Annotated in this window: 51 protein-coding genes and 5 pseudogenes (1 of these 56 cut by a window edge); 29 read left to right on the plus strand and 27 right to left on the minus strand. The window is 67.1% G+C overall.

Features of this window, described 5'->3' with window-relative positions; genetic code table 11:
- Positions 1-32: the beginning of a DUF4328 domain-containing protein gene (locus D3H54_RS28825; protein WP_149383086.1), read on the minus strand. It extends 1,021 nt beyond the left edge of the window; the window shows 32 of its 1,053 coding nt (coding positions 1-32); the start codon lies at positions 30-32; its stop codon lies beyond the left edge, outside the window.
- A 514-nt stretch (positions 33-546) separates the two neighbouring features.
- Between D3H54_RS28825 and D3H54_RS31370 the strand changes: the two genes are divergently transcribed.
- From D3H54_RS31370 to D3H54_RS28840, 4 genes are all read left to right on the plus strand, one after another.
- Positions 547-708, plus strand: coding sequence for a hypothetical protein (locus D3H54_RS31370; protein ID WP_165760953.1), 162 nt, complete (start codon positions 547-549; stop codon positions 706-708).
- Positions 709-872: 164 nt separating this feature from the next.
- Positions 873-1,406 carry a peptidase gene (locus D3H54_RS28830; protein WP_149383087.1) on the plus strand — a complete coding sequence of 178 codons (534 nt, stop codon included), beginning with the start codon at positions 873-875 and terminating at the stop codon, positions 1,404-1,406.
- A 297-nt stretch (positions 1,407-1,703) separates the two neighbouring features.
- Positions 1,704-2,492 (plus strand): TMEM165/GDT1 family protein, encoded by a 789-nt coding sequence (locus tag D3H54_RS28835; RefSeq protein WP_149383813.1) that lies wholly within the window; start codon positions 1,704-1,706, stop codon positions 2,490-2,492.
- Positions 2,493-2,817: 325 nt separating this feature from the next.
- Positions 2,818-3,216, plus strand: a complete 399-nt coding sequence (locus D3H54_RS28840; RefSeq protein ID WP_099245366.1) for a transcriptional regulator — start codon at positions 2,818-2,820, stop codon at positions 3,214-3,216.
- A gap of 44 nt (positions 3,217-3,260) precedes the next feature.
- Here the strand turns inward: D3H54_RS28840 and D3H54_RS28845 are convergent, their stop codons facing one another.
- Genes D3H54_RS28845 through D3H54_RS28855 form a run of 3 tightly spaced genes read right to left on the minus strand, consistent with a single transcriptional unit; the run spans position 3,261 to position 5,941 of the window.
- Positions 3,261-4,406 (minus strand): hypothetical protein, encoded by a 1,146-nt coding sequence (locus D3H54_RS28845; protein WP_149383088.1) that lies wholly within the window; start codon positions 4,404-4,406, stop codon positions 3,261-3,263.
- The gene (locus D3H54_RS28850) at positions 4,403-4,894 is read right to left on the minus strand and encodes an ImmA/IrrE family metallo-endopeptidase (protein ID WP_149383089.1); all 492 of its coding nucleotides are present in this window, start codon (positions 4,892-4,894) and stop codon (positions 4,403-4,405) included. Before D3H54_RS28850 ends, D3H54_RS28845 begins: the two co-directional genes overlap by 4 nt.
- A gap of 42 nt (positions 4,895-4,936) precedes the next feature.
- Positions 4,937-5,941, minus strand: coding sequence for a hypothetical protein (locus D3H54_RS28855; RefSeq protein ID WP_149383090.1), 1,005 nt, complete (start codon positions 5,939-5,941; stop codon positions 4,937-4,939).
- A 170-nt stretch (positions 5,942-6,111) separates the two neighbouring features.
- On the opposite strand from D3H54_RS28855, the gene D3H54_RS28860 reads away from it, so the two are divergent.
- From D3H54_RS28860 to rraA, 5 genes and pseudogenes are all read left to right on the plus strand, one after another.
- Complete coding sequence (locus D3H54_RS28860; protein ID WP_115317776.1) at positions 6,112-6,768, plus strand: DUF6474 family protein; 657 nt, start codon at positions 6,112-6,114, stop codon at positions 6,766-6,768.
- Positions 6,768-7,459, plus strand: a pseudogene (locus D3H54_RS28865) (YcnI family copper-binding membrane protein). Before D3H54_RS28860 ends, D3H54_RS28865 begins: the two are co-directional and overlap by 1 nt.
- Complete coding sequence (locus D3H54_RS28870) at positions 7,456-7,965, plus strand: copper resistance CopC family protein (RefSeq protein ID WP_149383091.1); 510 nt, start codon at positions 7,456-7,458, stop codon at positions 7,963-7,965. Before D3H54_RS28865 ends, D3H54_RS28870 begins: the two are co-directional and overlap by 4 nt.
- A 56-nt stretch (positions 7,966-8,021) precedes the next feature.
- Positions 8,022-8,486 (plus strand): hypothetical protein, encoded by a 465-nt coding sequence (locus D3H54_RS28875; protein WP_286199038.1) that lies wholly within the window; start codon positions 8,022-8,024, stop codon positions 8,484-8,486.
- Between the two features lie 2 nt (positions 8,487-8,488).
- Positions 8,489-8,971 (plus strand): ribonuclease E activity regulator RraA, encoded by a 483-nt coding sequence (rraA, locus tag D3H54_RS28880; RefSeq protein ID WP_149383092.1) that lies wholly within the window; start codon positions 8,489-8,491, stop codon positions 8,969-8,971.
- Here rraA and D3H54_RS28885 read toward each other — a convergent pair.
- Positions 8,968-10,437, minus strand: a complete 1,470-nt coding sequence (locus D3H54_RS28885; protein ID WP_149383093.1) for a flavin-containing monooxygenase — start codon at positions 10,435-10,437, stop codon at positions 8,968-8,970. The genes rraA and D3H54_RS28885 overlap by 4 nt on opposite strands.
- A gap of 77 nt (positions 10,438-10,514) precedes the next feature.
- Here D3H54_RS28885 and D3H54_RS28890 point away from each other — a divergent pair, with 77 nt between their 5' ends.
- The 3 genes and pseudogenes from D3H54_RS28890 to dinB all read left to right on the plus strand — a co-directional run bounded on the left by D3H54_RS28890 (position 10,515) and on the right by dinB (position 14,973).
- On the plus strand, positions 10,515-11,159 hold the full coding sequence (locus tag D3H54_RS28890; protein ID WP_210419617.1) for a TetR/AcrR family transcriptional regulator: 645 nt from the start codon (positions 10,515-10,517) through the stop codon (positions 11,157-11,159).
- A 56-nt stretch (positions 11,160-11,215) separates the two neighbouring features.
- Positions 11,216-13,741, plus strand: coding sequence for a transglycosylase/D,D-transpeptidase PonA2 (ponA2, locus tag D3H54_RS28895; protein WP_168214999.1), 2,526 nt, complete (start codon positions 11,216-11,218; stop codon positions 13,739-13,741).
- Positions 13,742-13,768: 27 nt separating this feature from the next.
- Positions 13,769-14,973, plus strand: a pseudogene (gene dinB, locus D3H54_RS28900) (DNA polymerase IV).
- Here the strand turns inward: dinB and D3H54_RS28905 are convergent.
- Positions 14,970-15,623 carry a TetR/AcrR family transcriptional regulator gene (locus tag D3H54_RS28905; protein ID WP_149383095.1) on the minus strand — a complete coding sequence of 218 codons (654 nt, stop codon included), beginning with the start codon at positions 15,621-15,623 and terminating at the stop codon, positions 14,970-14,972. The pseudogene dinB and the gene D3H54_RS28905 sit on opposite strands and share 4 nt — an antisense overlap.
- 130 nt (positions 15,624-15,753) lie before the next feature.
- Here D3H54_RS28905 and D3H54_RS28910 point away from each other — a divergent pair, with 130 nt between their 5' ends.
- Positions 15,754-16,179, plus strand: coding sequence for an MmpS family transport accessory protein (locus tag D3H54_RS28910; RefSeq protein ID WP_149383096.1), 426 nt, complete (start codon positions 15,754-15,756; stop codon positions 16,177-16,179).
- On the plus strand, positions 16,176-19,070 hold the full coding sequence (locus D3H54_RS28915; RefSeq protein WP_149383097.1) for an MMPL/RND family transporter: 2,895 nt from the start codon (positions 16,176-16,178) through the stop codon (positions 19,068-19,070). Before D3H54_RS28910 ends, D3H54_RS28915 begins: the two co-directional genes overlap by 4 nt.
- On the opposite strand, the gene D3H54_RS28920 is transcribed toward D3H54_RS28915, so the two are convergent.
- Complete coding sequence (locus tag D3H54_RS28920; protein ID WP_149383098.1) at positions 19,067-20,071, minus strand: PHP domain-containing protein; 1,005 nt, start codon at positions 20,069-20,071, stop codon at positions 19,067-19,069. The genes D3H54_RS28915 and D3H54_RS28920 overlap by 4 nt on opposite strands.
- Positions 20,072-20,178: 107 nt before the next feature.
- Here D3H54_RS28920 and D3H54_RS28925 point away from each other — a divergent pair, with 107 nt between their 5' ends.
- From D3H54_RS28925 to D3H54_RS28940, 4 genes are read left to right on the plus strand one after another with little or no spacing between them, the layout of a single operon-like run.
- The gene (locus D3H54_RS28925) at positions 20,179-20,556 is read left to right on the plus strand and encodes an ArsR/SmtB family transcription factor (RefSeq protein WP_149383099.1); all 378 of its coding nucleotides are present in this window, start codon (positions 20,179-20,181) and stop codon (positions 20,554-20,556) included.
- The gene (locus D3H54_RS28930) at positions 20,553-22,196 is read left to right on the plus strand and encodes a SulP family inorganic anion transporter (protein WP_149383100.1); all 1,644 of its coding nucleotides are present in this window, start codon (positions 20,553-20,555) and stop codon (positions 22,194-22,196) included. The genes D3H54_RS28925 and D3H54_RS28930 overlap by 4 nt, the downstream gene beginning before the upstream one ends.
- Before the next feature lie 24 nt (positions 22,197-22,220).
- Positions 22,221-22,481 carry a hypothetical protein gene (locus tag D3H54_RS28935; protein WP_149383101.1) on the plus strand — a complete coding sequence of 87 codons (261 nt, stop codon included), beginning with the start codon at positions 22,221-22,223 and terminating at the stop codon, positions 22,479-22,481.
- 37 nt (positions 22,482-22,518) lie between these two features.
- Complete coding sequence (locus D3H54_RS28940) at positions 22,519-23,361, plus strand: LLM class F420-dependent oxidoreductase (protein WP_149383102.1); 843 nt, start codon at positions 22,519-22,521, stop codon at positions 23,359-23,361.
- A 367-nt stretch (positions 23,362-23,728) separates the two neighbouring features.
- On the opposite strand, the gene D3H54_RS28945 is transcribed toward D3H54_RS28940, so the two are convergent.
- Together D3H54_RS28945 and gltB are read right to left on the minus strand one after the other, a co-directional pair.
- The gene (locus D3H54_RS28945; RefSeq protein ID WP_149383103.1) at positions 23,729-25,198 is read right to left on the minus strand and encodes a glutamate synthase subunit beta; all 1,470 of its coding nucleotides are present in this window, start codon (positions 25,196-25,198) and stop codon (positions 23,729-23,731) included.
- Positions 25,191-29,779: pseudogene (gltB, locus tag D3H54_RS28950) on the minus strand (glutamate synthase large subunit). Before gltB ends, D3H54_RS28945 begins: the two are co-directional and overlap by 8 nt.
- A 533-nt stretch (positions 29,780-30,312) precedes the next feature.
- Here gltB and D3H54_RS28955 point away from each other — a divergent pair.
- Both D3H54_RS28955 and D3H54_RS28960 read left to right on the plus strand, forming a co-directional pair.
- Positions 30,313-31,389, plus strand: a complete 1,077-nt coding sequence (locus D3H54_RS28955; protein ID WP_149383104.1) for a MinD/ParA family ATP-binding protein — start codon at positions 30,313-30,315, stop codon at positions 31,387-31,389.
- Positions 31,376-32,128 carry a serine/threonine-protein kinase gene (locus tag D3H54_RS28960; protein ID WP_168215000.1) on the plus strand — a complete coding sequence of 251 codons (753 nt, stop codon included), beginning with the start codon at positions 31,376-31,378 and terminating at the stop codon, positions 32,126-32,128. The genes D3H54_RS28955 and D3H54_RS28960 overlap by 14 nt, the downstream gene beginning before the upstream one ends.
- Here D3H54_RS28960 and D3H54_RS28965 read toward each other — a convergent pair.
- The 5 genes and pseudogenes from D3H54_RS28965 to D3H54_RS28985 all read right to left on the minus strand — a co-directional run.
- A pseudogene (locus tag D3H54_RS28965) lies at positions 32,118-32,630 on the minus strand (type VII secretion AAA-ATPase EccA); the annotation flags it as partial. The gene D3H54_RS28960 and the pseudogene D3H54_RS28965 sit on opposite strands and share 11 nt — an antisense overlap.
- A gap of 19 nt (positions 32,631-32,649) precedes the next feature.
- The gene (locus tag D3H54_RS28970; RefSeq protein WP_149383107.1) at positions 32,650-32,967 is read right to left on the minus strand and encodes a DUF2710 family protein; all 318 of its coding nucleotides are present in this window, start codon (positions 32,965-32,967) and stop codon (positions 32,650-32,652) included.
- A gap of 104 nt (positions 32,968-33,071) precedes the next feature.
- Positions 33,072-34,211 carry a DUF5631 domain-containing protein gene (locus D3H54_RS28975; RefSeq protein ID WP_149383108.1) on the minus strand — a complete coding sequence of 380 codons (1,140 nt, stop codon included), beginning with the start codon at positions 34,209-34,211 and terminating at the stop codon, positions 33,072-33,074.
- A 63-nt stretch (positions 34,212-34,274) separates the two neighbouring features.
- The gene (locus D3H54_RS28980; RefSeq protein ID WP_149383109.1) at positions 34,275-35,402 is read right to left on the minus strand and encodes an FAD-dependent oxidoreductase; all 1,128 of its coding nucleotides are present in this window, start codon (positions 35,400-35,402) and stop codon (positions 34,275-34,277) included.
- A complete protein-coding gene (locus D3H54_RS28985; RefSeq protein ID WP_149383110.1) occupies positions 35,399-36,292 on the minus strand; it encodes a DUF1295 domain-containing protein in 894 nt (297 codons plus the stop codon). The genes D3H54_RS28980 and D3H54_RS28985 overlap by 4 nt, the downstream gene beginning before the upstream one ends.
- Positions 36,293-36,420: 128 nt before the next feature.
- On the opposite strand from D3H54_RS28985, the gene D3H54_RS28990 reads away from it, so the two are divergent.
- The gene (locus D3H54_RS28990) at positions 36,421-37,617 is read left to right on the plus strand and encodes an acyl-CoA dehydrogenase family protein (protein ID WP_149383111.1); all 1,197 of its coding nucleotides are present in this window, start codon (positions 36,421-36,423) and stop codon (positions 37,615-37,617) included.
- Positions 37,610-38,791 (plus strand): acyl-CoA dehydrogenase family protein, encoded by a 1,182-nt coding sequence (locus D3H54_RS28995; RefSeq protein WP_168215001.1) that lies wholly within the window; start codon positions 37,610-37,612, stop codon positions 38,789-38,791. The genes D3H54_RS28990 and D3H54_RS28995 overlap by 8 nt, the downstream gene beginning before the upstream one ends.
- Before the next feature lie 80 nt (positions 38,792-38,871).
- Here the strand turns inward: D3H54_RS28995 and D3H54_RS29000 are convergent, their stop codons facing one another.
- From D3H54_RS29000 to D3H54_RS29010, 3 genes are all read right to left on the minus strand, one after another.
- Positions 38,872-39,114: a hypothetical protein gene (locus D3H54_RS29000; RefSeq protein WP_149383113.1), complete on the minus strand. Its 243-nt coding sequence runs from the start codon at positions 39,112-39,114 to the stop codon at positions 38,872-38,874.
- A 137-nt stretch (positions 39,115-39,251) separates the two neighbouring features.
- Entirely contained in the window at positions 39,252-40,406 is a 1,155-nt protein-coding gene (locus D3H54_RS29005) for a hypothetical protein (RefSeq protein WP_149383114.1), read from the minus strand.
- Entirely contained in the window at positions 40,403-41,617 is a 1,215-nt protein-coding gene (locus D3H54_RS29010; RefSeq protein ID WP_149383115.1) for a sulfotransferase family protein, read from the minus strand. The genes D3H54_RS29005 and D3H54_RS29010 overlap by 4 nt, the downstream gene beginning before the upstream one ends.
- 109 nt (positions 41,618-41,726) lie before the next feature.
- Between D3H54_RS29010 and D3H54_RS29015 the strand changes: the two genes are divergently transcribed.
- Entirely contained in the window at positions 41,727-42,323 is a 597-nt protein-coding gene (locus tag D3H54_RS29015) for a TetR/AcrR family transcriptional regulator (protein WP_149383116.1), read from the plus strand.
- Between the two features lie 2 nt (positions 42,324-42,325).
- Positions 42,326-43,354 (plus strand): TIGR03617 family F420-dependent LLM class oxidoreductase, encoded by a 1,029-nt coding sequence (locus D3H54_RS29020; protein ID WP_149383816.1) that lies wholly within the window; start codon positions 42,326-42,328, stop codon positions 43,352-43,354.
- On the opposite strand, the gene D3H54_RS29025 is transcribed toward D3H54_RS29020, so the two are convergent.
- Together D3H54_RS29025 and D3H54_RS29030 are read right to left on the minus strand one after the other, a co-directional pair.
- Complete coding sequence (locus D3H54_RS29025; RefSeq protein WP_149383117.1) at positions 43,351-44,361, minus strand: patatin-like phospholipase family protein; 1,011 nt, start codon at positions 44,359-44,361, stop codon at positions 43,351-43,353. The genes D3H54_RS29020 and D3H54_RS29025 overlap by 4 nt on opposite strands.
- A 23-nt stretch (positions 44,362-44,384) precedes the next feature.
- Entirely contained in the window at positions 44,385-44,633 is a 249-nt protein-coding gene (locus D3H54_RS29030; RefSeq protein WP_432246448.1) for a hypothetical protein, read from the minus strand.
- A 271-nt stretch (positions 44,634-44,904) separates the two neighbouring features.
- Here D3H54_RS29030 and D3H54_RS31375 point away from each other — a divergent pair, with 271 nt between their 5' ends.
- Complete coding sequence (locus D3H54_RS31375; protein WP_096312558.1) at positions 44,905-45,072, plus strand: hypothetical protein; 168 nt, start codon at positions 44,905-44,907, stop codon at positions 45,070-45,072.
- A gap of 54 nt (positions 45,073-45,126) precedes the next feature.
- On the opposite strand, the gene hrpA is transcribed toward D3H54_RS31375, so the two are convergent.
- Entirely contained in the window at positions 45,127-49,149 is a 4,023-nt protein-coding gene (gene hrpA / locus D3H54_RS29035) for an ATP-dependent RNA helicase HrpA (protein WP_168215002.1), read from the minus strand.
- On the opposite strand from hrpA, the gene D3H54_RS31380 reads away from it, so the two are divergent.
- On the plus strand, positions 49,142-49,285 hold the full coding sequence (locus tag D3H54_RS31380; protein WP_168215003.1) for a hypothetical protein: 144 nt from the start codon (positions 49,142-49,144) through the stop codon (positions 49,283-49,285). The two genes, hrpA and D3H54_RS31380, sit on opposite strands and share 8 nt — an antisense overlap.
- Entirely contained in the window at positions 49,282-50,172 is an 891-nt protein-coding gene (locus tag D3H54_RS29040; RefSeq protein WP_149383119.1) for an aminoglycoside phosphotransferase family protein, read from the plus strand. Before D3H54_RS31380 ends, D3H54_RS29040 begins: the two co-directional genes overlap by 4 nt.
- Positions 50,173-50,190: 18 nt before the next feature.
- Here D3H54_RS29040 and D3H54_RS29045 read toward each other — a convergent pair whose 3' ends face one another.
- Both D3H54_RS29045 and D3H54_RS29050 read right to left on the minus strand, forming a co-directional pair.
- On the minus strand, positions 50,191-50,937 hold the full coding sequence (locus tag D3H54_RS29045) for a hypothetical protein (protein WP_149383120.1): 747 nt from the start codon (positions 50,935-50,937) through the stop codon (positions 50,191-50,193).
- Positions 50,934-52,547, minus strand: a complete 1,614-nt coding sequence (locus D3H54_RS29050) for a S53 family peptidase (RefSeq protein ID WP_149383121.1) — start codon at positions 52,545-52,547, stop codon at positions 50,934-50,936. The genes D3H54_RS29045 and D3H54_RS29050 overlap by 4 nt, the downstream gene beginning before the upstream one ends.
- A gap of 154 nt (positions 52,548-52,701) precedes the next feature.
- On the opposite strand from D3H54_RS29050, the gene D3H54_RS29055 reads away from it, so the two are divergent.
- The gene (locus D3H54_RS29055) at positions 52,702-52,962 is read left to right on the plus strand and encodes a CDGP domain-containing protein (protein WP_115317813.1); all 261 of its coding nucleotides are present in this window, start codon (positions 52,702-52,704) and stop codon (positions 52,960-52,962) included.
- A 3-nt stretch (positions 52,963-52,965) separates the two neighbouring features.
- Here the strand turns inward: D3H54_RS29055 and D3H54_RS29060 are convergent, their stop codons facing one another.
- From D3H54_RS29060 to D3H54_RS29070, 3 genes and pseudogenes are all read right to left on the minus strand, one after another.
- Entirely contained in the window at positions 52,966-53,655 is a 690-nt protein-coding gene (locus D3H54_RS29060) for an Rv0518 family GDSL lipase (protein ID WP_432246449.1), read from the minus strand.
- A 104-nt stretch (positions 53,656-53,759) separates the two neighbouring features.
- A pseudogene (locus D3H54_RS29065) lies at positions 53,760-55,020 on the minus strand (acyltransferase family protein).
- A 260-nt stretch (positions 55,021-55,280) separates the two neighbouring features.
- A complete protein-coding gene (locus D3H54_RS29070; RefSeq protein WP_149383122.1) occupies positions 55,281-56,042 on the minus strand; it encodes an SDR family NAD(P)-dependent oxidoreductase in 762 nt (253 codons plus the stop codon).
- Between the two features lie 25 nt (positions 56,043-56,067).
- Here D3H54_RS29070 and D3H54_RS29075 point away from each other — a divergent pair, with 25 nt between their 5' ends.
- Entirely contained in the window at positions 56,068-56,670 is a 603-nt protein-coding gene (locus D3H54_RS29075; protein ID WP_149383123.1) for a TetR/AcrR family transcriptional regulator, read from the plus strand.
- Between the two features lie 18 nt (positions 56,671-56,688).
- Here the strand turns inward: D3H54_RS29075 and D3H54_RS29080 are convergent, their stop codons facing one another.
- Both D3H54_RS29080 and D3H54_RS29085 read right to left on the minus strand, forming a co-directional pair.
- Complete coding sequence (locus tag D3H54_RS29080) at positions 56,689-56,973, minus strand: hypothetical protein (RefSeq protein WP_115317818.1); 285 nt, start codon at positions 56,971-56,973, stop codon at positions 56,689-56,691.
- Between the two features lie 94 nt (positions 56,974-57,067).
- Positions 57,068-57,535, minus strand: a complete 468-nt coding sequence (locus D3H54_RS29085; RefSeq protein ID WP_149383124.1) for a DUF732 domain-containing protein — start codon at positions 57,533-57,535, stop codon at positions 57,068-57,070.
- Between the last annotated feature and the right edge of the window lie 136 nt (positions 57,536-57,671).

Consider the following 57,671-nt stretch of genomic DNA (forward strand, 5'->3'; position numbering starts at 1 on the left):
CGCGTTCCGCACTGGGAGCACACCTGAATCACGCCGACCAGCCTAGCGAGCGTGACCGCGAGTCGGAGCGACCCGGCGGTCCGCCGTCGAACCGGAATTGTGGCACGCAGTGCATGTACGGCCTTTCGGGACGTGCAGCAATGATCGGCTATCCACAGTTTCCACAGGTTTATCCACAGCGCTCAACCCCGGTCGATGGGCGTTGAGCGCACCATCTCGCCATGGAGACGGGCAGTATCTGTGGATAACAGCGCGGTCTCGAAGCGCGCCGATCAACAACTTGGTTACGGGCGAGCGAAATCGGTTGCCACGCTAACCGTCCGAAAGAGGGCCGCGACGCGCCGAACGACACGCCGACGCCTCCGGGCCGACTGTGATCTTCAATACCCCGTGCCGCGAAAAACCAAACAGAAATTTTTTGCGCGCTGGTCAACGTGGTGGGCCAATTTTCTAACCGCCGCGGATGGGGTTATGATCGCGCTCACAGGTAACCTGTGACGATTTTCACTAGGGGCGGTAGTTGAACATGCTGGTCAGGGCGGTGTGATGGCGTATCAGCAGCCATACCGGGCGCAGTCCGGTTCACAGCAGTCGCATTGGTATGCCCCGTCTGCGACCTGTAACCGCTCGTACATGCTGGCCGCGTTGCGTGCCGGCGTCATCGCCCTCGTGCTGCTGGGCATCCTCGCCCTCATCGTTCTGTTCTGAGCGCCGTTCCGTTCTGAGCTCGCGCCCCGGCGTGTCCACCCCACGGCGATTTCTCTGTCGTTAGCACTCGTGTCCGCTTGCGTGCCACGCGCTACGTACCGCATCCTGAATCGAACCGACCCACTGTCGAGTCGCACTGGCATACCGAGTGTCGCGGAGGCGAGATGGAAAATGGTTCCGGGCGTTCGGTCGAAGTCGCCCCATTTCATTCTCGTGGTGCCCTCAAGGGCTTCGTGGTCTCCGGCCGCTGGCCGAACTCGACCAAGGAGTGGGCCCAGCTTCTGATGGTCGCGGTCCGCGTCGCCTCTCTGCCCGGATTGCTCTCCACGACAACGATTTTCGGAGTCAGGGAAGAACTGCCGGACAAGCCGCACCCGGGCACCGTCGGTCTGGTCCTTGCCGAGGGCACGGTGGTCGGTGAATCCGCGGTTCCACCAGGACATTTCGCCGACCGTCAGCCGCCCGCCCTGCTGATGTTGCATCCCCCCTCGGAGACCACGCCGTCACTGCCGGAATGCACCGGTGCGGCGTCGGGGTGCGTCCTACTGCCGGGCATTCCACATCTGGGGCTGGAACACCGCGCCGCCTGGGTCGAGGCCGAGTCCGACGGCACCATCACCGGCATGGTCAGCCGAGTCGGCGTCGACCCGATCAGCCATCCGGACACGGCGATCCTGGCGATGTTGCTTGCCGCGTGAGGTTGTGAGGGCACCCGAACTTTCCGGGACGGTGCACCAAATTTATTGCTGCGGTTGGGCTTTCGTGAATCACGAGTTGCGGGCCTTGCGTCGCTGCACGTAGAGTTGGCGCCAGCGAAGGGGAGTAGCCCCCAATCGGACAATCGACATACTGGCCTGGCATCCATCGCGGGCCCGGTTGTTCGGCCGGTACAGGTATCCGGTGGGCGAGACCTTCGGCCGTTAGACCATTAGTGGTTGCCGGCCGGAGGCATCTGTACCGCCCCTGACGACAGCCACCCGATCGAGGAGTCTCGGGTGCTTGCCGCACTGGTACTGAGTTTCGCCGTCATCTTCGTCGCCGAGTTGGGCGATAAGTCGCAGCTGATGGCCATGACGTTCGCATTGCGCCATCGCTGGTGGGTGGTGCTGTCCGGCATCACCGTGGCGACCACGGCGGTACACCTGATCTCGGTCGCCGTCGGCCACTACCTCGGCGCGGCCCTGCCGACGCATCTGCTGGGCATCCTTGCCGGCGTCGCCTTCGTCTTGTTCGGTCTGTGGACGCTGCGTGGCGACAAGCTGTCCGACGACGAGGCCACCAAGGCCCAGCGCAACAGCGCACCGGCTTTCTTCGCCGTGACGTCCGCGTTCCTGCTGGCCGAGCTCGGCGACAAGACGATGCTCGCGACGATCACACTCGCCGCCGACAACGACTGGGTCGGCGTCTGGATCGGATCCACCATCGGCATGGTGGCCGCCGACGCACTGGCCATCCTCGTCGGCGCGCTGGCCGGCAAGCACCTCCCCGAGCGGTTGATCCAGCTGGGCGCGGCGGCGCTGTTCCTCGTGTTCGGCGTGTCGATGTTGATCGAGGGCGCGTTCCCGGCGACATCCGGCATCGTCATCGGGGCCATCTCGGTCGGGGTGGTCGCGCTGGCCGCGGCCGCACTGCGGGCGCTGCCGCCCCGTCTGCGCCCGGCCGTCCTGCGGCCGGCACCCGAGGTGGCACCGACTCCCGAGGACGCCCCCGAGTCCGCGACGTCGGCGGTCGGCGGTGACGGCGGCCGGGGATCGGTGTCGAAGCGTCCCGCCGAGCCGGCATAACCGCACTTACAGCAAAGCGGTTTTCGGCAACCACCCGCTACAGACGCGGTTGCTCAGGGTACTCTCAGGTTCTTGACTGAGCGAAAATCGATCGCGCGCTGTGCCAAGATGCGCCCAACCTGGCGTTTCTTTGCCTAAGGTCCCGTTCCGAGCACCTGTTCACCACGCGAATCACCCGCCTCATTGTTTGCCGCATCTCGGAAAAACCACGCGCGCGTCAATTATCTAGTAGTTTGCACTTGGTTGTCAGCGGATGTGTCGCTACGATGATCAGCAAATAAGCCAACGGAATCGACCGCTCCTGGCGCATGTGGAGGTCAAGAAGATGAGCACGACGTTCTCGGCGCGACTGAATCGCCTGTTCGACACGGTGTATCCGCCCGGCCGGGGTCCGCATACCTCCGCGGAAGTCATCGCCGCACTGAAGTCCGAGGGCATCACGATGTCGGCTCCGTACCTGTCTCAGCTGCGTTCAGGCAACCGGACGAATCCGTCATCCACCACCATGACGGCGCTTGCCAACTTCTTCCGTATCAAGCCGGCGTACTTCACCGACGACGAGTACTACGAGAAGCTCGACAAGGAACTGACCTGGCTGGCCAATATGCGTGACGAGGGTGTGCGTCGCATTGCCGCGCGTACCGTCGGGCTGTCCCCGGAGGCCCAGCAGGACATCGTGAGCAAGGTCGACGAGCTCCGCCGTCGGGAACACCTCGACGATTAGCCCGCTACTGCCCGAACGGGACAGTCGGCAACGTTAGGTTTCTTTCACAGCGCAACGGTTGGCTTGCGCTGCTCCAGCGCGCGGTACTGCCGGGCGATTTCGAGGATCCATTCCCGGTCCGAATAGCTTTCGGGCTGCCCGAGCCAGCTCATTCCGGGGAACTTGCCTTGGCCCGCGGGCCGCGCCACCCGCGGTGTGCGGCGGCCGGCATGGATCCACTTGGCGATCGCCATCGCCTGCGCGTCGGGGCTCACGCCGGTGCGCTCGACGTCGGCCAGCACGTCCACCGTTGCGCCGTCCGGCCCACCGGCGCGTAGATGCTCGGCCATGGTGGCCTCCATGTACAGCGCGTCGGAAATCAACGACAACCGCTCGGCCACCCGGAAAATCAATGGCCCACGAGGCCGTTCACCGATCCCGACCTCCGGCTGCCGTCGCTCCAGCTCGGTCAGCAGCGGATCGATGAGACGCAGTTCGCGCCGACCGCCGAACCAGTCCTCGATCGCGGGCAACAGCGATCCTGCCGCCACGATCGCCATCGCCGCGCCCAGCAGGGTAGCCGCGGTGCCCACGCCGACGAGGCGCGAGGTACCCACAGCGCGGATCAGGAAGAACGCGGTAGCCGCCACCAGCAGTGCGATGCCGACAGTGAACACGAAAAGTGCGCGACCGCGGCGGGTCCGATTGGAATGGCGCATGCCCGCCCACAGCACCAGCGTGAAGGCCAGCATCACGTACAGCAGCGGTAACAGCCACGGCAGCGAGGTATTGGTCGACCCGAGGTTGCGCCGCAGATATTCCTCCGGCGACATCTCCGGCTGCTGACCGGACAGGAAGAACAGCACCAGGCTGGCAATACCGATCACCGCGGCCACCGCGTACTGGGCGGTGGCGATCCGGCGGATCGCTGCGGGGCTGCGGGTCGAGGCGACGCTGGTGATCATCACGCAGCTGCCCGCCGCGCAGCCGATCAGCGCAAGCTGGCTCAGCCCGATGGAGATGTTGGACCAGTGCAGGGCGCTGTCGATCAACAGGGTCAGCGGAGGCCAGTTCAACGCGGCGACCGCGGCCAGGCTGCCCAGGGCGAGGATCATGGCGGAGCTGACCACCGATTGTTTGTTGACCAGTGCCCACCCGATGCGCAGGCCGGTGGCCATCCCGAGCAGACCGGCGATCAACCAGACGATCAACCAAACGCCTCTCCGAGGCGAACCTGCACGATCGACGACCGATCCGACGGTGAGCGGCCCAGGCGGTACAGCAGCAGAGCGGCGAAATCCTCGGCCTCCTGCTCGATGTCCTCTCCCCCGGGACCCATGCATCCTGTGCGCTGGTTGAGCATGTAGCCGATGAGATCGTCGCTGGCCAACTCGGCGACGTCGCGGGCGGCTTCGGTGACCGGAATGCCGTAGTGCCCGAGTACGAGATGGCCGAGTTCGTGGGCCAGCGTGCGGTCCCAGGTGGGCAGGCCGTTCTGGATCATGAACACGTCGTGATCGGCGTATTGGCGCCACTGACCGCACACGCCGGCAGGTAGGTCGGCCATCGTGACCTCGATCGGACGGCCGCGGTCGGCGCTGACGGCCGCCACCAACCGGGTCAGGGAGATCTCCCCCTGGCGGGGCGCAAGGTCAAGGACGTCGTTGACCGCAGTCGTGACGCGGCGACTGGCCGACATCTCGTCCCCCTTCCCCGACGGCGGGTTGCGATGCGAACTGCGCTACTGCATGAACCGCGTCGTCCCGGCGGCCCGTACGAGATGGCCGGCCTTCGCTTGGCGGTATCCGAGAAATCCGCCGAGTCCGGTCAGAGCGAGGAGCCCGGCGAAACCGGGTAAGGCTACCGCCGCGACCTCGCCGATCTTGGCATCTTGGAGGTATTTCGGATAGCCAACCCTAGACGACGGCGGCACTTCTGTACCGGCTCCCGTGGACGTGGCGGGTGGCCGTTCACGCGTCGACGGGGATTCCCTCCCGGGCCCGCTTCGCGGGGCCGGCTCGGAACCCGGACCGACCGGACGCAGCGGCACCTCGAGTACCGGAGGCAGTCCGATCAACGGGGGCATCGTGATGGGTGGCGGTGTCAATCCGCTCGACCCCACCGCGCCGCTCTCGGCGCTGACCACGGGTGGCTCCCCCGGCTCGCCCGGCTCCCCGGGCGGCGGAATCGTCCGCGGCGCGGCGTCGATCAGGCCGCCGCTGCCGCCACCACCGCCACCGGCCTCGGGCGGCGGTGCGATACGCGCACTCGGCGGCGCCTCGACGCCGACACCGTCCCCTACTGCGGCCCGCGGCCAATGCAACGGCGGCAGCGGAGGTAGCGGCGGGAGCACGATCGGCGGGAAATGCGGGAACGGCAGACACGGCCAGCTCGACGGCCCACCGGGATCGCCGGGATGCCAACCGCCGCCGGGAATTTGGCCGGCCGGTGCAAGAACCCGGCGGGGGGCGCTCGCAATGCCGCCGTCCGGCCGGTCGATGCCCGAGCTGGTGCCGCTGCCGCGCGGCTTGTGCGGTCCGTTGTGTCCACGGCCGCTGTCCCGCTTGCCGTTCGGCGAGGTGTTGCTGTCCGGGCCGGGCGCAGCCCCTTGCTCGCCGTCGCTGCTACCGACCGTGCCGGGGCTGGCGGTGGCCGGCGTCGCCGCGAACACGGCTCCACCACCGCAGAGCAAACCGCACGCGATCACCCAGCTAATCGCTGCGGCACCCATCGGCGAGCGGGTCACGACGTTCCTCGAGTTAGCGGCGCAGGTCGGCGCCGCGTCGGACGGTTCGGGATCATTGTGGCATATCCGCAGGTCGTGATAGGCCCCGTTGAGCCGGGCGATAGGGTTAGCTGACCCGATCGCGAGCGCGTCTCGCCGATCGCCGACGACCTACTCGGGAGGCATCAGGTATGGGCCTGTTCACCAAGCGCAAAAGCCGTGCGACGCGCCGCGCGGAGGCTCGTGCGATCAAGGCCCGCGCCAAGCTCGAGGCCAAGCTGTCGGCCCGCAACGAGGTCCGCCGCATCAAGGCCGCCGAGCGCTCCGAGAACAAGGTGCTCAAGGCGCAGCTGAAGGCCGCCCGTGACTCCGACCGGGCGGCGGTGAAAGTCGCCGAGGCGCAACTAAAGGCGGTCCGCGAGGGCAAACTTCTGTCGCCCACTCGGGTGCGGCGGGCGCTGACGGTGTCCCGGCTGCTCGCCCCGGTCATCGTCCCGGTGGCCTACCGCGCCGCGATCGCTGCCCGCGGCATCATCGATGAGCGGCGCGCCGACCGTCTCGGCGTCCCGCTGAGTCAGCTCGGGCAGTTCTCCGGTCAGGGCGGCCAGTTGTCGGCCCGCATCGCCGGCGCGGAGAACTCGCTGCGGATGGTTGCCGAGAAGAAGCCCAAGGACGCCGAGACCAAGCAGTTCGTCGCCGCGATGACCGAACGGCTCAACGCCCTGTCGGCGGCCATCCCGGCCGCCGAGAACATGCCGGGCCAACGCCGCCGCGATGCTCACGCCGCGATCGCCGAACAACTCGACGGAATCGACGCCGATCTGATGGCGCGCCTCGGCGTGCTGTGATGGCACTCCATCGGGTGGTGACCCGTGGGACGGCCCTGGCCGCGCTGCTGACCCTGAGCTCGTGGACAGTCGCGGCGACCGCCGGCGCGCACGTTCATGTCAACGCCGATCACGCCGTGCGTGACGACTACGCACTGGTGACCTTCCAGGTCCCCAACGAATCCGAAAAAGGCGTTCCGACAACAAAAATCACGATCACACTGCCCAACGTCTCATCGGCGAGCACCGATGTGATGGCAGGCTGGACCGCGACCCTGGACCGCGACCCGGCCAGCGGCGCCTATCGATCCGTGACGTTCACCGCGACGCCCAACGCGGGTATCGGCGTCAGTCAGTTCGAACTGTTTCCGGTGTCGATCAAACTGCCCGACGCCGATTCGGTGTCGTTCCCGGTGACGCAGACCTACGCCGACGGCACGAAAGTCAACTGGGACCAGCCACCGCTGCCCGGGGCGGCGAGCCCGAATATCCGGCCCCGGTCTTGCCACTGACCGCCGGCCCGCACGAGCCGGAGGAGTACCACGCGACGCCACCCGGGACCGCGAGTCCCTCGGTGAGCGCCGCGCCGGCAGCCGACGCGCAAGCCCCGACACATAGCGGCGCCGACAACACCGCGCGGGCACTGGCCGGCGGTGCGCTGCTGGTGGCGGCGATCGGCGTCGGCGTCGCATTGGCCCGCCGGCGAACATGACCGCGTTGCGGCGGTTGGTCGCCACGGCGTTGCTGATCACCGCGATGGCGGTAGGCGGAACGGCCGTTGCCTGGGCACACGCCGTGCGGGTGTCCGCCGACCCGGCACCGGATGCGGCGCTGTCCACGGCACCGACGCGCATCAGTGCCACCTTCAATGAGCAGCTGCAGAGCGATTTCGCCGCGATGACCGTGGTGGGCCCCGACGGAAACCTGTGGTCCGACGGGACCCCGCAGGTGCAGGGCGCCACGGTCAGCGTCGGGGTGCGCCCACTCGGCCCGGCCGGGTCCTACACCGTGAACTACCGGGTGACCTCGGCAGACGGTCACGTGGTGTCCGGTTCCTGGGCGTTCACCATGACCGTCGCGGGCAGCGGCTCACCGGGCCCGTCGGCGACGGCGTCGACACCATCTGCAGACCGCGCGCTGCCGGTCTGGCCGTTCATCGTCGGTGCCGTGGCGGTCATCGCCCTCGGGTTGATCTGGTCGCGGCTTCGCCGAACGTGACCCTGGCATGATGGGTGCCACTGCCGGCGACGAGTTAGTGAAGAGGAGCGCACCTGATGGCAGACGCGCAGGACCTGCCCGACGAGGGTCGCGACGCCACGCCGCCGGGGCCGCCGGCGCCGGCAACGCCCCCCGCCAAAAAAGCGCCGGCCAAAAAAGCGCAGGCCAAGAAGGCTGTGAAGAAGGCACCGGCCAAGAAGGCGCCCGCGAAGGCCGCCGAGCCGGCCAAGAAGGCACCGGCGAAAAAGGCACCGGCGAAGAAGGTGGCGCCACCACCACCGGTTGCCGAGCCCGCTGCGACTGCCTCGGACAACGGCTCTGCGCCGCTGACTGAGGGCGCCCGGGCGGCGGCCTACAACGCCAAATCGTCGGTCGAGCAGGCCACCGACCCGGTCTCCACCCCGGCGATCGTGCCGGCGCCGGAACCCTCGCGCTCCCCGCTGCCGTTCGCGGTGGCCTTCGCGGCGGCGGTGCTGATCGCTCTGCTGGTGCGCCGGCTGCGCCAGCGGAACGCGGAGTGAGCGTGGCGGTCACCTTCCGTCCGACCGCCGATCTCGTCGACGACATCGGCCCGGACGTCCGCAGCTGCGATGTGCAGTTCCGGCAGTTCGGCGCTCGCACCGAATTCGCCGGACCGATCAGCACGGTGCGCTGCTTCGAAGACAATGCGCTGCTGAAGTCGGTGCTCTCCGAACCCGGTGACGGCCGGGTCCTGGTGATCGACGGCGATGCCTCGGTGCACACCGCGCTCGTCGGGGACGTGATCGCCGAGCTGGGCCGCTCCAACGGCTGGGCCGGGCTCATCGTGCACGGCGCGGTCCGCGACGCATCGACCCTGCGGACTCTCGAGATCGGCATCAAGGCACTGGGTACCAATCCCCGGAAGAGCACCAAGACCGGCGACGGCGAGCGTGATGTTCCGGTCAGCTTCGGCGGCGTCACCTTCACGCCGGGCGACATCGCCTACAGTGACGACGACGGAATCGTCGTCACCGCTGCGAGCTAAACCCCTACTGCGACACGGTTTTTGGTGAAGCTCAGCGCTTCGTCGGCGACCTTGCCGTGCCGGATCAGCCGCAGGTCCAGCAGGTAATTCTGCTTGAGCCGCCACGGTGCGCGGGAGCCGGCCTTGGGGAGCCGGTCGAGTGCGCGCAACACGTAGCCCGGCGTGAAGTCCATCAGCGGGCGTTCCTCGATATCGGCCGACGGCTGACTGGGAGCAACTCGGTCATATCCGTTGGCGTCCATGTAATTGAGGACGCGGCATACGAATTCGGACACCAGGTCGGCCTTCAGCGTCCAGGACGCATTGGTGTAGCCGATGGTGAACGCCATATTGGGCACGCCGGAGAGCATCATGCCCTTGTAGGCCATCGTGGTGTTGAGGTCCAGCGCCTTGAGGTCCATGGCGATCTCGGCGCCGCCGAACAACTGGAGGTTCAAACCGGTTGCTGTCACGATGATGTCGGCCGCCAGCTCTTGGCCGGAGGCGAGCTTGATTCCCGTAGCCGTGAAGCGCTCGATGGTGTCGGTGACCACCTCTGCCCGGCCCTTGCGGATCGTGCGGAACAGATCGCCGTTGGGCGCCAAGCACAGTCGCTCGTCCCACACGCGGTAGCTCGGCCCGAAGTGCTTGTTCACGTCGTAGCCTTCGGGCAACCGGCGCTGCGCCATCGTCATCAACTGCTTGCGCATGAAGTTGGGGAACCGCCGGGCCAGCCGGTACTGCATGGACTGGAACACGATGCTCTTCCACCGGTTGGCGACATAGGCGGGTTTGGCGGGCAGCAGCTTGTTCATCCGTACCGCGAACGGGTCGACGTCGGGCAGCGACCCGATGTAGGTCGGTGAACGCTGCAGCATCGTGACGTGTTCGGCGCCCGAATTGGCAAGGGCTGGAATGAGAGTCACGGCGGTCGCGCCGCTGCCGATGACGACGATCCGCTTGCCGGTGTAATCCAGATCCTCAGGCCAGTGCTGCGGATGGACGATGGTCCCGGTGAACTCGTCGGAGCCGGGGAACTGCGGCGAGTAGCCCTCGTCGTAGTTGTAGTAGCCGCTGCAGGCGAACAGGAACGAACACGTGATGTCTTTCTGCTCGCCATCCGCTTCGACCCGGACCGTCCACAGGTTGTCGGCGCTGGACCACTCGGCGCGGAGCACGCGGTTTCGGAATCGGATGTGCTTGTCGATGCCGTACTCGCGCACCGTGTCCTTGAGATAAGACATGATCGACGGCCCGTCGGCGATCGACTTCTCCGACGTCCACGGCTTGAACCGGAAGCCCAGGGTGAACATGTCGGAATCCGACCGGATGCCCGGGTACTTGAACAGGTCCCATGTGCCGCCGAGATTCTCCCGGCGCTCCAGCATCAGAAAGCTCTTGCCCGGGCAGCGGTCCTTCAGGTGCCAGGCCGCGCTGATGCCGGAGATGCCGGCGCCCACGATCATCACATCGACGTGTTCAGTCATGGCGGCGACGTTATCAACACCGTGTTGAATAGGTCAACACTCTGTCGAGAAAATCAACACGTTGTAAAGTACAGCTCGTGCCAGCTGTCAGCCCGGCCCGCGTTCGCGGGCGCCGCGCCACCCGCCCGTCCGGCGACGATCGCGAAGCGGCCATCCTGCGCACGCTCGAGGAGATGCTCACCGAACGGCCGTTCGCCGAGATCTCCGTGGACGAACTCGCCAAAGGCGCCGGCTTGTCCCGGCCGACGTTCTACTTCTACTTCGCCTCCAAGGACGCGGTGCTCGTGCGGCTGTTCACCCGGGCGATCACCGCCTCCGGCCCCGAGCAGCAGCAGAGCGCCGACGTCCCCGGGCAGCGCCGGCAGGCCTGGCGTGACGGCATCTACGCCTTCTTCGATTCGCTGCGCCCGCACCGGGCGGTGGTACTCGCCGGGCTCGGGGTCATGGCCACCAACACCGAACTCCGGGAGGTGTGGTCGGCATTCATGACCGGCTGGATCGACTACACGGCGGCGCTGATCACCCGGGAGCGGGAGCGTGGTGCCGCACCCGACACCGTCCCGGCACGGGACCTGGCGACGGCTCTGAACCTGATGAACGAACGGGTCGTGGTCGCCGCCCAGGGCAGCCGGCAGCCCACGCTGGCGGAGGATGCCGCCCTGGAAACCGTCGTCCACATCTGGATCACCAGCATTTACGGCGGGGCACCGGACTCGGTTTGATTCCGGCTTCGCATATTCGAATTCGCCGTCCGAGCGGCTGGCCCTAGTCTGTCGGCATGTCGGAGCCACACCCATCGAGGGGTGCCACGGTTGGCAAGCTCGCGTTGTACTGCCTGCTGGCCGGCGTGTTGGTGGCGGCCATGCTGTTTCCGCTGGCCGGCGGCGCGGGCATCGTGGTGAACCACGCCTCCGATGTGGCGGCGCAGGATTCCGAGCAGTTGATGGAGGGCGAGGTGCCCACGGTCTCCACCATGGTGGACGCCGCCGGGAACCCGATCGCCTGGATCTATGCGCAGCGCCGGTGGCCGGTGCCCACCGACCGGATCGCCGACACGATGAAGCTGGCGATCGTCTCGATCGAGGACAAACGCTTCGCCGATCACAACGGCGTCGACGTCCAGGGGACTCTGACCGGTCTGGTCGGCTACCTCCGGGGCGACCTCGACACCCGGGGCGGGTCGACGATCGAGCAGCAGTACATCAAGAACTACAACCTCTTGGTCAACGCCCAGACCGACGCCGAGCGGCGGGCGGCCGTCGAGACGACTCCGGCGCGCAAGCTGCGCGAGATCCGGATGGCGCTGGCCCTGGACCGGGCGATCTCCAAGCCCGAGATCCTCACCAGGTACCTCAACCTCGTCTACTTCGGCAACGGCGCGTACGGGGTACAGGACGCGGCCAAGACGTACTTCGGGATCAACTCGACGGACCTGAACTGGCAGCAGGCCGCGCTGCTGGCCGGCATCGTGCAGTCGACCAACGCGCTGAACCCCTACACCAACCCCGAGGCCGCGCTGGCCCGCCGCAACGTCGTCCTCGACACGATGATCGAGAATCTGCCGGACCGGGCCGAGGAGCTGCGCGCCGCCCGGCAGGCGCCGCTGGGCATCCTGCCGCAGCCGAACTCGCTGCCGCAGGGCTGTATTGCCGCCGGCGACCGCGGCTTCTTCTGCGACTACGTGCTGCAGTATCTGGCGCGTGCGGGTCTGTCCAAGGACGACGTGGCACGCAACGGCTACCTGATCCGCACCACCTTGGACCCGAAAGTCCAGAACAGCGTGAAGAAGGCGATCGACACCGTCGCGAGCCCGCAACTCGACGGCGTGGCCAGCGTGATGTCGGTGATCGCGCCGGGCAAGACCACTCACAAGGTGCTCGCCATGGGCGACAACCGCAACTACGGTCTGCAGCTCGATGCCGGTCAGACCGTCCAGCCGCAGCCGTTCTCGCTTGCCGGTGACGGCGCCGGATCGATCTTCAAGATCTTCACCACGGCCGCCGCCATGGAGATGGGCATGGGGACCAACGCCCAACTCGACGTTCCGGCGCAGTTTCAGGGAAAAGGCCTGGGCAGCAGTAACACCCCGGGTTGCCCCAAGGAGACCTGGTGCGTGAAGAACGCCGGCAACTACCGCAGCCCGATGAGCGTGACAGATGCGCTGGCGCAATCGCCCAACACCGCGTTCGCGCGATTGATCGGCCAGGTCGGGGTGCAGCGCGCGGTGGACATGGCGGTCAAGCTGGGGCTGCGGTCCTACGCCGAGCCGGGCACGGCGCGCGCATACCAACCGGACAGCAACGAGAGCCTGGCTGATTTCATCAAGCGCCAGAACCTCGGCTCGTTCACGCTGGGCCCGTTCGAGCTCAATGCCCTCGAATTGTCCAATGTGGCAGCCACATTGGCGTCGGGGGGCATGTGGTGCCCACCCAGTCCGGTCGACAAGATCTTCGATCGGCACGGCCGCGAGGTGGCCGTGGAGACGCAGGCCTGCGAGCAGGCGGTTCCGGAGGGCCTGGCCAACACGCTGGCCAACGCCTTGTCCAAGGACTCCACCGGCGGCACCGCGGCCGGTTCGGCCGGCTCGGTCGGCTGGAGCCTGCCGATGTCGGGCAAGACCGGCACCACCGAATCACACCGCTCCTCAGGCTTTCTCGGCTTCACCAATCAATACGCCGCCGCCAACTACATCTTCGACGACTCCACCAATCCCGGTGGACTGTGCTCGTTTCCGTTGCGCAAGTGCGGATACGGCAACCTGTACGGCGGCAATGAGCCCGCGCGCACCTGGTTCCTGGCAATGAAGCCGGTCGCCGAGGACTTCGGCCCGATCGCGCTACCGCCCACTGACAAGCGTTACGTCGAGGGTGGGCCGGGCAGCTCGGTGCCCAGTGTGACCGGCCTGAGCTTTGAAGCTGCGCGGAAACGCTTGCGGGAGGCCGGTTTCCAGGTCGCCGATCTCCCCACCCCGGTCAACAGCTTCTCGTCGCGGGGTGCGGTCGTGGGGACCACTCCGTCGGGCAAGACCATCCCGGGCTCGATCATCACCATCAATACCAGTAACGGCATACCGCCCGCGCCGCCGCCGGATCTGGCCCCTCCGCCGCCTCCCCCACCGCCGGACGCCCCGCCGCCGGACGTCAACGTGATCAACATTCCGGGCCTGCCGCCGATCACGCTGCCGATGTGGCCGCCACCGGCACCGCCACCACCCCCGGCGCCGGAACCCCCGCCACCGCCACCCCCGCCGCCCGCACCTGAGCCGCCGCCCCCACCGCCGGCCGACGGGCCCGCCCCTCCGTAGGCAGTTGTCGGACCGGCATGCGAACATATGTTCGTGTCCGGCGGCCGGGCGACCATCCTGCACGCTGATCTCGACTCGTTCTACGCCTCGGTCGAGCAGCGCGATGACCCGACGCTGCGTGGTCGTCCGGTGATCGTCGGCGGCGGCGTCGTGCTGGCCGCCAGCTATGAGGCCAAGGCCTACGGGGTGCGCACCGCGATGGGCGGCCACCAGGCCCGTCGGCTGTGCCCCGCGGCCGTGGTCGTTCCGCCCCGGATGTCCGCTTACAGCCAGGCCAGCGACGACGTCTTCGCGGTGTTCCGCGACACCACGCCGCTGGTGGAACCGCTCTCGGTGGACGAGGCATTCCTCGATGTCGCCGGGCTGCAGCGGCTGTCCGGCGACCCGGTGCAGATCGGCGCGCGGCTGCGGGAGGAGGTTCGCGACCGGGTCGGACTACCGATTACGGTCGGCATCGCGCGCACCAAGTTCCTGGCCAAGGTCGCCAGCCAGGAAGCCAAGCCGGACGGGCTGCTGCTGGTGCCACCCGAGCGGGAGCTGGAATTCCTGCACCCGCTGCCGGTGCGCAGGCTGTGGGGGTGGGACCCAAGACGGCCGACAAGTTGCGCGCGTACGGCATCGAGACCGTCGCCCAGGTCGCCGAGCTCGGGGAGTCGATGCTGGCGTCGATGGTCGGCCCGGCGATGGGCAGGCAGCTGTATTCGCTGTCGCGCAACATCGATCAGCGCCGGGTCGACACCAGCCGTAGTCGCCGCTCGGTGGGCGCACAACGCGCACTGGGCCGGCGCCGGATCACCCCTGCCGAACTCGACGCCGTGGTGATCGGCCTGGTGGACCGGATCACCCGCCGGATGCGCTCAGCGCAGCGCACCGGCCGAACGGTGGTGCTGCGCTTACGGTTTGACGACTTCACCCGTGTCACCCGCTCCCACACCATGGCCAGAGCCACCGGGTCCACCGCACCTATCCTGGCCGCGGCACGCGATCTGGTCGCTGCCGCCGAGCCGTTGATCGCCGAGCGCGGCATCACGTTGATCGGCTTTGCCGTCAGCAATATCGACCCGGTTGGCGCTCAGCAGCTGGAGCTTCCGCTCGACGGCGGGCGTCCGGAGACACTGGACCTCGACGCGGCGGTCGACCGCGTCCGGCGGCGGTATGGCAACGCGGTGCTCACTCGCGGTGTGCTCGTCGGACGGGATCCGGGTCTGGAGATGCCGCACCTGCCGGACTAGCCGGCGGGGTGCCATCCGCGCATCGCCGCATCCATCTGGTCATCCTCGAGTGCGCCGACCGGCAACGGCTGTTGGCCGTCCCGGTTGCGCATCCCCTCGAGCAACAGCGCCACGTACCGCCGCCACAGTTCGGGCTCGACCTGGCCGGCCCATTCGCTGACCGTGCCGGCGAGCATGCTCAGGATCGGCATGTCGGTCGGTTCGGCATCGCGACGCAGATAACCGTCATCCCGAGCGCGCTCGACCAGCTTCGAGATCGGCGGGGTCAGGCGCAGCCGCGCGCATTCGACCCCTTGGCCGCCGTAGGCCGAGCTGTAGACCATTTGGCGCAGACCACGATCGGTCGCCGTCAACTCACACAGCTGCTCGACGAACCATACAAAGCCGTCCCACGAATTCTCGTGTTGGGCAGCTGTTTCCGCGAGGCAGACCGCTTGGTCGATACCGTCGGCGAAGATCGCCTCGAGCAGTTCCTCCTTGGTGGCGAACCGCCGGTACACCGTGCCCACCCCAACGCCTGCATGGTGCGCAATGTCATTGAGCGTCGCTTCCAGGCCCCGGACAGCGAACAATTCACGGGCGGCCTGAACAATCCGCTGCCGGTTGAGCTCAGCATCTTTGCGCAGCCCACGGCACGGTTTGTCAATCATTCGCCCGAGTTTAGTGATGTGCCTAACGTATGCCAATAACCGGATTGACTCTATCCACTTATCCGCTTAGATTGCCTACCTAGATCGCGAGCGTCGGATGACCTGCGGCTGTCACAGGAAGGCCTGGGCCTTGATTGCTTTCGTCAAACGGGTCTGGTTGCCCACCCTCATGGTGGTGGCCGTCGTGGTCGGAATCGCAAGCGTGAGCCAGCTTCGGTCGGTGTTCGGTTCCGACGGAGCTGTGATCACGCCGGTGGGGTCCGACACGGCTGCCAAGTTCAATCCGAAGGTCGTCGTCTACGAAGTCTTCGGGACCGGCACGACCGCGGTGGTCAATTACACCGACCTCAACGGATTGCCCCAGCGGACAGGTGAAGTCAGCCTCCCCTGGTCACTGCGGCTTGAGACGACAGTGCCCTCCGTCATGCCGAATCTGTTGGTCCAGGGCGACGGTCAATCGATCGGCTGCCGCGTGCTCGTCGACGACAAGGTCAAAGACGAAAGGACGGCGCAGGGAGTGAACGCCGCGACGTACTGCTTGGTGAAGGCCGCATGAGCGCCAACCTCGACGATGCTCCGACCGACGCCATCCCGTCGGCCCGGCACGCCAAACGCCCTGCGCTGCCACGGTTTATCCGCACCTTTGCGATCCCGATCGTGCTGGCGTGGGTCGTCCTGATCGGAATCCTCGCCACGACCGTGCCGCAGCTCGCCGAGGTCGGCAAGATGCGCGCGGTGTCGATGAGCCCCAACGACGCCCCATCGCTCATCGCGACCAAACGGGTCGGCGAAGTGTTCCACGAGTACAACACCAGCAGTTCGGTGATGATTGTGCTCGAAGGTGAGCAGCCATTGGGACCCGACGCTCACACGTTCTACGACCAGATGGTCCGGGCCCTGCGTGCCGACACCAAGCACGTGCAGCATGTCCAGGACTTCTGGGGTGACACGCTGACGGCGGCCGGCGCCCAAAGTATCGATGGCAAAGCGGCTTACGTCCAGGTGTACATCAGCGGCGACCAGGGCGAGACACTCGCCAACGAATCGGTGGAAGCCGTCCGCAACATCGTCGCCGGTACCCCGGCGCCGCCCGGAGTCAAGGCCTATGTGGCGGGTCCGTCGGCGACGACGACAGACCAGAGCGCCGTCGGCGACGCCAGCATGGAGACCATCGAGGCACTGACCTTCGGCGTGATCACGATCATGCTGCTGTTGATATACCGGTCATTGGTCACCACGGTGATCACGCTGGGCATGGTCGTGGTCGGCCTGCTCGCATCGACGGGCGCCGTCGCGTTCCTCGGCTATCACAATGTGTTCGGACTGACGACCTTCGCCACGAATATGGTTGTCACACTTGCCATCGCGGCAGCGACCGATTATGCGATCTTCATGATCGGTCGATATCAAGAGGCGCGGCGCAAGGGCAAAGATCGCGAATCGGCTTATTACGACATGTACCACGGCACCGCACACGTGGTGCTGGCCTCGGGCATGACGATCGCCGGGGCCACCCTGTGCCTGCACTTCACCCGGTTGCCGTACTTCCAGACCATGGGCATTCCGTTGGCGGTCGGCATGACCGTCGTTGTGGCGGCCGGCCTGACGCTGGGTCCTGCGGTCATCTCGATCGTCAGCCGATTCGGTCGGGTGCTGGAACCAAAGGGCAAGAGCAAGTCTCGTGGCTGGCGCCGAGTGGGTGCCGCGACGGTCCGGTGGCCTGGTGCCGTGCTGGTGTCCGCCGTGGTGCTGTGCCTGGTCGGGCTGCTTGCTCTGCCGGGGTACCACACCACCTACAACGACCGTATCTATCTGCCCGGTGACATCCCCGCCAATGTCGGGCAGGCGGCCGCGGACCGGCACTTCTCCGAAGCCAAGATGAACCCTGAGCTCGTCATGGTGGAGGCCGACCACGATCTGCGAAATCCCGCTGATTTCTTGGTGATCGAGAAGATCGCCAAGGCGATGTCCCGGGTGAACGGCATCGCACAGGTCACCACCATCACGCGACCCGACGGCAAGCCGATCGAGCACGCCTCGCTGGCCTACACGATGAGTCAAAGCGGCACAGGGCAACTCATGAACAACGACTACCAGCAGACGATCCTGGAGAACACGCTCAAGCAGGCCAACGACATGCAGGTCACCATCGACTCGATGACCAAGATGCAGGGGATCACGTTGGAGCTGGCCGACGTGACCCGCCGGATGGCCGACAAGATGAAGAAGACGTCGATGACCATCAGTGAGGTGCGTGATCATCTTGCCGATTTCGACGACCAGTTCCGCCCGTTGCGCAACTACTTCTACTGGGAACCCCACTGCTTCGACATCCCGATGTGCTGGTCGTTGCGTTCGGTTTTCGACAGCCTCGACGGCATCGGCACCATGTCCGACGATTTCCAGGACCTGATTCCCGACCTCGATCGGATGGCCGAACTCACGCCGCAGATGGCGGCGCTGATGCCGGCGATGATCCAGACGATGCAGAACCAGAAGCAGATGATGCTCAACCAGTATCAGGCGCAGAAGGCCCAGCAGGATCAGAACATCGCCCAGCAGCAGAACGCGACCGCGATGGGTCAGGCCTTCGACGCCGCGCGCAACGACGACACGTTCTACCTACCGCCAGAGGCGTTCGGAACAGCCGACTTTCAACGAGGTATGAAGCTGTTCCTCTCCCCCGACGGTCATGCGGTGAGATTCACGGTGAATCACCAGGGCGACCCGCTCAGTGAACAGGGCACCTCGCACATCGACCCGTTGCGCACCGCCGCCGTCGACGCGATCAAGGGCACGCCACTGGAGGGGTCGACGGTCTACGTCGGCGGCAGCGCCTCGATGAACAAGGACATGCAACTCGGCGCCGACTATGACCTGCTCATCGCAGCGGTGGCCTCGCTGATCCTGATCTTCCTGATCATGGTGGTGTTGACCCGGGCGGTGGCTGCCGCAGCGGTCATCGTCGGCACGGTCGTGCTGAGTCTTGGCACCTCCTTTGGCCTTTCGGTCCTGCTGTGGCAACACCTGATCGGTATTCCGCTGCACTGGATGGTGCTGCCGATGTCGGTCATCGTGCTGCTCGCGGTCGGCGCCGACTACAACCTGTTGCTGGTGTCCCGGATGAAGGAGGAATTCCACGCCGGGCTCAAGACCGGAATCATCCGTTCGATGGCGGGAACAGGGTCGGTGGTGACATCGGCGGGCCTGGTGTTCGCCTTCACGATGATCTCGATGGCGGTCAGCGACATGATCGTCATCGGCCAGGTGGGTACGACGATCGGTCTCGGCCTGCTGTTCGACACCTTGGTGGTGCGGTCACTGATGACACCTTCGCTGGCGGCGCTGCTCGGTCGCTGGTTCTGGTGGCCGCAGCGGGTCCGCCCGCGGCCGGTGCCGCAACCATGGCCGAGCCGAAAGCGCGAGCTGGCGCCGGTCGGCAGTTAGCTTGCGGCCCAACCCAACAGCTTCTCGACCGGCCAGGTGTTGACGATCCGCTCGATGGGAACGTCGCTGTCGACGGCGCGCTGCGCACCGTAGCCGAGGAAGTCCAGCTGGCCAGGGGCGTGGGCGTCGGTGTCGATCGAGAAATCGCAGCCGATGTCCAGCGCTAGTTTCAGCAGCCGGGTCGGCGGGTCGCGACGCTCGGGCCGCGAGTTGATCTCCACGGCGGTGTTGTTGTCCCGGCACGCGGTGAACACCTTCTCCGCGTCGAACTTCGACTCCGGCCGCAGGCCGCGGTTGCCGGTGACCAGCCGCCCAGTGCAGTGGCCGAGGACGTTGACCCGCGAGTTGGTCACCGCGCGGACCATCCGTCGCGTCATCGACGGTTCGTCCATGGCCAGCTTCGAATGCACGCTGGCGACAACGACGTCGAGGCGGTCCAGCAGCTCGGGCTCCTGGTCCAGCGTCCCGTCATCGAGGATGTCGACCTCGATGCCGGTGAGGATCCGGAACGGCGCCATCGTCTCCCGCAGCTCGTCGATGACGTCGAGCTGATGGCGCAGCCGGTCCGGCGAGAGCCCGTTGGCGATGGTCAGTCGCGGCGAATGGTCGGTCAGCACGCAGTACTCGTGGCCGAGCGCTGCTGCCGCCGCCATCATCTCCGGGATCGGAGCCGACCCGTCCGACCAATTGGAATGCAGGTGCAGATCGCCTCGCAGAGCAGCTCGGATATCGCCGCCACCGAGGTCCTCGGCCGAGTCGCGCAACTCGACCAGCACGTCGGGTTCCTGGCCGGCCCAGGCCTGCGCAATCACCTTTGCCGTCTTCGGTCCGATGCCGGGAAGGCTCTGCCAGCTGTTGGCGCGGCCGTGCCGGTCGCGGGTCTGCTCGTCCAGTGCCTCGACGATGTCGGCGGCCTTGCGATACGCCATCACCCGCCGGGAATCCTCCCGCGCACGGTCCTTGTAGTACGCGATCTCGCGTAGCGCGGCCACCGGATCCATGGCTCCAGTGTGCCCGCGCGCACGACCCGTTGTGGCCGGCGAGCCCATCCGCGCTATGCTGATTGAGCTTTTGCTCAATCCATCAAGTCATCAATAAGAGGCCCATTGTGCCCAGCAGCTTTCCCGGCGGCGACGAGCGGCCGCTTTATGAGATCAAGGCCAACCTCTTCAAGGCGCTCGCGCACCCCGCGCGTATTCGCGTGCTGGAGATTCTGTCTGCGAATGACCGGCCGACCCCGGTCAGCGAAATCCTCGCGGCCACCGAGATCGAACCGACGCTGCTGTCGCAGCACCTCGCAGTCCTCAAACGCCATCACGTGGTGTCGGCGGAGAGGACTCGCAACGCCGTGCACTACGAGCTCGCGCACCCGTCGATCCGGGACCTGCTCGTGTCTGCGCGCGGCTTTCTTGCCGACACCCTCAAGGCCCGCCATGAGCAGCTGTCGGCCTTCGACGCGCTACCTCCGGTGGGAAATCCACAGTGATCACCAAGGCCGCCGGTCAGCTGTCGCGGCTGCTGCCACATCTGAGTGATTACGCCGACCTGCCCCGGTCGTGGCGTCGCGACATCCTCGCCGGGATCACGGTCGGTGTGGTGGCCCTGCCGCTGGCGTTGGCGTTCGGCATCAGTTCCGGAGTCGGGGCGGCCGCCGGATTGATCACGGCGGTGATCGCGGGAGTGGTCGCCGCGATATTCGGCGGATCGCATGTCCAGGTGTCGGGGCCGACAGGAGCCATGGCGGTGGTGCTCGCGCCGATCGTGGTCCAACACGGTGTCGGTAGCGTCGCGCTGGTCACGGTCCTGGCCGGGGTGATCGTGCTGACCGCCGGGATAACCGGGCTGGGCCGCGCGGTCACGTTCATCCCCTGGCCGGTGATCGAGGGCTTCACGCTCGGCATCGCGGCGATCATCTTTCTGCAGCAGGTGCCCGCGGCGTTCGGTGTCGCGGCTCCCGGCGGGCAACGCACGCTGGTCGCCGCCTGGACGGTCGTCAGCCAGGCCGATTGGTCGTCGGCGTGGCGCACCCTGGCCGTGGTGGCATTCGTCGCCGCGGTCATGGTCGGCCTGCCCCGGGTGCATCGCGCAATTCCCGAGTCGCTGACCGCCGTCGTCGTCAGCACCCTGCTCGTCGTTGCTTTCCACTTCCCGGTCGGCACGATCGGGAGCCTGCCGGCGCATCTGCCTGCACCGCTGATACCGCACGCCGACCCCGCGGCACTGCGCACACTGCTCGGCGCCGCGGTGGCCATCGCAGCGCTCGCCGCCATCGAATCGCTGCTGTCGGCGCGGGTGGCGGCGACCATGTCGCCCACCGGCCCCTACGACCCGGACCGCGAACTCGTCGGTCAGGGTCTGGCGTCGATGGCGTCCGGCCTCTTCGGCGGAATGCCGGCCACCGGCGCGATCGCCCGTACCGCGGTGAACGTGCGGTCAGGGGCTCGTACCCGGCTGTCGGCCATCGTGCACTCGCTGTTGTTGCTGGGCGTCGTCTATCTGGCCACCGGCCCGGTCGCGACGATTCCGTTGTCCGCCTTGGCCGGTGTGCTGATGGTGACGTCGTTTCGGATGATCTCGCTGAGCACCGTCGCCAAGATCGTCGGCTCCACCCGCTCGGACGCGCTGGCGTTCATCCTCACCGCGGTCGTCACGGTGTGTTTCGACCTGATCGAGGCGGTCGAAATCGGCATCCTGATCGCGGCGTTCTTCGCGCTGCGGACCGTCGCCCGGCGCAGCAGCGTGGTGCGAGAAGACCTGCCCGGGCCACCCCAGCCCGGCGACGAGCGCATTGCGCTGCTGCGACTGGACGGCGCGATGTTCTTCGGCGCCGCCGAGCGACTTTCCAACGCGATCACCAATTACCCCGACGTGTCAGTCGTCATCATCCGGATGTCCCAGCTCGGCATGCTGGACGCCACCGGCGCGCACACGCTGGCGGAGATCGCCGAAGACCTCGAGGCGCGGGGCGTCACCGTCATCATCAAGGGAGTGCGGCCCGAGCACATGGCCGTGCTGGCCAACATCGGCATTGTCGAGGCACTGCGACACGAGAATCACCTGATCGATTCCATCGACGACGCCGTCGCTCATGCGCGCTCCCACGTGACCGGCCCGGTTTATCCCTGAATATCCCCGGGTATAAAACCCGGCATGTCATCTCTGCAATGGCTGGTTGCGTACCTGTGCGCCGCCACTCTCGTCGCGGGTGGTGCCATGGCATTCGCCGCCTGGTCGCGCAGGAGCCAACTGACCACGCCCGCGGTGACCATCGGTCCCGCGCTGCTCGCCGGCGCACTCTGGCCGCTGGTCCTCGCCGGACTGGGCCAGTGGTTCCTGGTTCACGCCCTCGGCAAGGCGTTACGCCGCGAGCCCGCCCGGCGCAGCGACCTGACGCGGATGGACGCCGCCTGACAGGTGCCGGTCAGCGAACCGGACTAGGCTCGGCACAGTGCAATTCGCTTTCAAGACCTCCCCCCAAAACACCACGTGGGCCGACATGCTGGCGGTCTGGCGGGCCGCCGATGACATCGACGTCTTCCACTCCGGCTGGACGTTCGACCACTTCTATCCGATCTTCTCGGACTCGACGGGCCCGTGCCTGGAGGGCTGGACGACCCTGACCGCCCTGGCCCAGGCAACCACCCGGTTGCGGCTGGGCAATTTGGTCACCGGCATCCACTACCGGCATCCAGCGGTACTGGCCAACATGGTGGCCGCGGTCGACATCATTTCCGGCGGACGCCTGGAACTCGGCATCGGCGCGGGCTGGAACGAAGAAGAGTCCGGCGCCTACGGCATCGAGCTGGGCAGCGTCAAAGAGCGCCTGGACCGATTCGAAGAGGGCTGCCAGGTCCTCATCGGGCTGCTCAGCCAGGACACGACAACGTTCGACGGCACCTACTACCAGCTCAGCAATGCGCGCAACGAGCCCAAGGGTCCGCAGCGGCCGCACCCGCCCATCTGCATCGGCGGCAGCGGCGAGAAACGCACGCTACGCATCGTCGCCAAATACGCCCAGCACTGGAACTTCGCCGGCGGCACCCCTGAGGAATTCGCCCACAAGCGCAGTGTTCTGGCATCGCACTGCGCAGATATCGGCCGCGATCCGAGCGAGATCATGACGTCGGCCCATGTGCGAATCAGCGAGGACCACGACTACGCCAAGGCGATCGACGAGGCCGCCGCGCTGGCGGCCGAGGGTCTGGATCTGGCGATCATCTATCTGCCCCCGCCGCATGATCCGGCCGTGCTGGAACCGCTGGCCGAAGCGATCCGGGATTCAGGACTCTAGATAACAGCCGGATAACGGCGGGCAAAGCTGCGCCCGCGTCAACTACCGGGGAAATCGGTTGCTAGAAACCGAAGCGAACGAGCTCGTCGGCGGTGACCAGGCGCTCGTGCTTGGCCGGCCACTCACGACTCTTTACCGGGTGGCGGAAGAAGGACCAGGCAATACGCCCGACCCGTGAGCGAGATTTCGGGTAGAGGTACACAAGGATCACTCCTGTGGTCGGATATCAGCTCAACGGAGCCCCACGTTACCGCAACGCTCACTCCAGCAATTAGACACAGATCACACCGCAAACGGCAAGAGGCGCGCCGTCAATTAATCCGATGATTCTGGTGGGACTGAAGTTACCCGTGTGACCTCAGGTGGATCAGCGCTGAGGTGCTGCCGTCGGCTTGATCGGCGCCGGCAACGCGGAATGCCCCATCAGATATCGGTCGACGCCGGCGGCCGCGGCACGGCCTTCGGCGATCGCCCACACGATCAGGGACTGGCCCCGGCCCATGTCACCGGCGACGAAGACGCCCTTCACCGAGGTGGCGAAGTTCGTGTCGCGGGTGACGTTGCCACGCTCGTTGATATCCACACCCAGGTCGGTCAGCAGCCCGGGGCGTTCCGGCCCGACGAAGCCCATCGCCAACAGCACCAGGTCGGCCTCGAGCTCGAAGTCGGTGCCGTCGACCTTCTCGAACTTGCCGCCCTTCATCACCACTTCGTGGGCGCGCAGCCCGGTGACCTTGCCCTCGTGGCCGATGAACTTCTCGGTGTTCACCGCGAAGACCCGTTCGCCGCCCTCTTCGTGGGCCGAGGCCACCCGGAACATCAAGGGGTACGTCGGCCACGGGGTGGAGTCCGCACGGGTCTCCGGCGGGCGAGGCATGATCTCGAACTGGTGGACGCTGGCCGCACCCTGCCGGTGCGCGGTACCCAGGCAGTCGGCGCCGGTATCGCCACCACCGATGATCACAACCTTCTTGCCCTTGGCGGTGATCGGCGGCTCGCCGTCCTCGCCGAGCACCGGGTCGCCCTGCTGCACCTTGTTGGCCCACGGCAGATACTCCATGGCCTGGTGGATGCCGTCGAGCTCGCGGCCGGGGACCGGCAGGTCGCGCCAATCGGTCGCGCCACCGCTGAGCACCACGGCGTCGTAGTTCAGTCGCAGCTGCGCGACCGTGAGGTCGACGCCGACGTTGACCCCGGTGCGGAACTGCGTGCCCTCGGCTTCCATCTGCTCCAGACGGCGGTCGATGTGGCGCTTTTCCATCTTGAACTCGGGGATGCCGTAGCGCAGCAGGCCGCCGATGCGATCGGCGCGCTCGAACACCGTCACCTGGTGCCCCGCCCTGGTCAGCTGCTGCGCGGCCGCCAGGCCCGCGGGACCCGACCCGACGACGGCGACCTTTTTGCCGGTCATCTTGTCCGGCATCATCGGCACGACCCAGCCCTCGTCGAAGGCATTGTCGATGATCTCGACCTCGACCTGCTTGATGGTCACCGGGTCCTGGTTGATGCCCAGCACGCAGGACGCCTCGCACGGCGCGGGGCACAGCCTGCCGGTGAACTCCGGGAAGTTGTTGGTCGCGTGCAGCCGCTCGATCGCGTCACGCCACCGGTCCCGATAGACCAGGTCGTTCCACTCCGGAATCAGATTGCCCAACGGGCAACCGTTGTGGCAGAACGGGATACCGCAGTCCATGCACCGGGAAGCCTGGGCCTCGAGGGTCTCATGAGGGAAGTCCTCTTCGTAGACCTCTTTCCAGTCCTTCAGCCGCAGATCGACGGGCCGGCGCGCCGGCGTCTCACGCTTGGTGTATTTGAGGAAACCGCGTGGATCAGCCATTGGCCGCCGCCATGATCGCGTCGTCGACGTTCGTGCCGTTACGCTCGGCCTCGGCGATAGCGGTCAGAACCGACCGGTAATCGCGCGGCATCACCTTCACGAAGTGCTTCAGTTGAGACTCCCAGTCCGACAAAATACGTTGCGCAGGCGCCGAATCAGTGGCGTCGACGTGGGCGACCAGCATGCCCTGCAACCACTCGATGTCATCGGCGTCCAGACGCTCCAGATCCACCATCTCGGCGTTGAGATTGTCGCCGAGATGACCGTGCTGGTCGTAGACGTAGGCGATGCCACCGGACATGCCCGCGGCGAAGTTACGGCCAGTGGGGCCGAGGATCGCCACCTTGCCACCGGTCATGTACTCGCAGCCGTGGTCGCCGACGCCCTCGACCACCGCGTGCGCGCCCGAGTTACGCACCGCGAACCGCTCGCCGACCTGACCGCGCAGGAACGCCTGCCCGCTGGTCGCGCCGAACAGAACCACGTTGCCCGCGATGATGTTGTCTTCGGCGACGAAGTCGCTCGGAGCGGACTCGGACGGCCGCACCACGATGCGCCCGCCGGACAGTCCCTTGCCGACATAGTCGTTGGCATCTCCGTACACCCGCAGCGTGATGCCCTTGGGGACGAAGGCACCAAAGCTGTTGCCTGCCGACCCGTCGAACCTGATGTCGATGGTGCCGTCCGGAAGCCCTTGTCCGCCATGGACCTTGGTGAGCTCATGGCCGAGCATGGTGCCGACGGTCCGGTTGACGTTGGCGATCGTGGTCGAGAAGCGCACTGGCGTGCCGGAATCGATCGCCTCGCGGCTCTGCGTGATCAGCTGCTGGTCGAGCGCCTTGTCGAGACCGTGGTCCTGGCGCGAGCTGCAGTACAGGTCCTGGTTCATGAACGCCGACTCGGGCTCGTGCAGGACCGGGGACAGGTCCAGCTTGTGGGCCTTCCAGTGCTCCGCAGCCTGGGCGGTGTCGAGTGAGCCGACCTGACCGACCATCTCGTTGACGGTGCGGAAGCCCAACTGCGCCATCAGCTCCCGCACCTCTTCGGCGATGAACATGAAGAAGTTCTCGACGAATTCGGGCTTGCCGTTGAAACGCTGGCGGAGCAGCGGATTCTGGGTGGCCACACCAACCGGGCAGGTGTCGAGGTGGCAGACGCGCATCATGATGCAGCCGGCCACCACCAGCGGAGCCGTGGCGAAGCCGAACTCCTCGCCGCCGAGCAGCGCGGCGATGACGACGTCGCGGCCCGTCTTGAGCTGGCCGTCGACCTGTACGACGATGCGGTCGCGAAGTCCGTTGAGCAGCAACGTTTGTTGGGTCTCTGCCAGGCCGAGCTCCCACGGTGCGCCCGCATGCTTCTGCGAGGTGAGCGGCGTGGCCCCGGTGCCGCCGTCGTGGCCGGAGATCAGCACCACGTCGGCATGCGCCTTCGACACGCCGGCTGCGACCGTCCCGACGCCGTTCTCACTCACCAGCTTCACGTGCACCCGCGCATTGGGGTTGGCGTTCTTCAGGTCGTGGATCAGCTGGGCCAGATCCTCGATCGAATAGATGTCGTGGTGCGGCGGCGGCGAGATCAGGCCGACGCCAGGCGTGGAGTGCCGCACCTCGGCCACCCACGGGTACACCTTCTTGCCCGGAAGCTGGCCGCCCTCACCGGGTTTCGCACCTTGTGCCATCTTGATCTGGATGTCGGTGCAGTTGGTCAGGTAGTGGCTGGTGACTCCGAAACGGCCCGACGCCACCTGCTTGATGGCGCTGCGGCGCCAGTCGCCGTTCGCGTCACGGTCGAAGCGGTCGACGGACTCGCCGCCCTCGCCCGAGTTGGACCGGCCGCCGAGGCGATTCATGGCGATGGCCAGCGTCTCGTGCGCTTCAGCGGAGATCGAGCCGTAACTCATTGCGCCCGTGGAGAATCGCTTCACGATCTCGCTGGCGGGCTCGACCTCTTCCAGAGGAACGGGCGGACGGACGGCATCATCGCCCGTGCGGAACTTGAGCAGACCGCGCAGCGAGGCGAGCCGCTCACTCTGGTCGTCGACCAGCTTGGTGTACTCCTTGAAGATCGAGTACTGGCCGGTGCGGGTGGAATGCTGCAGCTTGAAGACGGTGTCCGGGTTGAAGAGGTGGTATTCCCTTCCCGGCGCCACTGGTACTCGCCACCGACCTCGAGCTCGCGGTGCGCGCGCTCGTCAGGGCGATCCAGATAAGCCAGAGCGTGACGGGCGGCAACGTCAGCGGCGATGTCGTCGAGGTCGATGCCGCCGACCGGACAGGACAGTCCGGTGAAGTAGTCGTCGAGAACCTGCTGGCTGATGCCGATCGCCTGGAACAGCTGGGCACCCGTGTAGGACGCCAGCGTCGAGATGCCCATCTTGGACATCACCTTCAGAACGCCCTTGCCTGCGGCCTTGACGTAGTTGGCCTTGGCCTGGTCGCTGCTGATATCGGCGATCACGCCGCGGTCGCACATGTCCTCGATGGACTCGAACGCCATGTACGGATTGATGGCGGCGGCACCGAAGCCGACCAAGGCGGCCATGTGGTGCACCTCCCGGGCGTCGCCCGCCTCGACGACGAGACCGACCTGGGTACGGGTCCGGTCGCGCACCAGGTGGTGGTGCACGGCAGACACGCTCAGCAGCGACGGGATCGGTGCCAGCGATTCGTTGGACTCACGGTCGGAGAGGACGATGATGCGAGCACCGTTGCGGATGGCCTGCGACACCTTGGCGCGGACGTCGTCGAGCGCCTCCTTGAGCCCCTGGCCGCCGCGCGCTACCGGGTAGAGGCAGCGGATGACGGCGGCCCGCAGGCCGTGCTTGTGACCGCGGATCTCGTGGTCGGGGTCGACACACATCAGCTTCGACAGGTCGGCGTTACGCAGAATCGGGTTGGGCAGAATGATCTGGCGACACGAGTCCGCGGTGGGGTTGAGCAGGTCGCCCTCCGGGCCGACGGTCCCCTTCAGGCTGGTGACGACCTCCTCGCGGATGGCGTCCAGCGGCGGGTTGGTCACCTGGGCGAACAACTGCTGGAAGTAGTCGAAGAGCATGCGCGGACGCGCCGACAGCACGGCGACCGGGGTATCGGTACCCATCGAGCCGAGTGCCTCGGCACCGGTGCGCGCCATCGGCGCGACCAGCATGTTGAGCTCCTCGTAGGTGAAACCGAAGGCCTGCTGCCGCAGCACCACACGGTGGTGCGGCATGCGGACGTAGTCGCCGGGCGGCAGGTCGTCGAGGTGGAACTGCCCCGCGTCGAGCCACTCCTGGTACGGCTCGGCGGCGGCGAGCTCGGCCTTGATCTCCTCGTCGGAGACGATGCGACCTTGCGCGGTGTCCACGAGGAACATGCGGCCGGGCTGCAGGCGCATCTTGCGCACCACGGTCGAGGGGTCGAGGTTCAGCACGCCGGCCTCGGACGCGAGCACGACAAGGCCGTCCGCGGTGACCCAGACCCGGGACGGGCGCAGGCCGTTGCGGTCGAGGACCGCGCCGATCACGGTGCCGTCGGTGAAGCACACCGCAGCAGGGCCGTCCCACGGCTCCATCAGCGACGAGTGGTAGGCGTAGAAGGCTCGCCGCGCCGGATCCATCGACTCGTGGCGCTCCCAGGCCTCGGGAATCATCATCAGCATCGCGTGGGCGATGCTGCGCCCGCCAAGGTGGAGCAGTTCGAGAACCTCGTCGAAACGCGCGGTGTCCGACGCACCTGGCGTGCAGATCGGGAAGATCTTGTCGAGATCCTGCGTCGAGCCGAACACGTCGCTGTTGATGAGCGCCTCGCGCGCCCGCATCCAGTTCTCGTTACCGGTGACGGTGTTGATCTCGCCGTTGTGGGCGACCCGGCGGAAGGGGTGCGCCAGCGGCCACGACGGGAAGGTGTTGGTGGAAAACCTCGAGTGCACGATGCCCAGCGCACTTTCCAGCCGATCATCCTGCAGGTCGAGATAGAAGGCCTTGAGCTGCGGGGTGGTCAGCATGCCCTTGTAGACGAACGTCTGACCGGAAAGACTTGGGAAGTAAACGGTTTCGCGTCCGGGACCGTCTTGACCCGGCCCCTTGGTGCCCAGCTCGTGCTCGGCGCGCTTGCGTACCACGTAGGCACGGCGTTCCAGCTCCATCCCGGACGCGCCTCCGATGAACACCTGACGGAACGTCGGCATCGCATCTCGGGCCAGTGCACCGAGGGACGAATCGTCGGTGGGCACATCACGCCAGCCGAGCAGCGTCAGACCTTCGGCCTCGACGATCTTGCCGACGGATTCGCACGCCGCAGCGGCGTCGCGAGAGGACTGCGGCAGGAAGGCGATACCGGTGGCGTAGCTGCCCTCCTCGGGCAGCTCGAAGTCGACCACGGCGCGCAGGAAGGCGTCGGGAACCTGCAGCAGGATGCCCGCACCGTCGCCGGTGTTGGGCTCCGCGCCCTGGGCGCCGCGGTGCTCCATGTTCAGCAGTGCCGTGATGGCCTTGTCGACGATGTCGCGGCTGCGACGGCCGTGCATGTCCGCGACCATGGCGACGCCGCAGGAATCGTGTTCGTAGGCGGGGTTGTACAGCCCGACACTCGTGGGCATTCGCACCTGACCCTTCACAAGCATTTGTGCGCGGTGGTTCGTCGACGTCACCGCGCCCCGCCAGGGATTCCTCCGTGCGTCACTGAACGGGGCTCCACTGTGGTGTCAACAAGTTGTAAAACGATATGTCAAACCCCGCCTGACATGCCAACTTAGTCTAGGCTTACTTGGTTGCTCTGCCGCGGGAATCGAAGACGTGATCCCCGGGGGCATTTGGCTACGGAATCCGTTGTACGGGGCCCCTTTTGAGGGGCTGATGCGTGGTTGTCGCACCGCGGGACGGACGGAGAGCCCCGTTCGCCGCCCCGGTGGCTGTTTGCTGAGGGCGTAGGTTGTCCGCTAGGCCGGTGCGGTGTACCTCACATCAGCCGTCGTCACCGGCATCACGGGACCCGCGGCAGCCCGGCCCGAGACTTTGCGCAAACTCTGGTCGGATTCTTAGCTTTGCTTCGTCCAAACCGACAAATCGCAGAGAAAGCCCCGGTGAAGCCCGGCAAAACGTCGATCTCGAGCGACCAGCGATACTGAATACGATGACCGACCGCGACGACTACCGCGACCGATACCGGCAGGGCCCGCCCCCGCCGGGGTACGGCGGGCCGCCCACCGAGCGGCTGCCCCGTATCGAGGTGCCGCCGCGGGCGCCGATGCCGCCGATCCCCCCGTTGCCGCGGGCGCCGTATCCCCCGGTGCAAGCGCCCCCGCCGGTCCGGCCGGCCAAGCCCAAGCCGACCAGGGGTTGGCGCCGCGGCGTGCATGCCGCGACGTTCGGGCTGGTGAACCCCGGTCCGTCGCGCGAGGACAAGCGTCAGGCCGCGATGGAGGCCATGGTGGCCGCTCCGTTGCGCGGCCACTACAAGATCGGCGTGCTGGGCAAGGGCGGTGTCGGCAAGACGACGGTCTCGGCCAGCGTCGGGTGTGTGCTGGCCGAATTGCGCCGCGGGGACCGGGTGGTGGCGGTGGACGCCGACACCGCGTTCGGGCGGCTGGGCAGCCGGATCGACCCGCGCGCCGACGGCTCCTACTGGGAGCTGGCCAAGAACAAGAACCTGCGCTCCTTCGCCGAGGTGCTCACCCGGATGGGCAGCAACTCGTCGGGATTGTTCGTGCTGGCCGGGGAGAACGGCAGCCGCCGCGGGATCCTGGACCCGGCGATCTACCGGGAGGCCACCATGCGGCTCGACCGGCACTTCACCATCTCCATCGTCGACTGCGGTTCGACGATGGACGCGCCGGTCACCCAGGAGGCGATGCGGGACATGGACGCGCTGATCGTGGTGTCCTCGCCGTGGCCGGACGGGGCGTCGGCGGCCGCGCAGACGATGGAATGGCTTGCCGCCCATGGCAAGACCGGCCTGATGCAGCGCTCGGTGATCGTGCTCAACGATTCCGACGGGCATTCCGACAAGAAGACACGCGGGGTGCTGGCCGACCAGTTCCGCTCCCGGCGGCAGGCGGTGGTGGAAGTGCCCTTCGATCCGGGTCTGCGTCCCGGCGGTGTCATCAACAGCACCGCGGAGATGTCGGTGCCGACCCGCCGGGCGTTCGTCGAAGTGGCAGCGGTCATTTCGCAGTTCTTCGCGACCATTCCGCCCCGTGGACCCCGTTAGTATCGGCGGCTACGTCGTCGAATCCGTGCTCGGCACGGGGGCAACGGGCACGGTGTACCTGGCGAACGACGCCGGTCGGCTTGTCGCGCTGAAGGTGTCCACGTCCGGTGTACCCCCGGCTCTTGTTCATCCCAATATCGTGCCGGTGTACGACCACGGCACGACGCCGGATGGAAAGCACTGGTTGGCAATGCTCTACGTGGCCGGCAGGGACGCGGACAGCGAACTGCGGACTGGGCACATGTCACCAGGGCGGGCGGTGCACATCATCGCCGACGTCGCTCGCGGGCTGGACTTCGCGCATGCGCAGGGCGTGGTACACGGTGACGTGAAACCGTCGAATTTCCTTCTGGCCGATGATGACCGTGCGCTGCTGACCGACTTCGGGGCGGCGCCGTTCGCGGCGGACGGAATGGTGCTGGCGTCGGCTGCCTACGCGTCGCCGGAGATGTTGCGGGGCAACGAGATCGACGGACGCGCCGATGTGTATTCGCTGGGCTGCTCGCTGTTTCGGCTGCTGACCGGAAAGCCACCGTTCTTCGATGCGGGCTCGAAAGACGAGGTGGTACAGGCCCACCTTCACCGAGAGCCGCCACGAGCCACCGCGTTCGCACCGTGGCTGCCTTCGGCGATCGACGACGTCGTCGCCATGGCGATGGCCAAGGATCCGCGCGACCGGTACCAGAGCGCCGGCGAGCTGGCGGCTGCCGCCGACGCCGCGCTACGCGTCAAAGACTGATGGGCACATGCTTTTCCGCGCATGCGTCCGCGACCGCGGCCATCAGATCCTGAGTGCGCAGCGTTTCGAGGTCCTCGACGGTGACCGAGCCGCGGTTGGTCCGGTTCTGGGCCGCCACCCGTGAGTCACGCAACCGCTCCGCGCGTTCGACGACGTTGCGAGCGAACCGGCCGTTCTGCATGACGTCGATACCGTGGGTGCCGTCGGGGGCGAGGTAGGCCCGCAGCTTGCGGCACGCCGTGTTGAGCGCGTCCTGCGCGGCGGGTTCGATCACCGTGGCGCGCGGCCCGCCGTAGCGGACGGCGATCTGCACCAGCTCGTCGGGGCTGTACGACTCGAACCGCAGCTTGCGGTTGAAGCGTCCCGCCAAACCCGGGTTCACGGTGAGGAATTCGTCGACTTCCTTCTCGTAGCCTGCGCCGATGAAGCAGAAGTCGAAGCGATGCACCTCCAAGGCGACCAGCAACTGGTTGACCAGATTCAGCGGCACGGGTGGTGTCCCTCCGCCAGGTCTGCAGGGGTCACCGCAATCCACCTCCGTACCGTGCTTGATTGTCGGATTCGGCTTCTTCGCGCAGTGCGGCGAAGGCGAGGTTCAGCCGCTCACTGAGCTCACCGTGGGTGTAATCGGTCACGACAGCCGGATGCAAAGTCAGTTCGACCAGTTTGCCGTCGGAGTTGGCCACCGCGTGTATGTCCCCCAGGTCGACGCTGTAGGTGATGGTCTCGGCCTGCGCGACGAGCGCCTCCCACCGCTCGGCAGCCTCGCTCAGCTCCTTCAATACCGCGTCGACGAGATCTCTGTCGCTAAGCTCGCGACCGCTGCCCGATCCCGCCACGTCACAAGTATGTCCACCGTCGCTACCTGCGTCAATTCACTATTACAGCATCGGCGGTATCCGGTGGCGAATATGGCGCCAGCAACCTCGCACCATAGGTTCAGTTATGGCGCGGTGCCCCATTGGCTGGCGGGTGGGGCGCTGAGCGCCTCGAACCAGGCGAAGTGATAGTTGGCGGAGACCTCGTCGCCGAGGGCGATCGCTTCGGTCGCAGCCAACAACAGGCAGTTGCTCAGCAGGGCGGCGTCGACGTCGGGATACTGGGCCATCAGTTGATAGCGCGCGGTGTCGGAATGCACTCGCAGGACGTCGACCTCGGCGTCGAGCACGCCGGTGCGGGCCGCGCCGGCCTTCGCCAGGGTGTGCACCATCCGGGGCAAGCCGTCCCGCCAGTGGGTGGCCTCGACCAGCTTCCAGCCGAGGTCGTCGACGCGCGGCAGTTCGCGGGCTTCGAGCGAGGTCGCCGCATCGGTGCGCCCGGCACCGAACGGGTCACCGGGGTGATAGACCGCGGATCGGACGACGTCACCGAGGAGTTCGCCGACCCGTCCGCGGCGCCTGGCCGGCGGCAGCAGGCCGACACCGGCGGGCACTGCAATGCCCGATGGGATCCAGCCGTGCGCGAGATCGGTCACCAGCACAGTGGTGCCGTCCGCGCGCTCCCCGGCCGCCCAGCGCAACCCCGGCTCCTGGCGGGCGACGAACTCGAGCACCGATTCCAGCTGACGATCACCGGGTACCGGCGCAGGGGGCGGTTCAGGCGTGGCCGGCGGTTCAGGTTCGGGAGCGGGGGCGATCTCGACGGGTTCGACCACAGGCGACGGGGCCACGTCCTCCTCGCGCACCTGCTCCGGTGTGATCTTCGGCATCGCCGGATCGGTATCGAAATCATCTTCGGCAGAACGCAATTGCCGAATCGTCGACTCGACGCGCTGCACCGCATAGGACCTGGCCGTCTCGATGATCCGGACTTCCTCGGCCCGCCGCGCGAAATCAGGGACATCGGCGTGACGCAGCGCGCACAACCGCTCGTTCGCCGAGTCCGCGATGCGCTGCAGGTCGTTCTTCAGGTGGGCGGCGACGGCGGCGGTCGCGGGCGTGACCGTCTCCAGCTCCGCGGGCCACAGCCCCCCGATCACCCACGGCGTGGCGTCCGGCGGCGCGTCAAAGGTCGGCGCGGAGAGCGCTTGCCGCGTCGCCCTCTTCAGGCGCTGGCGCGCCGTGTTCCGACCGAAGATCGCCACTTGGAGGAGCCTACCGTCGATCCGTGCACTGTCAGTTCGGCAGTGGACCGTTCACCAGGCCGTTCAGGTCAGCGGGTCGTTCCGCCGGACCCCTTTGTAGATGCCGCGGCGCACGATCCACGGCATCAGCACCCGGTCGATCGACCAGGCCGGGAATCGGTAGGCGGTCCCGTTGGGAGCGAACACTTCCAGCCCGTCCGCCTGGATCCCCACGATCGAACCCCACCGGCGCCGGGGCGCGCGGTATCTCTTCAACGGACGGTCGGCCAGGGTCGCGCGAATGTTGTGCGCCAGCAGCGAGTCGGCCCGCGCCCGCGCTGATGCCCGCAGCGGATCGGTGGCGGCCACGTCTCCGATCGCGAAGACGTGGTGGTGACCGCACAGCTGCAACTCCGGGGTGACTTTGACGAAGCCCTGCTCGTCGAGCAGCTCCGCCGGCAGCCACTCGGTGTTGGGCTTGACCCGTCCGATCGCCCACAGCACCGCGTCGGCCTTCGACTCCGGCTGGCCGGTGCTCCACTGCACCGCGCCATCGGTGATCTCGTCACCGTCGAACCCGTCGGGCAGCACCGCTCGGTGCCCGGGATGCACGCCGACGCCCAAACCGATCAGCTTGTCGTGCAACCGCTCCCACGCCCGGTGGTGATGCTCGGTGAGTGCACGCTCACCCGGGAAGTACAGATCCACCGTCTTGCCCGGCCATGCCGTGGCGACGTTGGCGGCCGCACTGACCGCAGCGGCACCACCCCCGATGATCATCACCGACTCGGCGGCAGCCAGCCGCTCGTGGGTGGCGGTCAGATCGGCGGCGATCTCGGCGGGGGTCTGCAGCGTGGGTTGGCGCCAGAAGCCGTTGCGCACTCCGGTCGAAATCACCAGCACGTCATAGGTTTCGGTGACCGGCGAGCCGTCGGGCGCGGTCCCCAGCACGGTGCGGTTCTCCAGATCCAGGCCGGTGAGCGTCGCCTGCACGGTGCGCACCGAGTCCAGGCCCCGGTACTTGTCGAACGGGATCCAGTTGTCGCGGGCCCAGTCCTTCGGCCGGGCCAGCCGCAGCCCGAGCTCCTGACCGCTGACCAGGGCCGGCTTGACCGAGATGCCGACGACGTCGGCGTGCCGGGCCAGCTTGATCGCGGTGAGCAGTCCGCTGTCGCCCAAGCCGGCGATCACGACGCGGGGCTTGCGGCTCATACTGCGGCCTTTCGGGGCGGGCGGGGAATCAGCATGGGCACTCGGTCGATGACGTCCTGGTACTGCGGGCGGCGGGCCAGGCTGCGCTTCTCCATCATCGGGATGCTGGCACCGAGGAACATCGCGACCATCGCCACCACCCCGACGAACAGCCACCAGGCGTCGGCGGGCGCGGCGGCGACGCCGAACAACGCCATGGCCAACCAGAAGCCGATCTCGCCGAGATAATTCGGGTGCCTCGACCAGGCCCACAACCCGCGGTCCATCACCGCGCCGGGTTTCTTGTCACGGACGAAGCGGTGCATCTGGGTGTCGGCCGCCAGCTCGAGAGTCACCGCGCCGATGCCCACCGCGAACGCGATCCAGCTCAGCCAGACCAGGCCGTCGCCGGGTCGGGTCACCGCGACGTAGACCGGCAGCATGCCCAGGAACACCTGCACGGTCGGGATCAGGTGGATGCCGAACAGGTCGGCCAGGAATTCCCACCGCCCCGCGGCGGCGCGCAGCTGCGGGTATCGCCAGTCCTCGTGGTGCAGGCCGGGGAAGCTGTACACCCAGTTCCCGGTCAAGCGGACCGCCCAGTACATGACGACGATCGCGACCAGCCAGCACCGCACCGAATCCAGGCCGAGCGGCCCGGCGGCCCACCAGTAGATCAGCAGCAGCGGCGGGATCACGCTCCAGAACGCGTCGTAGAAGCTGGAGTTGCGATACGCCCGACTGAAGACGAACACCACCAGGGTGGCGATGACGTCGGCGATGAAGGCGTCTAGCCACAACCGCCCAGTCGCTGACGGGCCATACAACAGCCAGCCCGCGCCGGCCGCGACCGCGACGACGTAGGCCGCAGTGACCAATCCGAGCGATTTCGCCTTGCTTCGGTCTACCATTTCCAGCCTCCTACCGCGGCCGAACTGTAACACGTTCTAGTTACTTACCGACTGAGCGATCTCAGGTCCAGACCCAAAACTTGACACCTGCCAACAACGGCCGCCATGGGGTTCCTTATCGTGTCGGAATGAGCACCGTCGCTGATGCCGACCGGGTCGAAGACCTGGCCCGGCGGGTCGTGGCAGACCACGACCCGAAGAAAGTCCCGATTCCGGAATTCCTCGGCGCCTGTTACGACGCCGGCCTGTCCTGGGTGCACTTCCCTGAAGGTCTCGGTGGGCTCGGCCTGTCGCGCGGCCTGCAGGCAGTCGCCGACCGGATCCTGCAGGGCGCCGGCGGCCCGGTGCCGCTGGGCCTCAACCCCATGGGCTACGGCATGGCCGCGCCGACCGTGCGCGAACACGCCCAGTCCGACGAACTCAAGAAGGCGCTGCTGCGGCCGCTGGCCACCACCGAAGACATCTGGTGCCAGCTGTTCTCCGAGCCGGGCGCGGGCTCGGACCTGGCCGGCCTGGCCACCACCGCGGTGCCCGACGGCGACGAGTGGGTGATCAACGGCCAGAAGGTGTGGACCAGTCTGGCGCACCGCGCCCGGTGGGGTCTGCTGCTGGCCCGGACCAATCCCGACATCGCCAAGCACAAGGGCCTGACCTATTTCGTGCTCGACATGCACGCCCCCGGCGTGGAGACCCGTCCGCTGCGCCAGATGACCGGGCAGGCGGAATTCAACGAGGTCTACATGACCGACGCCCGCATCCCCGACAGCCACCGCCTCGGCGCCGTCGGCAACGGCTGGAACGTCGCGATGACCACCCTGATGAACGAGCGCAGCGCACTGGGCGCCAGCGGCAGCCGCCGGGGCAGCGGCACCATCAAGGAGGCCACCACACTGTGGGCCTCACGCCCCGACCTGCATACCCCGGTACTCCGAGACCGGTTGTCGCAGTTGTGGTTACGGTCCGAGGCTCAGCGGCTGACCTCCGAGCGCTCCCGCGCCTCGGCCACCGCCGGCGGCCCGGGCCCGGAGGCTTCGGTCGGTAAGCTGGTGGGCGCGTTGCTCAATCAGCACATCTACGAATGGTGCATGGATCTGCTTGGGCCCGAAGGCATTCTGTACGACCGTTACGCGTTGGCCGACGACGCCGGCGACGCGGGCGACTGGCGCGGGCCGATCCAGCAGCGCTTCCTGCGCAGCCGCGCCAACACCATCGAGGGCGGCACCACCGAGGTGATGCGCAACATCCTCGGCGAGCGGGTCCTGGGCCTGCCCGGTGATCTGCGTGCCGACGCCGGCATGCCCTGGAAGGAGATCCCCCGTGGCTGAGAAGCTTGCGGATCAGACCGCACGAGGCGCTGAGTTCCAATTCACCGAGGAGCAGCAGCAGCTGCGCGCCGCGGTGCGCAAGTTCTGCGCAGACAACTTCGACGAGTCGACCGTGCGCCGGTTGATGGAGTCCGAGGTGCCCTTCGACGCCAAGGTGTGGAACCGTCTGGGGGCCGAGCTCGGCGTGCTCGGGCTCTCGGTTCCCGAGGACGACGGCGGTGTCGGCGGCTCGCTGGTCGATCAGGCCGTCGCGGTCGAGGAATTCGGCGCGACGCTGGCCTGCGGGCCGCTGTTCGGCACTGTTTACCTCGCCGTCCCCGCGCTGGTCGCCAGTTCGGCCGGCCCGGCGCGTGACGAACTGCTGGCCACGTTGGTGGAGGGCACCGCCACCGCGGCCTTCGCCGTCGCCGACAGGGCAGGCGCGTTCGATCTCGCCGCGGTGACCGTTGACGCCGCCGGTGACACCGTCTCCGGCACCGTCAAACGCGTTGTCGACGGTGCCGCTGCCGACGTAATCCTGGTCGCGGCAACGGGTCCCGACGGGGTGGGGCTCTACGCGGTGGAGGCCCAAGACGTTCAGCGCACGGCGCTGTCGACCCTGGATCTGACCCGCCCGCAGGCCAACATCACCTTCTCCGATTCCCCCGCCCGGCTGCTGGCCGGCCCGGAGGACGCCGAACGGGTGATCACTCACGCACTGCAGGTGGGTTCGGCGCTGCTGGCGGTCGAGCAGGTCGGCGCCGCACAGCACCTGCTGGATCTGTCGGTCGAGTACGCCAAGTCCCGCCTGCAGTTCGGCCGCCAGATCGGCTCGTTCCAGGCGATCAAGCACAAGCTGGCCGACATGCTCGTCGACGTCGAACATGCCCGCTCGGCGGCCTACCACGCGGTGTGGGCGTTGACCGACGGCTCCGACGATCCGGCACTGGCGACCAGCATCGCTGCGGCCGCGGCCTCGGCCGCGCTCAGCCGTGTCGCCGCCGACACCATCCAGGTGCACGGCGGCATCGGCTTCACCTGGGAACACCAGGCGCACTTGTACTTCAAGCGCGCAGCCACCGATGCCGCGCTGCTCGGCACTGCCGAACAGCACCGGGCCAGGATCGCCGACATCGTGCTGGACGAGGCCAGTGCCGAGGACGCCACCCGGGTGGCCGACGGGCTGCCTGTCTGAGGCGTAGACACGAAAGTTCGGGTGCGAGAAGTGCTGAGGACTTCTCGCACCCGAACTGTTTCCGTGGTGCGCCCGGCTCGTCAGCTGCGATGGCGATTCCACTGGTGATGGTGATGGATCGAGGTCCCCGGCTGGGGCTGATTGGTCTGGTGCGGGAACGCCGGGTGCGGCGCCGGGTGGCTCATGTTGGGGCCGCCTGCGTCCGCGACGCTCTCAGGTGCGGCTCCCAGGGCGACCAGCGCGGAGCCGGTGGCCAAGATCGCGCCTGCGGCGATGCGCTTGAACCAGATCGTGGTCGAGGTGGTGGTGGTCGTGATGGTCATGTCGTGCTCGTTCTGTTCGTGCTTCACCCGGTTTGCCGGGTAAGACAAGAATCGCGCATGACAACCCCACTGTCTGTCGGGTGACCAGGCCACAGCAGGGGTGAAACCGGTGTCCACCGATCAGGGGACAACACGTCTCAGGGCGTATTGCGCTCGGCAAAGTGAGCTTGCCGCTCGGCCATCGCCGCCGCTCGCTGGGCTGGCGTCAGCCGCCGCGACGGATCGAAATAACGGTCGATCTCATCGGTGCCGATCACGGTGACGCGGGGCGTGGCGGGCTGCTCCGATGCGCTCGCCCGCCACGTCACCACCCCGCCCCGATAGCCCCTGCCGTCGAGCCAGTTGGGTATCCCGAAGTCGCTGGTGGACAACAGGATCCGCACCCGCCCATCGGTGATCTCGGACTGGCCGAGGTTCAGACTGGTCTGCCGCGTCTCGATGTCGATCATCGCGCTCCAGCGGTCGGTCAGGCAGATGCCGACATATGGACTGCCGGTGGGGATCTCGTACTCGATCACCAAGGCCTGGTCATCGGTGAGCTCCCAGGCGATCGGGACGAACCACGCGCCGGCCATCGCCGAGGGCGGCTGCATCGGCGGTATCGCGAAGTTCTTCGGCAACGCCCCGAACACCCGCGCCGGAATGTCTTTGACCCACATGGTGAACAAGTCCCGCGAGGCGGCCAGGTGCGTGGTGAATGCCTCGATCGCGGTGCCCGCCGGCTGCGGTACCGCAGCGGGAATGTCGCCGAGGCACTCGATGCGAACAGTGCCCTTCCGTTGACAGCCCCAATCGCCGTAGGTCTGGTACGCGCAGAACGAATCGGCTCCGCGCGGCAGCTCGAACCAATTGGCGCCCTGCCGCTCTCGACTGAAATAGATCTCGAACGTCCCGTCGTCGGCGACGGCGAGGTCCTCGGCGAGCACTTTGACCGCGGCGCCTTGATCGTCCTTGCCGGTGTACACGCCGAACGTCGTCTGGGCCACTGATCCCAGCGTCCCGGACACCCGATAGTCATGAGCGTCGTCGATGCGTGCCGACAGGTACAGCGTGTCCGGGTTGGAATGGCCCCAATTCCACGGCGAATACTGGGTATTGATCAGCGTTGGCCGCACGGGGTCGCTGCTGAGCAGCAACCCCGAATACTGGATGTGACCCACCAGCCGCTCCAGCAGCGTGGCCGCCGACCCGTCATCGAGATCGCCGTCTGCGAGCGCGAGTTCGAGCAACTCGTTGTTGAGATCGGAGAACTCACGCCACGCGGTCCGGATCCGGTCAGTGTGGTCGGTCACGATCGGGTGTCCTCGATTCCGTAGAAGTCGCGATAGAACTGCAACTGCGGCCACAATTCATCGATGTCGAGGCCGTAGTCGTCGGCGCGATAGACGTGCGGCTTTCGGTTGGCCATTCCACGTTCGTCGACGAAGCGGCTCATCTTGGCCCGGTTGGACTCGGTGAGCTCGATTCCGAAGTGCTGGTAGATCTCGGTCACACACGACAGCGGATCGGTCACCATGCGCTGCATCGGGAAGTCGACGAACCGATCGGCGAGATGTTGGAACTGACGCCGTAATTCGACATTGCGCTCGAGCATTCTGGTGGTGCGCCAGCACATGAACCGGCCGTGGTCGTGCCAGTCGGGATCATCCTCGGTCATGTGAAAGACAGTGCCCGCCAGACTACATCCCGAGGCGACGATCTCGGTGGGTTCGCGATAGGTGGTGATGAAACGGGCGTCGGGGAACACCGCCAGAATGTTGTCGATGTTTTCCATGTGTGGCGGTGTCTTGAGCAGCCAGCTGGTCGCCGGGCGCAGGCCGCCGCTTTGCATGTATTGCAGGAGCAGCTTTTCTTCCTCATACACCCAGCGCAGATCTTGCCGGGTCAGCCAGCGGGCGTAACCCTGGCAGTTGAACATGACGTGGAAGGTGTCGCTGTGAAAAGCGTAGGCGTGCAGCAGCGCACACTCCTGGGCTTCCCAAGCCCCAACCGGGTGCGCGGCGTCGAGGTTGGGTGCCAGCGCCATGATTCGGCGGATTTGCTTCTCGCTGGCGGCAATCCGCGGATCGTGGTCCATCGTCGCGGGGTCCAGCGGGGGGTGTAGCTCGTCGCACTCCCAGGTGAGCGGATAACGAAAGCCGCTGTCCTGACTGAGCAGATGATGGGTGACGGTCGTCCCGGTGCGGGGTGCGCCGACGATGAAGATCGGGCGCTGAATTTTCTCCTCGCGAATCTCGGGGTGTTGGCGTAGGTGCTCGGTGAGCAGCAGTCGCTGGCGCAGCAGGTTGGTCAGATGCGTGCCGGCCATCACCCGGCCGAGTCCGTTGAGCCGGTCTTCGCCTTCCAGCGACGCAATCAATTGTTCGAGGCCCGCCTCGAAGCGCGGGTCGCCGAAGTCGGTCAACCCGCCGGCTCCCCGGCTGGCCCGGCTCTTCAATGCATCTGCGCTCAAGGTCATCGGGTGCGTGCCGATGCGCCGCGCAGTCCGGTAGGCCAGATTCATCGCCCGGATCGGGACGGGTCTGGGTGGAGTCTCGATCGCGATACCGACCACCTCCCGACACGGCGGGGCGGTGGCCCCGAACGACGGATTACATTACGATCTTAACGTAATGGAGTCAACGAAGAAGGCCGTCCGTCGGCCCCGTCAAGGTCGGCCCCGGGACAGTCGAATCGACGACGCCGTCCTGCGCGCGACCGTTGAGCTGCTCGACGAGATCGGCTACTCCCGGTTGACCATTCCGCTGGTCGCCGCCCGCGCCGGTGCCACACCGCCCGCGGTGTACCGACGATTTCCGACAAAGGTGGAGCTGGTCTACGAAGCCGTGTTCCCCACGCCGCCCGAGGCTGAGCTGCCGTTGGCCGGCGACGTGGAGATCGCGATTCGCGGACTGTTGATGGCCAGCATCGAGCTGTTCAGCAGCCCGGCCGTACACACCGCGATCTCCGGTCTGATGGCCGAGCTGCCTGCCGAACCGGGCCTCTCGGCGCGCCTGCTCGGCCGGCTGCAGGGCAGTACCTACGTTCGGTTGCAAGAGTTCCTGGATGCGGCCGCTGCCGAAGGACGCGCGGCCCCCGACATCGACGCCCGCATCCTCCTGGACACGATCGGCGGCACTGTGATGATGGCGTTGGCCAATGAGCGAACTCTCGACCGGCGATGGGTGGACCAGACGACATCGCTGATCGTCACGGGACTGGCGCGATGACACTGCAATTGGTCACCTCAGCCCCCGCGGCGATGGGTCCCGGGGAGATCGGTCCCTGGGCGGCCCGTGCGGAACGGCTCGGGTTCGACGTCGTGCACATCTCGGAGACCATCCACGACCCGTTCACTGTCGCCGCGCTCGCTCTGCAGCACACCGAGCGCGTGACGGTGCGGACCAGCATGGTGCTCGCCTTTCCGCGCAGCCCGATGATCACCGCCTACGCGGCCTGGGATCTGTCGAAGTTCTCCGGCGGCCGGTTTCAGCTCGGCATCGCCTCGCAGGTGCGCGGCAACATCGTCGGCCGGTTCTCGGCGCAGTGGTCCGAGCCGGTCGCCCGCCTCGCCGACTACATCCGCTCGCTTCGAGCGATCTTCACCTCGTTCCAGACCGGTGCAAAGCTGGATTATGTTGGGCCACATTACCGATTCGAACGTCTGCAGCCCTACTTCAACCCGGGGCCGCTCGAACATCCCGCACCGCAGATCTGGACCGGAGCGGTGAACGCCAGAATGTGTGCAATGGCAGGGGAATTGGCGGACGGCTTCGTATGTCATCCGACGAACTCGCATCCCACGGTGCTGAGATCGCGCACCCTTCCTGCACTTGCCGAGGGGGCGTCGCGAGCCGGTCGAACCCTGGCCGACCTTGCGGTCGTCGCGAACCCACACGTCATGACTGCGGCCACCCGCGACGCCGTCGACACGCTCCGTGACCAACGCCGTTCGGAGCTGGCTTTCCTGTACAGCACCCCGGCCTACCGCAGGCAGCTGGAGGACTTCGGCCTTGCCGACGTCGGTGCGGCCCTCTCCGCGATGGCGCAGCGCTCCGAATGGGATTCTCTACCAAGCGTTCTCACTGATGAGGTGATGGAACGGCTGGTACCGCAGGGCACCTACGAGGAGATTCCCGACGTGCTCGCCCAGTGGTATTCGGGCCTGTGCAGCGGTATCAACCTGCCGGTGCCGGCCGATGAAGCCGACGACGACCTGTTCGCCGGTGTGCTCCAGGCCTGCCGGCAGATCTCCGGCTAGGTGCGGAACCGTTCGAGGTAAGCCCGCTCATCCCAGGTCGACAGGAATGTCGTGGCCGCGTCGTAGCCCTCGGTGTAGAGGGCGTCGACCTGCCGCTGCTTGATCTCGAAATCCAGCACACCGACCTCGGCCGCATCCACCCGGATGGTCCTGGCGCTGACCCAGGGCAGGTTGAGGTAGGCCTGGTCGCGCCCGACGAGGATCGTGGTGATCACGTCCTCCAGCAGGCTCGGACCGCCGAACAGCCGCAGCGGGGCCAACGCCGGGATCACCTTGCGATTGTTTTCGGGCAGGTCGGGCAGCAGCGTCACACCGAGCGTCGGCCACCGGGGTTTCTTCCCGTCGCAGCGGTCCAGCGAGTCGATCGGGTAGTTCGACAGCAGCCCGCCGTCGACGAGGGTCGACTCCCGGCCCGTCGCGCTGGTGAGGGTCACCGGGCGGAAGACGAACGGAATCGACATCGACGCGCGCACCGCGTCGGCGACCGGTTGCTCGTCCGGGTCGAGGCCGTAGAGCCGGTGGTAGTCCCACGGCAGGCGGACCAACTGGCCCGTCGTCACGTCGGCCGCGGTCACCACCAGCCGATAGCGCTGTTCCGGGGGCAGCTCGTCGTCGTCCAGCTTCAGGTCACCGAAGGTGCTGACGCCGAGATCGAGGAGTTGACGGGCGATGAAATCGTGCGCGTAGTCGCCCCGGTAGATGCCGGTGCCTTGCAGGATCGCCCATCCCGCGCCGAGCAGCGGCACCCGCTCGACCGGGCCCGGGTCCAAGAACTTGCGGTAGTCGATGCTCAGGGTGAGATCCCGGACATCATCGGGGGTCAGCTGGTCGTTCTTGGCGGCGGCCGCCACGATGGAGCCGACGATCGACCCGGCGGACGAGCCGGCGACGCGGTGGGCCCGATAGCCGGCCTCCATCAGCCTGACGACGGCACCGGCCAGGCCGATACCTTTCACACCGCCGCCGGCCAGCACCAGGTCGATGGGCTTGGTCACGGTGGGGGCCATCGCCCCATGCTAGGAGCGGCCCGCTACCCGGCGTGGTTCCACTGGTGATGGTGGTGCTCGGCGGAGCCGGGCACCGGCTGGTTGTGCTGGCCGGGGAAGGTCTGGTGGTGGCCGGGCTGGTTCAGGTGCGACCCGCCAGTGACGGAACCGACGGAACCGAAGGAGCCGCTGTCGGCGAGGGCGTCGGCGGCGGAGCCAAAGGCGAACAGCGCGGAACCCGCGGCCAAGGCGCTTCCGGCGGCGAATCGCTTCATCCAGGTCATGGTGGTCATGTCAGATTTCTCCGTCGTCGTCGACTGTGATTGGTTTCGGCCTTTGCGTCTCGCCAGTGCCTAAACGGTCTCGCATCGCAGGTGCCGCTGTCTGTCGGGCAGCCGGCGGATGGTCGGGGGAATAAGTTGTCCCCCGATCAGCGGACACCGCTCAATTTCTGCCAACCGGCGATCATCTGCTGCCAGTGGAATTACTGCGCCCTAACGCGGCGTTAACACAGTCAGCGCACCGGAAACCCCCACTGACGGGCGCAGAGGAAGAGGGAAAGACATGAAGAAGTACGCAATCACCACAGCGATCGCAGGCGCGATGACCGCAGCCGTTCTCGGCCTCGCCGGACCCGCCCAGGCAGACCTCGGTCACAACGACTGGGTCAACAACATGGGCCCGACGGCGACCGCGCCCCATGTAGACACAACCGTGCATGGAAGTCGTTGATCGACAACGAACTCCATGGGAGGGGCACCCGAATCGGGTGCCCCTCTTTCGTTGTCATGCCAGAATCGCGTCGATCGCGCGGTAGATCCGTTGCTCACTGACCGGCCGGGGGGTGCCCAGCTGCTGGGCCCACAGGCTGACCCGCAACTCTTCTATCTGCCAACCGATCTCGCGAACGTCGGAGGCAGCTGCGCGGGTGGGCGAGAGCGCATGCAGCAGTTCGGCATAGGCGTCTTCGACGGCGTGCACACGCAGCATGCGCTCGCGGTCGGCCTGCGGCGCTTGGGCCAGCCGGTCCAGTCGGCGGACGATCGCCGTCAGATAGCGGGTCAGATCGACCAGGCGCGCGGCCCCGGTGCTGGTGACGAAGGGCGTGGCGACCAAACCAGCCAGCTGTGCGCGGATGTCGGCGACGGCATCGGCCTGCGTCGCCGGCGGATTGTCGGGAAGTGCGAGATGCACCTCCTGCAAAGCGGTCAGCACCTTCTGCACCCTGGTCACGACTTCGCGCGTGGTCGACGGCAGCGCCTCGGAGACCCGGTCCCGCCGTGCGGCGAAATCTGCTCTGGTCCATACCGGTGTGACGGCCAGGACATCCACGGCGGCGTCAGCGCAGTCGTCCAGCAGCGCGGTCAGCGACCCATCGGGGTTGGCGCCCAACACCAGCCGGGTGCGCGGGTCCAACCCCTTCTCCACCGCCTTCACCGGAGACGGCACCGCCAACCGCAGCAGCCGCCTGGTGCCCCCGCGCATCGCGGCCTCGCGTTCGGCCTCGGTGGCGAAGACCCGCACGTCGACGCCCTTGCCGGCGTCCACCAACGCGGGGTAGCCGCGGACGATGTGGCCACCGACCGTGCGTTCGACGCTGCGCGGCAACTCCTCGATGTCATCCGGCCACGCACGCAGGCCCGTTCGTTCCCAGTCTCCGGCCACCGCCTCGGCCACCGCCTTGCGCGCGGAACCGGCCAGCTGACGCTGCAACACATCGAGGTCTTTACCGCGGGCCACCTCGGTGCCGTCCGGTCCTTCGACGGCGAACGTCACCCGAAGGTGAGCAGGCAGCTTGTCGAGATCGAACGCGGCGATCGGCACCAGAATGCCGGTGCGCCGGTGTAATTCACGCTGCAGAGCTTCCAGCAGCGGTTCACTTCCGACCTGGCCGATTCCCGGGTCGCTGCGCTCCTGCCCGCCGATGATATCGGCCAGTACCGCCCGTGCCGTGTCGGGGGCGGGAACGAAGTTGCGCCGCAGGTCTTTCGGCAGCGACCGGATCAGCGCGGTAACCAGTTCCTCGCGCAGCGCGGGTACCTGCCAGCCGAATTCGTCGCCACCGAGGCGGGCGAGCACCTCGACCGGTATGTGCACGGTGACACCGTCGTCGGCGGCACCGGGCTCGAACCGGTAGGTCAGCGGCAGGGACAAATCCCCGGCCTGCCAGTTGTCCGGCCGTTCGGCGTCCTCGTCGTCGACACGCAACAGGTCGTCGCGCGTGAACGTCAGCAGATCCGGGGTGCGATGCCGCTGCTTCTTCCACCAACCGTCGAAATGGCGGGCGGAGACCACCTGGGGCGGAATCCTGCTGTCGAACCAGGCGTAGATCTCGTCGTCACCGACGAGCATGTCGCGCCGGCGGGCGCGCTCTTCCAGCTCGGCCAATTCGGTTCGCAGCCGTGCATTGTCGGCGACGAAGTGGTGCCGGGTCTGCCACTCCCCCTGCACCAGCGCGTGCTGGATGAACAGCTCGCGGGACACCACCGGATCGACGGTGGCATATCCCACGCGTCGGCGCGGAACGAGCGGAAGTCCGTAGAGCGTGACTCGTTCGAAGGCCATCACCGCACCGCGCTTGGCGTCCCAGTGCGGTTCGCTGAAGCTGCGCTGCACCAGGTGTCCGGCCACCCGCTCGACCATCTCGGGTTCGACGCGGGCAGCGATGCGTCCATACAGCCGACTGGTCTCCACCAGGTCGGCCACCACGAGCCAGCGCGGCGGGCGCTTGGTCAACACCGATCCCGGAGCCAGTACGAACCGGGTGTTGCGCGCACCGGTGTACTCCCGCGAATCCCCTTCCCGCAGGCCGATATGCGAGAGCAACCCGGCAACGAGGGCAGCATGCAGACGCGCCGGGTCGGCCGGTTCCGGATCGTCGGATTCCCGAATGCCGATGTCTCGGGCGATGCTGCGCAGTTGCCCGGTCAGGTCCTGCCACTCCCGGATCCGCAGGTAGTGCAGGAACTCCTCGCGACACATGCGCCGGAACGCGCTGCCGGAACGGGCCTTCCGCTCGTCGCGCAGGTACTGCCAAAGGTTCAGGAAGGACACGAAGTCGGAGTGCTCGTCGGCGAACCGGGCGTGTTTCTGCCGCGCCGCCTCCTCCCGCTCGGTCGGCCGCTCGCGCGGGTCGGGAATCGACAACGCCGCGGCCAGCACCAGGACTTCGCGCACGCATCCCTCGGTGTCGGCCTGCACGATCATCCGTGCGAGCCGCGGATCGACCGGCAGTTGCGCCAGCCGGCGACCCACATCGGTGATCGCTCCGGTGGCGTCGAACGCACCGAGCTCCTGCAGCAGCTGCACGCCGTCGCGGATGCTGCGTTGCTCGGGCGGGTCCAGGAACGGGAAGCTTTCGATCTCGCCGAGCTGCAGCGCCGCCATCTGCAAGATCACCGCAGCGAGGTTGGTGCGCAGAATCTCCGGGTCGGTGTAGCGCGGCCGGGACGCGAAATCCTCTTCGGAATACAGCCGGATACACACCCCGGGCGCGGTGCGACCGGACCGCCCGGCCCGTTGCGCGGCCGAGGCCTGGGAGATCGGTTCGATCGGCAACCGCTGCACCTTCGTGCGCCTGCTGTAGCGGGAGATCCGCGCCGTGCCGGGGTCAACGACATACCGGACGCCCGGCACGGTCAGCGATGTCTCGGCGACGTTGGTGGCCAAGATGATTCGTCTGCCGGTCCGCGGCGGCTGAAACACCCGCTGCTGCTCGGCGGTGGGCAGCCGCGCGTACAGGGGCAGCACCTCGGTGTTCGAATCGACGATGCGGCTCAACGCATCATTGGTGTCCCGGATTTCCCGCTCCCCGGACAGGAACACCAACACGTCGCCGGGCGGCTCCGCCTCCAGCTCGCGAACCGCGTCGACGATCGCCTCGGTCTGATCGCGAATCTCGGTGCGCACGATCTCGTGGTCGGGATCGTCGGGATCGTCCGAATCATCAACCGGGACCGGAACTTCCAGAGGCCGATAGCGGATCTCCACCGGGTAGGTCCGGCCGGACACCTCGACGATCGGAGCTCCATTGAAGTGTGCCGCGAACCGCTCCGGTTCGATCGTCGCCGAGGTGACGATCAGCTTGAGATCGGGCCTGCGAGGCAGCAATTCGCGAAGGTAGCCCAGCAGGAAGTCGATGTTGAGGCTGCGCTCGTGCGCTTCATCGAGGATGAGGGTGTCATAGCGCAGCAGGCGACGGTCGCGCTGGATCTCGGCGAGCAGGATTCCGTCGGTCATCAGTTTGACCAGAGTGCGGTCGCTGGCCTGGTCGGTGAAGCGGACGGTGTAGCCGATCGTCTCCCCCAGCGGGGTGCCGACCTCGTCGGCGATGCGCTGAGCCACCGTGCGCGCGGCCAGCCGGCGCGGCTGGGTGTGGCCGATGGTTCCGCGGATTCCGCGGCCGAGCTCCAGACAGATCTTGGGCAGCTGGGTGGTCTTGCCCGACCCTGTCTCACCCGCGATCACAACCACCTGGTTGTCGGTGATGGCTCGGGCGATCTCGTCCCGGTGTTCGCTGACCGGCAGATCCGGATAGGTGATCACCGGTACGGCCGCTTCCCGGGTCGCGACCAACGCCTCGGCGGCCGCAACCTGGTCGGCGATCTTCCTCAGGGTCTCCGCCGACACCTCGCCGCGCAGCGATTTCAGCCGCCGCCCCAACCGGCCCGCGTCACGAAAGGTCACGCCGTCGAGGCGGGCGCGCAGCTGACGCACCTGCTCAGCGGAGACCTCGGACACTGGCGCCACAATAGCGGCGAGCGCCGTCGGAGGCGTCCTGGTGTGCGTAGGCTCGACGGCGATGACCATTTGGATCGTCTTGGGTCTGCTGGTGGTGGGCCTGGGAATCGTGGCCAGCCAGTTGTTCCGGCTGAAGGACTGGCTGAACAGGCCGGCCCCGCCAAGCGAGCCGGCCGGCGAGCACCCGGATGAACCCGAGACGTGAGCGATCTGCCCGCCGGAGTGCGGGCGATGGCCGGTCGCGGCCCCCAGTGGGCGACGTGGGTCGACACACTGCCCCGCCTCACCCGTGACGTCGTCGCGCAGTGGCGGCTTCGGCCCGACGGCCTCGCCGCCCACGGACACTGCTCACTGGTGCTGCCGGTCCGCACCGCCGATGGCACGGCCGCGATCCTGAAGCTCGGCTTCCCCGACGACGAATCCGAACACGAGCACCTGGCGCTGCGCCGGTGGGGCGGCGAGGGCGCCGTCCGGTTGCTCAGCGCCGACCCGCACCGCCGGGCGATTCTCGCCGAACGGCTCGGCGACGACCTGACGGGAGTCGACGACGTCGAGGCCTGCCGGATCGTCGCCGGCCTGTATCGCCACGTACACGTCCCGGCGTTGCCCCAACTGCGGCCCCTGACGTTCTACCTCGACCGGTGGACCGCCGACCTGGCCGAGCTGCCGCGGGGCGCACCGATCCCGCACCGGCTGGTGGAACAGGCGCTGAGCCAGTGCGCGGACTTGACGGTCGACGCCGAGACAACGGCACGGGTCCTGCACTGCGATCTGCATTACGCGAACGTGCTCGCCGGGCCGCGTCAGCCGTGGCTGGTCATCGACCCCAAACCGGTCAACGGCGATCCGCACTACGAGATCGCCCCGATGTTGTGGAACCGCTTCGACGAGTTGGCCGGCGATGTCCGAGGCGGAGTCCGCCGGCGGTTCTACACACTGGTCGACGCGGCGGGGTTCGACGAGGATCGGGCGCGGGCCTGGGTGGTGGTGCGCGCGGTGCTCACCGCCATGTGGGCGGTGCAGGACTCCGCAGCGCAGCAGCCGGGATGGCTGACGACCTGCATCGCCGTCGCCAAAGCCGTGCAGGACTGAAACACCAAGCACGAGAAGCTACCTCGGCGGGTCTCCGCGCCACATGAAGCTGTTGACGTACTTGCCCATGTCCTTGGCGATATCGAGGTTCGCCGGTGACGGGGGCCCCGGCCCGTCGTCGGGCCCGAACTGATGGAACGGCCCCACCGCGCCGGCGACCAGAGCGAGATCGTTCTTGACCGCGACGATGACGATGACGCGCTGGTGCACGGAATCGGTCGCGGTGCCCTTCGGCCAGTCGTCGGCGACCTCGCCGTAGCCCGGCTCGTACCCGAGGATCGCGTTGGGCAGCTCATAGGACGTCACCGCGTCCGGGAAGAGCTGATTGAGCAGGTCGTCGGCCACCTGGCGAGCGTTGCGGCCCTTCGCCGGCTCGCTGAACAACCGCAACGTGCCCCCCTCACCGACGGTCAGCTCGGCGCGCACCCCGTTGGGCTCGATGGTCACGTCGTAGGCGGTTCCGGGCGATGGATAGGACACCGAGAACGACCCGTCGGGGGCGAAGAAGCGCGGATTGATGGCCACCGGCAGCCCCGTCGGCGGCCGGCCGCAGTCGGGTGGGCAGTGGTAGGTGATCGCGGTGGGCGTTATTCGGGTGGCCAGGATGCTCAGCGCCATCATCGCGGCGACCAGGACGATCACCCACAGCCCGATGGTCACGAAATAGCCGGGGCCACGCTGCCTGCGGGCTCGGTAGTTGCCTGCGGGTACCGCGTAGCCCGCGAACGAGTCGGCGGCGTCGGCGTCTGTTGTCAGATCGGTCATCGGCGCAGCGACTTCAGCACGAGAAGGGCCTTGATCAGGTTGTCGACGTTGGGCGTTCCCAGCCCGGTGATCATGTCGTAGCCGGCCACGACGGGCGTCACCGCGTTGGCTCCGAGATAGATGTCGCGGAAGGCGGGTACCTCGGCGCCGCCGGCGATGTCGTAGAGCAGCGGGTTGAAGTCACCGAGCTGCTCCAAGCCGCGCGCGGTCAGGAATTGGTTCATCACCGCGGCGATTCCGGCCCAGATCGGCGCCGCCTGCGAGGTGCCCCCTCCGACCAGGATCTGGCCGTTGAACACGAATTTCACCCCGGTGAACGGGTCGGCCACCGCGGCGATGTCGGGTACCAGCCGCTTGTCGCGTGGGCCGGCGCGGGTTCCGGTGTCCTGCCACGACGGGCGCGCGAACAACACCGACGCGCCGCCGCCGCTGCCCTGGGTCAACGGGACGTCGTACCACCCTTGTTCGGCCAGCCACTGACCCTGGGAATCGGTGGACAGCGTCGTTCCCCCGACACCGGTCACCTCCGGCAGCGAGGCCATCACGTCGACTCCGTAGTCGTCCGGGCTCGGCGGATCCGACCAGGTCTTGCCGCCTTTGCACTCCAGGCCGGCCAGATCTCCACTGGCGACGAAGGCCGTCGTCCCGTTGCGCTGGGCGCGGGCCAGCGCCGAGCGCACCGGCGCCAGGTCGGCGCGGGAGAGGAGTCGATCACAGCCCCAGCCGATTGAGAAGCTCCACACCGCTCCCGGGTAGGTGCGGTCGACATCTTCCATCAGCTTGCCGAGCTTGACGTAGGTCGCGTCGCCTTCGGCGGTGGACCGGGCGTTGACCAGAACGATCCGCGCCGAAGGCGCGATCGCGTGCACGAACTGGACGTCCATGCTCGCCTCACCGCGCCGCTCGGGCGGCATCCCGCCCATCACCTCGAGGTTGAACTTGGGCAGCGAGAACCAGTCGGAGAACTTGTCCAGGTCGCGTTGGTCGACGCCGTCGAAGGTGAAGACGACGACAGTCTGACCCTTTCCGGTGTAACCCGCGGAGGTCAGCGGGTTGACGTTGTAGGCGGTGAGCAACTCTGTGGGCGCGAGCCCCGCATTGGGGACGTCCAGCGGCGGGGTCGGCGGAACGCCTTCGTGTGAGGGCGTGTAGCCGAGGATGCGGCCCAACTCGCTCACTTCACCGCTCAGCTGCTGCGGGACGGCCGGTTGCTGAGGCGAGGCGTAGAACACCACCCCGTTGCTGCGGCGGTAGTCGTGCACAGCCACGTCGAAGGCACCCGCAATCGCTCGCGGGGTGCCCTCCACGACGGCCCACGCATCACCGTCGCGCCAGCCCACCGACAATCCGTGAGAGTCGGCCCAGGCGGTCAGCGCCGCAGGCCGGGAGGCCTCCCGCAGTTCGACGGTCAGCTGGACCCGCTGTGCGCGCGCAGGGCCGAGATCGGCGGCCTGGGCCAGCAGTCGCGCGAAGGGCCCGGCGATCAGGTTGTAGGGCAGCGACGGCGTCGGACGGTCGCCGGCGAAGACCACCATGACCACCGCCAGCGTCGCCAGAAACGGTGTCAGCGGTCGCCTCCGCCGACGCCGTTCCCACACGCGTCTCAGCATCACCAGAACCATCCCATACCGACGCGGGGATCACAGAGCAGGACGCGGGGGTGCGGCGCTGCTGGAGCCGCATGTGCGATAACGATCTCGTCGGCCACCGCGATGAATTGGGTATCCGAACTTCACTTGAGGTTTGTCGTCGAGGAGGTGGACGGTGAAGAAACTCGGTTCAGTGGTGATCTGCGCGATCACCGCCATCGGTATCGGCATCATCGGCGCGCCCGCAGCGAGCGCGGGATGCCAGGGACTCTGGACACCGTGGGGCGGCGGCGAACGCTGCGACGGCCCGATCGATGCGAACGGCTTCTTTCAGCGCTGCGAGACCGGGGGCGCGTTCGGGTTCAACACCCCGCAGCAGTGCTACCAGGTCGACGCGAACAATCTGGGCAACACTCAGCCCTGGATCGGGCCGTGATCCTCACAGCGGAATGGCGAGCTGGCTCCTGATGAGCGGGGCGATCTTCTCGGCCATGTAGGCGTGGCCCGCGTCGGTGGGGTGCACGCCGTCGGGGCCGATCAGTTCGGGGTGGCCGACGAACCAGCCCTCGGCGAGCGGATCGATGAAGACCGCGCCGACGGCTTTGGCCTGGGCGCGCAGGATGTCGCGCTGGGCCAGCACCTCGCCCGGCGGGTCTGCCGTCGGCCACGGCGGGCCGATCACCAGGACCTTGGCTTTGGGCGCCGCCCGGCGGGCGATCTGCAGGGTCTCCCCGACCAGCACCGGGTACTTCTGCATATCGGCGGGCTGGTCGTTGCGGGATCCGAAGAACACCACCAGGGAGTCGTCGCGGTCGACGGCCCGCACGGTGAGGTCCTGGAACAGGCTGCCATGGTTGCCGCGGATCCCGTAGCCGGCGCCGCCCTCGGCGGCCACGTCGGCGTCGATTCTGGCGCCCTGTCCGGCCAGCAGCAGCCAGGCGCGGGACGTCCACGACTGCGGCCCCTGACCGCCCTCGTCGGTACCGGTCGTGTACGAGTCGCCGATCACCGCTATCCGGCTGAAACCCGAACCGCGATTGGCCAATTCATAGGTGACGGCCGGGCGGGTGTAGCCGACGATGGCGGCGAGCACCGCGACGGCCGACAGGCCGGTCGTGATGACGCGCACAAGCCCTTCCTTGCGGATCAATGACACCCCACTGAATCTCATGCCCGACGCAGGCAGCCTACTGCCTCCGAAGGTGTTGTCGCACACCGACGCTGGCTTCGTTACTACCCGGCCCGCGCCGAGGACTGCGGAGGACGGGTATCGCGGGCATGGTCGATCGAGGCCAGCCGGCCGCCCTCGGCCCCCGGCGGGCCGCTGTGCTTGTCGTGTTTGACGTCGCGGAAGTCGACCATCCTGCGCATCCAGCGCCGGGCCGGTTCCTCGACGCCGTGGTAGAGCGCCATCGCGCCGGCCACCGCCGCGAGGATCAATCCGACGACGACGATCTTCTGCACCGATTTCGGCAGGTCGATCTGGTACTCCTGGACCGCCCAGTTCCACGAGGTGTGCACGAGGTGTGCACGCATTTCGTGCCACCATGTACAGGCTGAACGAGATCTGCCCCCCGTACACCAGCAGCCGCGTGGACAGCAGCGCCGGCAGGGTTCCGACGCCGATCGCCAGCGTGACGACCAGCGGCATGAACAGCACGTCGACCAGGCCGCCGGGGTCGATCATCCCGGCCACCGGGTTGGCGTCGTAGTAGTACAGGATGCCGACCATCGCGGCGGTCAGCAGTACCGCAGCAATACCTGAGATGTGCTGCCCACGCCGGCCGATCTGCAAGCGTCGGACCGCCGCGCAGGCCAGCGCGCCGGCCAGGAACTGGGCCACGATGCGCGGCAGCCAGCTCCACGGCGTGTAGAAGTGGCCGCTGGCCAGCAGCAGCAGCGTGGGCGGCAGCGCAGCGACGAAGGCCAGGAAGAGCAGCGTGCGCGCCCGGGTCACCCGCGCCATCCGGAAGATCACCAGGATGATCCCACCGAAGAGCAGGTAGGCCAGCCATTCCGCGCTGATCGACCAGGCCGGGCCGTCCCAGCTGGTGCCGTCGAAGAACGGTTCGAACCAGAGTTGGACCATGAACAGCTGGCGCACGTAACTGATTGCGGTGAGCTTTTCGACATCCGCCGACGGTGTGGCGCCGAAGTGCAGCGTGAAGATGATCCACGCGGCGGCGATGTGCATGGTCACCAGGTACACCGGCCACACCCGGGACAGCCGCAGCCACAGGAAGTGCAGGGTGGCCCGCCCGGAGAAATGCGATCCCATCCGGTCGAGGTAATTCCACGTCAGCACGAATCCGCTGAGGATGAAGAACAGGTCGACGCCTTGGGCACCGGCGTTGAGAAGCGGCGCGAGGTCGTCCTTGAGTCGCGGTGACGCTTCCCAGATCAGCGGCCGGAAGTGGAACAGCACCACCCATAGGGCGGCGACGATGCGAAGACCGGTCAGCGCCTTTATTTCTCCGGTCCGCACAACACCCATTCCGAACCCATTCCGACTCTTGCTTTACGTTTCGACGCCACCTCGTCAGACGGGCCGGACCCCGCCGCCCCCGCGATTTCACCTGGGAGCCTATCAGCGCGGCAGTCGCCGGCCCGGCCTTGCAACGCTGTGGGGTTGCTGGACACCGTCCTGTCCGGCCGTTTGCTGGGCTGTGATCGCGGCAACACCGCGCGGGTCGACAGCCGGTTGACGACGGCGTGCTCGACGCAGTTCGGGAGCCATTGCCGGCCACCCTCGAATCAGGTTGCCGCCCAGCCACCGTCGACGCTGAGGATTGTTCCGTGGATGTTGGCGGCGTCGTCACTGGCCAGGAACACCACCGCGGCCGCGACCTCCTCCGGGGTGCTGACCCGCCGCGACGGCAGGCGGCTCAGTGTCGGCGCGATGTGGTCGGCGAACTCGGCCTGCCGTTCGGTGCCGATCGGGCCGGGGGCCACGGCGTTGACCCGAACACCGTGCGGGCCGTACTCGTCGGCCCAGGACTGGGTGAACGAATGGATCGCGGCTTTGTTGGCGCTGTAGACCGCCGATCCGCTGGATCCGCGCAACCCGGTGATCGAGCCGATGTTGACGATCGCGCCGCTACCCTGGGCAACCATGCGCGGTGCCAGCACACCGGTCAGCAAAAATGGCGTGAACACGTTGACACCGAACACATCTCGCAGCTCCTGCTCGGTGACATCGGCGGTCGGCGTGGGCATCAGCAGGGTGGCCGCGTTGTTCACCAGGATGTCGATGCCGCCGGCCGCCTCGGTGGCCGCGTCGGCCAGATGCCGGGCGGCGGCACCGCCGGCTCCCAGATCGGCGGCGACGAAGGCGGCGTCCCCGCCTGCCGAACGGATATCGGCGACGACGGCGTCGCCGCGGGTTGTGTCCCGTCCGCTCACGACGACGAAGGCGCCCTCAGCCGCGAGGGATTTCGCGACGGCGACCCCGAGGCCGCCTGTGGAACCGGTGACAAGTGCTCTGCGCCCGGCCAACCGGGTATCTTTTGGACTCATGAGTCCATATGCTTCGCCTTTAAAAATGGACCTGCAAGTCCAAAATCTGACGGCGAAGGGCCGCGCCACCCGGCAGCGGATCATCGAGGGAGCCGCCGCCGAGATCCGTGCCCGCGGCGTCGCGCTGACCACCCTCGACGACGTCATGGCGCGCACTCACACCTCCAAAAGCCAGCTCTTCCATTACTTTCCCGGCGGCAAGGAGCAGCTGCTGCTGGCGGTCGCGGCGCTCGAGTCCCAGATGGTGCTCGACGACCAGCAGCCTCATCTCGGCGCGCTCACATCCTGGGCGGCGTGGCAGCGGTGGCGGGATTCAGTGGTCGACCGCTACCGCCGGCAGGGCCAGAACTGCCCGATCGCGGTGCTGATGTCGGAGATCGGGCGCACCACGCCGGGGGCCGAGGCTGTCACCGCCGAGCTGATCGTCCAGTGGAGCGGCGCGATCGCGGCCGGCATCCGGTCGATGCAGGAGCAGGGCAAAGTGTCCGAATCGGTGAACGCCGAGCGAGCCGCGGCAGCGTTGCTGGCCGGAATTCAGGGCGGGGTCGGCATCATGCTCGCGACCGGCGACCTGAGCTATCTGGAAGCCGCCCTGGACCAGGGCATCGGCGCGCTGCGCGCGCCATGAGCCCGAACCCTGACGGCCTCAGCCGCCGTTCTGCGCCATCGCCCAGCACGTGACCGAGTGCCACAGGTTGCAGGGGATGCCGTTCATCGTGGGGATCTGGTTGGGCTGGATGTTGGTGGTCACGTTGTCCGGGCCGATCGCCTGCGGAACCTGACCGCCTGACGGGCCGGATGTGCACACCCCGGGGAATCGGCTCTGGACCGTCCCATTCGGGCAGTCAGCGGACGCCGGTGCGGCGAGCACAAGCGATCCCGACGTGAGCGCCACCGCACACGCGCCGATGAGAAGTCGTTTCACAGTCACCTGATTCCGCCTCGAGCAGGCCTCGGGTCCAACCACTTAACCACGATATCGACGGCGCAGCCAGATTCGTTAGCGTTTACCAGCGACGACGCGGCTACGGGCTGAGCACGCCGGCGGCCGGCAACGACGGCACTGACGGCACGGCATTGAGCGTGTTGAGTGCGCCCGACGCCTGGTTGGCGGTGCTGAGCATCTGCATCAGCGGCCCGAAGTTCCCATTGCCGAGTTCGGCCATCACCGCCGGGCATTGGGACCGGATGGCCTGCTCGGCCACGAACCCGGTCACCTGGGAGGCCAGGCCGCCGTGTCCGCTGGCCGTGGTGGCATTGGAAACCAGGCTGCTGCCCGGCTTGACCAGCATCGGGCAGATCTGCTGGCCGATTTGCTCGATCAGCTGACTGATACCTGTCGAGTTCAGCAGGCTACTGACGCCCGCCGTGTCCGCGTGGGCGGGCGCCGGCCAGGCGGCTACGGCGACAACTGTTCCTGCCATCACGGCCAGCGATCGCAGTGCGAAGGCGGTGCCGCCGGTCGATTCACGATCGAAAGTGCGCACGGTCATGTGGGTCCTACTCTGGCTCGATCGGCTCAAAGCGAGAGCCACTGATGTCACTTCGGTAACAGTGGTCTACTCAGGTCACACTTTGGGCACGGAACCATAAAGGTTCGAAGCCTATGCGTTTCCTCTACGCGATCTG

The organism is Mycobacterium sp. ELW1 (genome assembly GCF_008329905.1).
GTDB lineage: Bacteria > Actinomycetota > Actinomycetes > Mycobacteriales > Mycobacteriaceae > Mycobacterium.

Coding starts and splice junctions, on each gene's coding strand:
- D3H54_RS31370 (WP_165760953.1), top strand. CDS start 547: ATGGCGTATCAGCAGCCATACCGGGCGCAGTCCGGTTCACAGCAGTCG.
- D3H54_RS28830 (WP_149383087.1), top strand. CDS start 873: ATGGAAAATGGTTCCGGGCGTTCGGTCGAAGTCGCCCCATTTCATTCT.
- D3H54_RS28840 (WP_099245366.1), top strand. CDS start 2,818: ATGAGCACGACGTTCTCGGCGCGACTGAATCGCCTGTTCGACACGGTG.
- D3H54_RS28850 (WP_149383089.1), bottom strand. CDS start 4,894: ATGTCGGCCAGTCGCCGCGTCACGACTGCGGTCAACGACGTCCTTGAC.
- D3H54_RS28860 (WP_115317776.1), top strand. CDS start 6,112: ATGGGCCTGTTCACCAAGCGCAAAAGCCGTGCGACGCGCCGCGCGGAG.
- D3H54_RS28870 (WP_149383091.1), top strand. CDS start 7,456: ATGACCGCGTTGCGGCGGTTGGTCGCCACGGCGTTGCTGATCACCGCG.
- D3H54_RS28875 (WP_286199038.1), top strand. CDS start 8,022: ATGGCAGACGCGCAGGACCTGCCCGACGAGGGTCGCGACGCCACGCCG.
- D3H54_RS28885 (WP_149383093.1), bottom strand. CDS start 10,437: ATGACTGAACACGTCGATGTGATGATCGTGGGCGCCGGCATCTCCGGC.
- ponA2 (WP_168214999.1), top strand. CDS start 11,216: ATGTCGGAGCCACACCCATCGAGGGGTGCCACGGTTGGCAAGCTCGCG.
- D3H54_RS28905 (WP_149383095.1), bottom strand. CDS start 15,623: ATGATTGACAAACCGTGCCGTGGGCTGCGCAAAGATGCTGAGCTCAAC.
- D3H54_RS28915 (WP_149383097.1), top strand. CDS start 16,176: ATGAGCGCCAACCTCGACGATGCTCCGACCGACGCCATCCCGTCGGCC.
- D3H54_RS28920 (WP_149383098.1), bottom strand. CDS start 20,071: ATGGATCCGGTGGCCGCGCTACGCGAGATCGCGTACTACAAGGACCGT.
- D3H54_RS28935 (WP_149383101.1), top strand. CDS start 22,221: ATGTCATCTCTGCAATGGCTGGTTGCGTACCTGTGCGCCGCCACTCTC.
- D3H54_RS28945 (WP_149383103.1), bottom strand. CDS start 25,198: ATGGCTGATCCACGCGGTTTCCTCAAATACACCAAGCGTGAGACGCCG.
- D3H54_RS28955 (WP_149383104.1), top strand. CDS start 30,313: ATGACCGACCGCGACGACTACCGCGACCGATACCGGCAGGGCCCGCCC.
- D3H54_RS28980 (WP_149383109.1), bottom strand. CDS start 35,402: ATGAGCCGCAAGCCCCGCGTCGTGATCGCCGGCTTGGGCGACAGCGGA.
- D3H54_RS28985 (WP_149383110.1), bottom strand. CDS start 36,292: ATGGTAGACCGAAGCAAGGCGAAATCGCTCGGATTGGTCACTGCGGCC.
- D3H54_RS28990 (WP_149383111.1), top strand. CDS start 36,421: ATGAGCACCGTCGCTGATGCCGACCGGGTCGAAGACCTGGCCCGGCGG.
- D3H54_RS29000 (WP_149383113.1), bottom strand. CDS start 39,114: ATGACCATCACGACCACCACCACCTCGACCACGATCTGGTTCAAGCGC.
- D3H54_RS29010 (WP_149383115.1), bottom strand. CDS start 41,617: ATGAATCTGGCCTACCGGACTGCGCGGCGCATCGGCACGCACCCGATG.
- D3H54_RS29015 (WP_149383116.1), top strand. CDS start 41,727: ATGGAGTCAACGAAGAAGGCCGTCCGTCGGCCCCGTCAAGGTCGGCCC.
- D3H54_RS29025 (WP_149383117.1), bottom strand. CDS start 44,361: ATGGCCCCCACCGTGACCAAGCCCATCGACCTGGTGCTGGCCGGCGGC.
- D3H54_RS29030 (WP_432246448.1), bottom strand. CDS start 44,633: ATGACCACCATGACCTGGATGAAGCGATTCGCCGCCGGAAGCGCCTTG.
- D3H54_RS31375 (WP_096312558.1), top strand. CDS start 44,905: ATGAAGAAGTACGCAATCACCACAGCGATCGCAGGCGCGATGACCGCA.
- D3H54_RS31380 (WP_168215003.1), top strand. CDS start 49,142: ATGACCATTTGGATCGTCTTGGGTCTGCTGGTGGTGGGCCTGGGAATC.
- hrpA (WP_168215002.1), bottom strand. CDS start 49,149: ATGGTCATCGCCGTCGAGCCTACGCACACCAGGACGCCTCCGACGGCG.
- D3H54_RS29045 (WP_149383120.1), bottom strand. CDS start 50,937: ATGACCGATCTGACAACAGACGCCGACGCCGCCGACTCGTTCGCGGGC.
- D3H54_RS29050 (WP_149383121.1), bottom strand. CDS start 52,547: ATGCTGAGACGCGTGTGGGAACGGCGTCGGCGGAGGCGACCGCTGACA.
- D3H54_RS29070 (WP_149383122.1), bottom strand. CDS start 56,042: ATGAGTCCAAAAGATACCCGGTTGGCCGGGCGCAGAGCACTTGTCACC.
- D3H54_RS29075 (WP_149383123.1), top strand. CDS start 56,068: ATGGACCTGCAAGTCCAAAATCTGACGGCGAAGGGCCGCGCCACCCGG.
- D3H54_RS29085 (WP_149383124.1), bottom strand. CDS start 57,535: ATGACCGTGCGCACTTTCGATCGTGAATCGACCGGCGGCACCGCCTTC.